The sequence below is a fragment of the Bradyrhizobium nanningense genome (assembly GCF_004114535.1).
GTDB lineage: Bacteria > Pseudomonadota > Alphaproteobacteria > Rhizobiales > Xanthobacteraceae > Bradyrhizobium > Bradyrhizobium nanningense.
Genome location: NZ_LBJC01000019.1, coordinates 219,319 through 264,425, shown reverse-complemented (window position 1 = coordinate 264,425; position 45,107 = coordinate 219,319). Strand labels below are relative to the sequence as shown.

General features: G+C 63.6%; 46 protein-coding genes and 1 pseudogene (1 of these 47 running past the window's edge). 23 read left to right on the top strand and 24 right to left on the bottom strand.

Features of this window, described 5'->3' with window-relative positions; all coding sequences use genetic code 11:
• Positions 1-801: 801 nt before the first annotated feature.
• The gene (locus tag XH84_RS12900) at positions 802-1,662 is read right to left on the bottom strand and encodes a LysR family transcriptional regulator (RefSeq protein ID WP_128920967.1); all 861 of its coding nucleotides are present in this window, start codon (positions 1,660-1,662) and stop codon (positions 802-804) included.
• 103 nt (positions 1,663-1,765) lie between these two features.
• Between XH84_RS12900 and XH84_RS12895 the strand changes: the two genes are divergently transcribed.
• Positions 1,766-2,758, top strand: a complete 993-nt coding sequence (locus XH84_RS12895) for a zinc-dependent alcohol dehydrogenase family protein (protein WP_164936454.1) — start codon at positions 1,766-1,768, stop codon at positions 2,756-2,758.
• A 95-nt stretch (positions 2,759-2,853) separates the two neighbouring features.
• On the opposite strand, the gene XH84_RS39710 is transcribed toward XH84_RS12895, so the two are convergent.
• Positions 2,854-3,096 carry a hypothetical protein gene (locus XH84_RS39710; RefSeq protein WP_245471709.1) on the bottom strand — a complete coding sequence of 81 codons (243 nt, stop codon included), beginning with the start codon at positions 3,094-3,096 and terminating at the stop codon, positions 2,854-2,856.
• Positions 3,097-3,442: 346 nt separating this feature from the next.
• Positions 3,443-4,516: a hypothetical protein gene (locus tag XH84_RS12885; RefSeq protein WP_128920966.1), complete on the bottom strand. Its 1,074-nt coding sequence runs from the start codon at positions 4,514-4,516 to the stop codon at positions 3,443-3,445.
• 250 nt (positions 4,517-4,766) lie between these two features.
• Between XH84_RS12885 and XH84_RS12880 the strand changes: the two genes are divergently transcribed.
• Positions 4,767-5,801, top strand: a complete 1,035-nt coding sequence (locus XH84_RS12880; protein WP_128920965.1) for a patatin-like phospholipase family protein — start codon at positions 4,767-4,769, stop codon at positions 5,799-5,801.
• Here the strand turns inward: XH84_RS12880 and XH84_RS12875 are convergent, their stop codons facing one another.
• Together XH84_RS12875 and XH84_RS12870 are read right to left on the bottom strand one after the other, a co-directional pair.
• Positions 5,802-6,230 carry a CBS domain-containing protein gene (locus XH84_RS12875; protein WP_128920964.1) on the bottom strand — a complete coding sequence of 143 codons (429 nt, stop codon included), beginning with the start codon at positions 6,228-6,230 and terminating at the stop codon, positions 5,802-5,804. It lies immediately after the preceding gene.
• 190 nt (positions 6,231-6,420) lie between these two features.
• On the bottom strand, positions 6,421-7,242 hold the full coding sequence (locus XH84_RS12870; RefSeq protein WP_128920963.1) for a rhomboid family intramembrane serine protease: 822 nt from the start codon (positions 7,240-7,242) through the stop codon (positions 6,421-6,423).
• Between the two features lie 455 nt (positions 7,243-7,697).
• Here XH84_RS12870 and XH84_RS12865 point away from each other — a divergent pair, with 455 nt between their 5' ends.
• Positions 7,698-8,252 carry a PAS domain-containing protein gene (locus XH84_RS12865; protein ID WP_128920962.1) on the top strand — a complete coding sequence of 185 codons (555 nt, stop codon included), beginning with the start codon at positions 7,698-7,700 and terminating at the stop codon, positions 8,250-8,252.
• A gap of 160 nt (positions 8,253-8,412) precedes the next feature.
• Here XH84_RS12865 and XH84_RS12860 read toward each other — a convergent pair whose 3' ends face one another.
• Positions 8,413-8,799 carry a COG4315 family predicted lipoprotein gene (locus XH84_RS12860; protein ID WP_181769364.1) on the bottom strand — a complete coding sequence of 129 codons (387 nt, stop codon included), beginning with the start codon at positions 8,797-8,799 and terminating at the stop codon, positions 8,413-8,415.
• A gap of 145 nt (positions 8,800-8,944) precedes the next feature.
• Here XH84_RS12860 and XH84_RS12855 point away from each other — a divergent pair, with 145 nt between their 5' ends.
• Both XH84_RS12855 and XH84_RS39705 read left to right on the top strand, forming a co-directional pair.
• Positions 8,945-9,451, top strand: coding sequence for a GNAT family N-acetyltransferase (locus XH84_RS12855; RefSeq protein ID WP_128920960.1), 507 nt, complete (start codon positions 8,945-8,947; stop codon positions 9,449-9,451).
• Positions 9,452-9,578: 127 nt separating this feature from the next.
• A complete protein-coding gene (locus XH84_RS39705; protein WP_164936453.1) occupies positions 9,579-9,893 on the top strand; it encodes a hypothetical protein in 315 nt (104 codons plus the stop codon).
• 78 nt (positions 9,894-9,971) lie between these two features.
• Here XH84_RS39705 and XH84_RS12850 read toward each other — a convergent pair whose 3' ends face one another.
• Positions 9,972-11,918 (bottom strand): DEAD/DEAH box helicase, encoded by a 1,947-nt coding sequence (locus XH84_RS12850; RefSeq protein WP_128920959.1) that lies wholly within the window; start codon positions 11,916-11,918, stop codon positions 9,972-9,974.
• 238 nt (positions 11,919-12,156) lie between these two features.
• Here XH84_RS12850 and XH84_RS12845 point away from each other — a divergent pair, with 238 nt between their 5' ends.
• Both XH84_RS12845 and XH84_RS12840 read left to right on the top strand, forming a co-directional pair.
• Positions 12,157-12,663 carry a hypothetical protein gene (locus XH84_RS12845; RefSeq protein WP_164936452.1) on the top strand — a complete coding sequence of 169 codons (507 nt, stop codon included), beginning with the start codon at positions 12,157-12,159 and terminating at the stop codon, positions 12,661-12,663.
• A 55-nt stretch (positions 12,664-12,718) separates the two neighbouring features.
• Positions 12,719-13,072, top strand: a complete 354-nt coding sequence (locus tag XH84_RS12840) for a cupin domain-containing protein (RefSeq protein ID WP_128920958.1) — start codon at positions 12,719-12,721, stop codon at positions 13,070-13,072.
• Positions 13,073-13,093: 21 nt separating this feature from the next.
• On the opposite strand, the gene XH84_RS12835 is transcribed toward XH84_RS12840, so the two are convergent.
• The 5 genes from XH84_RS12835 to XH84_RS12815 form a co-directional block, all read right to left on the bottom strand.
• Positions 13,094-13,606, bottom strand: a complete 513-nt coding sequence (locus XH84_RS12835) for a hypothetical protein (protein WP_128920957.1) — start codon at positions 13,604-13,606, stop codon at positions 13,094-13,096.
• A gap of 103 nt (positions 13,607-13,709) precedes the next feature.
• Positions 13,710-14,123, bottom strand: a complete 414-nt coding sequence (locus tag XH84_RS12830; protein ID WP_128920990.1) for a VOC family protein — start codon at positions 14,121-14,123, stop codon at positions 13,710-13,712.
• Between the two features lie 8 nt (positions 14,124-14,131).
• Positions 14,132-15,877 carry a serine hydrolase gene (locus XH84_RS12825; RefSeq protein ID WP_128920956.1) on the bottom strand — a complete coding sequence of 582 codons (1,746 nt, stop codon included), beginning with the start codon at positions 15,875-15,877 and terminating at the stop codon, positions 14,132-14,134.
• Between the two features lie 197 nt (positions 15,878-16,074).
• Positions 16,075-16,557, bottom strand: a complete 483-nt coding sequence (locus tag XH84_RS12820) for a DUF5680 domain-containing protein (protein WP_128920955.1) — start codon at positions 16,555-16,557, stop codon at positions 16,075-16,077.
• A 3-nt stretch (positions 16,558-16,560) separates the two neighbouring features.
• Positions 16,561-17,712 carry a zinc-binding dehydrogenase gene (locus tag XH84_RS12815; RefSeq protein WP_128920954.1) on the bottom strand — a complete coding sequence of 384 codons (1,152 nt, stop codon included), beginning with the start codon at positions 17,710-17,712 and terminating at the stop codon, positions 16,561-16,563.
• A 298-nt stretch (positions 17,713-18,010) separates the two neighbouring features.
• Between XH84_RS12815 and XH84_RS12810 the strand changes: the two genes are divergently transcribed.
• From XH84_RS12810 to XH84_RS12800, 3 genes are all read left to right on the top strand, one after another.
• Positions 18,011-19,252 carry an MFS transporter gene (locus XH84_RS12810; protein ID WP_283811945.1) on the top strand — a complete coding sequence of 414 codons (1,242 nt, stop codon included), beginning with the start codon at positions 18,011-18,013 and terminating at the stop codon, positions 19,250-19,252.
• Positions 19,253-19,390: 138 nt separating this feature from the next.
• Entirely contained in the window at positions 19,391-20,002 is a 612-nt protein-coding gene (locus tag XH84_RS12805) for a PilZ domain-containing protein (protein WP_128920953.1), read from the top strand.
• Positions 20,003-20,333: 331 nt separating this feature from the next.
• Positions 20,334-20,957, top strand: coding sequence for a transglutaminase-like cysteine peptidase (locus tag XH84_RS12800; protein WP_164936451.1), 624 nt, complete (start codon positions 20,334-20,336; stop codon positions 20,955-20,957).
• 153 nt (positions 20,958-21,110) lie between these two features.
• Here XH84_RS12800 and XH84_RS12795 read toward each other — a convergent pair whose 3' ends face one another.
• The gene (locus tag XH84_RS12795) at positions 21,111-21,965 is read right to left on the bottom strand and encodes an AraC family transcriptional regulator (protein WP_128920951.1); all 855 of its coding nucleotides are present in this window, start codon (positions 21,963-21,965) and stop codon (positions 21,111-21,113) included.
• Between the two features lie 94 nt (positions 21,966-22,059).
• On the opposite strand from XH84_RS12795, the gene XH84_RS12790 reads away from it, so the two are divergent.
• On the top strand, positions 22,060-22,596 hold the full coding sequence (locus tag XH84_RS12790; RefSeq protein ID WP_128920950.1) for a peroxiredoxin-like family protein: 537 nt from the start codon (positions 22,060-22,062) through the stop codon (positions 22,594-22,596).
• Between the two features lie 43 nt (positions 22,597-22,639).
• Here the strand turns inward: XH84_RS12790 and XH84_RS12785 are convergent, their stop codons facing one another.
• On the bottom strand, positions 22,640-24,187 hold the full coding sequence (locus XH84_RS12785) for an FAD-dependent oxidoreductase (protein ID WP_164936450.1): 1,548 nt from the start codon (positions 24,185-24,187) through the stop codon (positions 22,640-22,642).
• A 365-nt stretch (positions 24,188-24,552) separates the two neighbouring features.
• Entirely contained in the window at positions 24,553-25,260 is a 708-nt protein-coding gene (locus XH84_RS12775) for a GntR family transcriptional regulator (protein ID WP_128920948.1), read from the bottom strand.
• A 268-nt stretch (positions 25,261-25,528) separates the two neighbouring features.
• Between XH84_RS12775 and XH84_RS12770 the strand changes: the two genes are divergently transcribed.
• The 6 genes from XH84_RS12770 to XH84_RS12745 all read left to right on the top strand — a co-directional run bounded on the left by XH84_RS12770 (position 25,529) and on the right by XH84_RS12745 (position 31,131).
• Positions 25,529-26,515 carry an ABC transporter ATP-binding protein gene (locus XH84_RS12770; RefSeq protein ID WP_128920947.1) on the top strand — a complete coding sequence of 329 codons (987 nt, stop codon included), beginning with the start codon at positions 25,529-25,531 and terminating at the stop codon, positions 26,513-26,515.
• Between the two features lie 45 nt (positions 26,516-26,560).
• Positions 26,561-27,850 carry an ABC transporter substrate-binding protein gene (locus tag XH84_RS12765; protein WP_164936449.1) on the top strand — a complete coding sequence of 430 codons (1,290 nt, stop codon included), beginning with the start codon at positions 26,561-26,563 and terminating at the stop codon, positions 27,848-27,850.
• Between the two features lie 5 nt (positions 27,851-27,855).
• Positions 27,856-28,809: an ABC transporter permease gene (locus XH84_RS12760; RefSeq protein WP_128920945.1), complete on the top strand. Its 954-nt coding sequence runs from the start codon at positions 27,856-27,858 to the stop codon at positions 28,807-28,809.
• A 3-nt stretch (positions 28,810-28,812) separates the two neighbouring features.
• Positions 28,813-29,691 carry an ABC transporter permease gene (locus XH84_RS12755; protein ID WP_128920944.1) on the top strand — a complete coding sequence of 293 codons (879 nt, stop codon included), beginning with the start codon at positions 28,813-28,815 and terminating at the stop codon, positions 29,689-29,691.
• A 36-nt stretch (positions 29,692-29,727) separates the two neighbouring features.
• On the top strand, positions 29,728-30,459 hold the full coding sequence (locus XH84_RS12750) for an aspartate/glutamate racemase family protein (protein ID WP_128920987.1): 732 nt from the start codon (positions 29,728-29,730) through the stop codon (positions 30,457-30,459).
• 177 nt (positions 30,460-30,636) lie between these two features.
• Entirely contained in the window at positions 30,637-31,131 is a 495-nt protein-coding gene (locus XH84_RS12745) for a hypothetical protein (RefSeq protein ID WP_128920943.1), read from the top strand.
• Positions 31,132-31,321: 190 nt separating this feature from the next.
• On the opposite strand, the gene XH84_RS12740 is transcribed toward XH84_RS12745, so the two are convergent.
• Positions 31,322-31,681 (bottom strand): hypothetical protein, encoded by a 360-nt coding sequence (locus XH84_RS12740; RefSeq protein WP_128920942.1) that lies wholly within the window; start codon positions 31,679-31,681, stop codon positions 31,322-31,324.
• Between the two features lie 103 nt (positions 31,682-31,784).
• A complete protein-coding gene (locus tag XH84_RS12735; RefSeq protein ID WP_128920941.1) occupies positions 31,785-32,135 on the bottom strand; it encodes a hypothetical protein in 351 nt (116 codons plus the stop codon).
• A gap of 93 nt (positions 32,136-32,228) precedes the next feature.
• On the opposite strand from XH84_RS12735, the gene XH84_RS39700 reads away from it, so the two are divergent.
• Positions 32,229-32,393 carry a hypothetical protein gene (locus XH84_RS39700; RefSeq protein WP_164936448.1) on the top strand — a complete coding sequence of 55 codons (165 nt, stop codon included), beginning with the start codon at positions 32,229-32,231 and terminating at the stop codon, positions 32,391-32,393.
• Positions 32,394-32,395: 2 nt separating this feature from the next.
• Here XH84_RS39700 and XH84_RS12730 read toward each other — a convergent pair whose 3' ends face one another.
• Together XH84_RS12730 and XH84_RS12725 are read right to left on the bottom strand one after the other, a co-directional pair.
• Positions 32,396-32,926 (bottom strand): gamma carbonic anhydrase family protein, encoded by a 531-nt coding sequence (locus XH84_RS12730; RefSeq protein ID WP_128920940.1) that lies wholly within the window; start codon positions 32,924-32,926, stop codon positions 32,396-32,398.
• 88 nt (positions 32,927-33,014) lie between these two features.
• Positions 33,015-33,344, bottom strand: coding sequence for a DUF6949 family protein (locus XH84_RS12725; protein WP_128920939.1), 330 nt, complete (start codon positions 33,342-33,344; stop codon positions 33,015-33,017).
• Between the two features lie 219 nt (positions 33,345-33,563).
• Here XH84_RS12725 and XH84_RS12720 point away from each other — a divergent pair, with 219 nt between their 5' ends.
• On the top strand, positions 33,564-34,271 hold the full coding sequence (locus XH84_RS12720; protein WP_128920938.1) for a hypothetical protein: 708 nt from the start codon (positions 33,564-33,566) through the stop codon (positions 34,269-34,271).
• A gap of 417 nt (positions 34,272-34,688) precedes the next feature.
• On the opposite strand, the gene XH84_RS12715 is transcribed toward XH84_RS12720, so the two are convergent.
• Positions 34,689-34,907, bottom strand: coding sequence for a DUF3126 family protein (locus XH84_RS12715; RefSeq protein WP_007602550.1), 219 nt, complete (start codon positions 34,905-34,907; stop codon positions 34,689-34,691).
• A 131-nt stretch (positions 34,908-35,038) separates the two neighbouring features.
• A complete protein-coding gene (gene cysE / locus XH84_RS12710) occupies positions 35,039-35,863 on the bottom strand; it encodes a serine O-acetyltransferase (protein ID WP_128920937.1) in 825 nt (274 codons plus the stop codon).
• A gap of 276 nt (positions 35,864-36,139) precedes the next feature.
• Between cysE and XH84_RS12705 the strand changes: the two genes are divergently transcribed.
• The gene (locus XH84_RS12705) at positions 36,140-37,498 is read left to right on the top strand and encodes a hypothetical protein (RefSeq protein WP_164936447.1); all 1,359 of its coding nucleotides are present in this window, start codon (positions 36,140-36,142) and stop codon (positions 37,496-37,498) included.
• Positions 37,499-37,724: 226 nt separating this feature from the next.
• Here the strand turns inward: XH84_RS12705 and XH84_RS12700 are convergent, their stop codons facing one another.
• On the bottom strand, positions 37,725-41,102 hold the full coding sequence (locus tag XH84_RS12700) for an adenylate/guanylate cyclase domain-containing protein (RefSeq protein WP_245471708.1): 3,378 nt from the start codon (positions 41,100-41,102) through the stop codon (positions 37,725-37,727).
• Between the two features lie 565 nt (positions 41,103-41,667).
• Here XH84_RS12700 and XH84_RS41860 point away from each other — a divergent pair.
• The 3 genes and pseudogenes from XH84_RS41860 to XH84_RS12685 form a co-directional block, all read left to right on the top strand.
• Positions 41,668-41,778: pseudogene (locus XH84_RS41860) on the top strand (DUF1330 domain-containing protein); the annotation flags it as partial.
• A 405-nt stretch (positions 41,779-42,183) separates the two neighbouring features.
• Complete coding sequence (locus XH84_RS12690) at positions 42,184-42,453, top strand: DUF1330 domain-containing protein (protein ID WP_128920983.1); 270 nt, start codon at positions 42,184-42,186, stop codon at positions 42,451-42,453.
• Between the two features lie 313 nt (positions 42,454-42,766).
• Positions 42,767-43,741, top strand: a complete 975-nt coding sequence (locus XH84_RS12685) for an ABC transporter substrate-binding protein (RefSeq protein WP_128920936.1) — start codon at positions 42,767-42,769, stop codon at positions 43,739-43,741.
• A gap of 209 nt (positions 43,742-43,950) precedes the next feature.
• Here the strand turns inward: XH84_RS12685 and XH84_RS12680 are convergent, their stop codons facing one another.
• Both XH84_RS12680 and XH84_RS12675 read right to left on the bottom strand, forming a co-directional pair.
• Entirely contained in the window at positions 43,951-44,706 is a 756-nt protein-coding gene (locus XH84_RS12680; RefSeq protein ID WP_128920935.1) for an alpha/beta fold hydrolase, read from the bottom strand.
• 37 nt (positions 44,707-44,743) lie between these two features.
• Positions 44,744-45,107, bottom strand: the 3' end of a protein-coding gene (locus XH84_RS12675; protein ID WP_128920934.1) for a hypothetical protein. Its footprint extends 773 nt past the window's final position; 364 of the gene's 1,137 nt are visible here — the last part of the coding sequence; the start codon falls outside the window, past its right edge; the stop codon is at positions 44,744-44,746.

Here is a 45,107-nt window from a genome sequence, read left to right as displayed (position 1 = left end):
TACTCGTCCGAATAGGACCGACGTTGCCGTTTTGCCATCTGACACCTCTCGCTGCCTAAGCTATAGGTGTCCACCGATTTAGGGGAGGTCCACCTTCGCAACCTCGCGGCGCATTTCGCCCGAGCTTTGCCTCGATGCTTCACCCTCTGAAAATGAAGAGAGCGCGGGGAAGGCCGGGAGCCGGTTGGCTCCCATCGAACCGCCATGCCAAGAGCAGACTGCGTGTGCTTCATGCATAGCGGAAAAGCAGGGCAACCGGAGACATCCCGGCCTTCCCCGCGCAGTGGTTTTACGGCTTATGTCGTGCTCTCCCCGGGGAGCGATGCACTATTGCCCCCGTCGCCTTGCGGATGATCGATGCGCCTGCCCGGTTGGGCCGCCACATCTCCGCAACACTTGGCGCGCAGACCCCGGGCGCCAGGACCACACGATTTTGCCGTACGCTCAAATCACACCGGTCGTGTGCGCGACGGCTTTGCTCACGGTTGCCCGCCCTGCAAAACCTCTTCGCGCCGATGCAATCGGCGTCCACCGCCGCCCGGCCCGCGTTCGTGACGATCGCGATACGCCCCTCTCCTTGGGCCGGGTTGCGGCGACACATACGAGACTTCCGAATTTCGGTAAAGCGTAATATTTTCGATAGCGCGGATTGACCTAGGGCTCGCGTGTTTTGCCCGTCGGCAACGCAAGGTCTCGTAGCCCGGGTGAGCGCAGCGACATCCGGGATTCTCATCGAGAGCGGCCCCGGCTATCGCTGCGCTCACCGGGCTACACGCTCACCGGGAATTCCGACATCGCCGGCTACGGAGCTGGGCCCGCGAGCCGTTCGATCACCAGATCGAGCAGCGCACGCAGACGAGCGAGCCGCTTCAGATCGCGATGATAGCCGACATAGGTGTCGCGGCCGGGCGGCGTCGCGCCGATGTCGAGCGCGACCAGACGGCGGTCGCTGTCGCCGAGCGGCCGCGGCAGCACGGCAAAGCCGCCGCCGCTCGCGCAAAGCTCCGCCTGCACCTGCCTGTTGTTGCTGCGCGAAGCAACGCCCGCATTCGGCAGCACGCGCTTCAGCCAGACCGCGTCCGGCATGTCGGCGAACTCCGCATTCATGGTCACGACGCGAACGCTGCTGCCGTCGCCGGCGCGCGGCGGTTTGCTGCCCTTCTTGCCGTAGAGCGCGTAGGGAATGTGCAGCAGCTTTCTGGAGATCACCTCGGGCTCGCTGAACGGCTTGATGCGAAAGACCAGATCGGCCTCGCGCCGCGGCAGACTGTAGAGCCGCGCATCGGTCAGTAGCTCCACCGTCACGGCGGGATGACGCTTGCCGAACGCGGCGATCACCGGCGACAGCATCACTGTCCCGAACCAGTCCGACGAGGACAGGCGCAACAGTCCATCGAGCTGCGTCGTCGCTCCGGACACGTGGCGCTCCAGCGCGAGCGCCTCGTCCTCGATCCGCTCGGCGTGACGCAGCACGGCGTTGCCCTCGTCGGTCAGCACGAAGCCATCCGCCGTGCGCTGGAACAGGGTCTGCCCCAACGCACCTTCGAGCGCGCGAAGCCGCCGCCCCATGGTCGGTTGGGTCTGGCCGATTTTCCGCGCGGCGGCGCCGAGCGTGCCTTCGCGGGCAATCGCCAGGAAGATGCGCAGATCGCTCCAGTCCATCAGAACTCCTGTCGTACAAAAATGTATGGATACCGTACAGCCTTGTTCCTTCTCATGCAAAATTTCATGAGCATATTGGGGCCGACAACGGAGCAAGACGGTCATGACGACACAATTGACGATGCGCGCCGGCGTGCTGGAGGCTCACAACGGCCCCTTACGCCTCTCGACGATTTCCAGACCCGAGATCGGCCCGCGCGAGGTGCTGGTGCGGATGCGGGCGAGCGGGGTCAATCCGCTCGATACCAAGATTCATGCCGGTACGGCCGCGCATGCGCGCCATCCGCTGCCGGCGATTCCGGGGATTGATTTGGCCGGCATCGTCGAACGCAGCGGGAGCGAGGTGACGCGGTTCAAGAGAGGCGACGAGGTCTACGGCATGACCGGAGGGGTCGGCGGCGTACAGGGATCGCTGGCCGAATTCGCCGCGGTCGATGCCGATCTTCTCGCATTGAAGCCCGCCAATCTCAGCATGCGGGAAGCTGCCGCCCTACCCCTGATCGTCATCACGGCCTGGGAGGGCCTGATCGACCGCGCGGGCCTGAACGCGGGCCAGAAAGTGTTGATCCACGGCGGCGCGGGCGGCGTTGGTCATGTCGCGGTTCAGATCGCGCGCGCCTTCGGGGCGGACGTGTTCGCCACGGGCTCGGCGTCGCAGCGCGTCACCATCGAAGCCTTTGGCGCGATATTCATCGACCGCGACAGCCCGGTCGAAGCCTACGTTGCGCAGCATACCGGCGGCCGCGGCTTCGACATCGTCTACGACACCGTCGGCGGCAAGGTGCTCGACGCCTCCTTTGAGGCGGTGCGTCGCTTCGGTCATGTGGTGAGCGCATTGGGCTGGGGGACACACGCGCTTGCCCCGCTGTCGTTCCGCGCCGCCACCTATTCCGGCGTGTTCACGCTGCTGCCGCTGCTGTCGGGCGAAGGCCGCGCGCACCATGGGGAGATCCTGATGGAGGCCACACGCCTCGTCGAAGCCGGCAAGCTCGTGCCGCTGCTCGACCCCAGGCGCTTTACGATGGAGAGCGTCGGCGATGCCTATGCGCTGATCCGCGATCGCGCGACGAACGGCAAGCTGGTCGTCGATGTCTGAGGTTGTAGCTCATAGCCCGGATGGGCGCAGCGACATCCGGGATTCCGTCGACGGGTATCGCTGCGCTCACCCGGGCTCCGAAGGCTCGTCCGCTGCTAATCCTCGCTGGACGCCGCCGAGCGGTTGCGCAAATAGGCCTGCGACAACAGGAAGAACAACGCGCGCTCGCCGTGATATTTGGCGGACGGCCGGGTGCGCTCGAAGCCGTCGGCAAAGATCTTGCCGGACTGGTCGCACACCTGCCATCGCCAGCCGAACCGCTTGCGCCTGGTGAGGATCACTTCGAACATGCCGACGAGCTTGGTCCCCTGCTCCCTGCCGGTCTCGCAGACACACAAGTCTGCTCCGGCCTCCTCCGTCAGACGGAGGCCCCGACATATATCGCAGCAGGACGGAAAGAGAATAAAATTGATTGTCGGAAATAGGTATCTTCCACCGGCTGTGATGAACGCGCGAAGCATCAGGAATAAGCCAATGGTGCCGGTGTTGATGCACTCCCGCCGCAGCCTGGAGCGCTGACGGGTATTCAAAACAGAAGACTGGATTTGCTGCCGAAGAGCCTCCGTGCACCAGCACGTTGGGCGACGGTGGTAATGGGAGATGGGTCAATTGTGCGCGGAATGAGAAGAGTCGTGCGAGGGGCATCGGTCTAGCGTCTCGCCGGGCGGCATCGCCGCCCAAGCCCTATCGCGCCACGACCTCGACCTCGCCGTCGACGCCGTTCACGACATTGAAGCCGCGCTCGTAGACCTTGCCCTCGTTCTTGGCGATGGCGCGGTATTCGCCTTCGGAGAGCACCACGCGCGGAAAGGCACCGATCGATTCCTTGATGACGTCGCCGCCCGGGGTCAGCACCGACCAAGCGGTGTTGGCCAGCGCCTCGCCACCCTTGTCGCTGACCAGCTTGAGCGTGATCACGGCGGCGCGGTGGGTGATGGTGACGTCGGTGAGCTTGCCGGCCTGGACGCGAATGTCCGAGCGCACCACCGAATTGGCGTCACCATAATTGGAGATGATGTAGTAGGTGCCTTCCGGGATCAGCACGACGTCGCCGGCGGCGACATTCGGCACCAGCGAGGCCCGCTCGCCGGATTCGAACTGGCTGCCCTTGTAGATCGCGAACGAAATCTGGTTCTGCGGAATGCGGCTGGTGCCGACCCGGCCCTCGATGCGCAGGCCCCCGGCCGGCAGCACGAAGGATTCGCGATCGGTCTCGGCCTTCAGGCTGACGGTGCGCACCGCGCTGACCAGGCCGAAGGCGACGTGCACGACGTAGTTGCCCGGCGGCAGCACGATGTTGGGCGTGGCGTTGCGGTCCTCGCGGATCAGCTTGAAGGTGCCGTTCTCGTCGGGACGGTCGGCAAACACGCGCCAGACCAGGCCGCTCGTGATCGCCGGTGTGTCCTTGCCGTATTTCGCAGTCAGCGACAGCACGCCCTGTCCGGGCACGGCCGCATTGAGCGGCGCGGCCGGCGGCACGGTGGTGACCGCGGGCGGCGGCATGCTGGGCGTGGCCGGCTGCATCAGGGTCGGCGGCAGGCTTGGAGGGCCGGCGCCAGGCCCGGAGGGCGGCGCCAGGCTGACGGCGCCGCCGGGGTCAGGCACCGAAGCCGGCGGCACCGGCGGCGGGCGATCGGAGAAAAGCTGCGCCTGCGCAGCGTTTTGGCCCGAGGTAACGAGGCACGCGGCGAAGATCAGCGCCGGCAGCAGCCTGCCGCTGCGCCGCCATCCGATGATGCCGTCACCCCCGCGTGTCATACCTCCTGCTTTTCACCGAAAACGCGGCAAATTCAAGCCTCTAAAGCCCCGCGAAATACGGTCCCGGACGGTTCTTTGGAACCCGGTTGAGGCCTGCGTGATTATCGCGGAGGCAACGCCCCTCGCCATACTCCTGCCCCGTGCCCTCTCCAAAGCGGCATAAACCATGCTTCGCCCTGGTTCTGGCGGAGCGCGAGTGCGATGCCTAGTCTGAGCTTACGGGCTGGCCCCGGCGTAGGAGAGAGTTTCGGTGCTGGACAGATTGAAAGGTCGGGGCGCGAACGGCTCGAATGGCGAGAAGGTGGGTCTCGGCAGCATCCGTCGACCGATCATTGGCCTTGCCTTGGGCGGCGGCGCGGCGCGCGGCTTTGCCCATATCGGAATTCTCAGGACACTGCTTGCCAACGGGATCGTGCCCGACGTCGTGGTCGGCACCTCCATTGGCGCCGTGGTCGGGGGCCTCCATGCGGCCGGCCGGCTCGATACGTTCGAAGAGTGGGGGCGCAGCCTGCAAGGCATGCGCAACATCCTCGGCTATCTCGACATCCGCCTCAACGGCTCCGGCCTGCTCGGCGGCGAGAAGCTGGCGACCCGGCTCGAGGCGGCGATCGGGCAAGTCCTGATCGAGGATCTGCCCATCAAGTTTGCGAGCGTCGCGACCGAGGTTCGCACCGGTCACGAGATCTGGCTGACGCGCGGCCGTGTGGTCGATGCGATGCGTGCGTCCTACGCCCTGCCCGGCATCTTCGCGCCCGTCCTGATCGGGGACCGCTGGCTGGTCGATGGCGCGCTGGTCAACCCGGTGCCGGTCTCCGCCGCCCGCGCGCTCGGCGCCGAAATCGTCATCGCGGCAAATCTTTCCAGCGACATCTTCACCCATTCCACGACGATCTATTCACACGGCGCAGTGCCCACCCCAGTCGCGCCGGAGGCGGAGGAACCGACGGCCAAGCGGCGCTTCCCGCGGCTGTTCTCGCCCGAGAAGACTGTGAAGCGTGAGTTTTTCGGCGGCAACGGCCGGCCCGGCATCTCCTCGGTGATGGTCGATGCCTTCAACATCATGCAGGACCGCATCACCCGCGCCCGCCTCGCCGGCGATCCGCCGGATCTGTTGATCACGCCGCGGGTCGGCCAGTTCGGCTGGTTCGACTTCCACCGCTCCGAAGACTTGATCGCTCATGGCACGCGCGCCACCGAGCGCGCGCTCGCCTCGATCCAGGAGGCGATCCATGTGCTGGCGCCGGCGCCCGCGGGCACCGCGCCAAAAGCGGACGAGCAGACCTGATCAGGCGGTCTTGATGTAGTCGCGCAGGGCTTCCTGCTCGGACTCGTATTCCTGGACCCGACGTTTGACGATGTCGCCGATCGAGATCAGGCCGACCACCTTGCCGTTGTCGATGACGGGCAGATGGCGGAACTTGCCTGTCGTCATGGTCTCCATGAGCTCGGCGACCGTGTCGGTCTCCTTGCAGGTGACGACCTTGCGGGTCATGACCTGAGCCACCGGCTCTTCCAGCACGCCGGCGCCGCGCTCGCCGAGCACGCGGACGATGTCGCGCTCCGACAGGATGCCTTCGAGACGGCTCTGGTTCATCACCAGCACCGCACCGATCTTCTTCTCGCCGAGCAGTTTGATCGCGGCAGCCAGCTTGGCGTCGGGCTCGACGCTCACGATCTGGTGCCCCTTCGTGTTGAGAATGGAACGTACCGTCATTGTCGCCTCCCTGAATCCGAGCCCTCCGCCTCTTGGCGGTCAGGACTTGTTCTTCGAGTCTTCAACTAACAGTTTCGGCGCGGGTTTCGCGCTCGCGCGCTTGTCGAAGCGTTGCCGCTATGGGTTTGTCGCTTCGGAACATTCTTCCCGCAAATGATGGATGAATTCGGGCTGCGCCGCAAGCGCCGCTTCAAATACGGTCTGAAACGTCCTGTGATGACGCATCCGCAGCATCGTTTCGCACGCGCGGCACGGGATCGAACAGGGTGAATAGCAACAGGCCGGCGAAGAAGCCGCCGATATGCGCCTGCCAGGCGACGCTCGTGGTTTCGGCATCGATGCCGATCGCGCCGACGCCGAAGATGATGTTGACGCCGAACCAAACGCTGAGGAAGCCGACCACCCGTCCGTCGCGCAGCGCGCGCGACAGCGGCAGCGCCGGAACCTTTGCCGCGGTATCGGCATCCGTTCGGTTGAACGACAGGAAGCTGCCGCGGACGAAGGCGAAGCGGATTGCGGCTGCCATCGCGCCCGACACCGAGGCCGAGGCGCCGATCATCGGCGCCACCGCATGCTCATGGGTGAGGAGATGGGCGAGCGCGCCGGCCGCTGCCGTCACCTCCAGAAACAGGAAGAACCTGACGGCGCCAAAGCGCCGCGCCAGCGCGCTGCCGAACGGCAGCAGCCACAGCACGTTGAAGCCGAGATGGGTCAGATTGGCGTGCAGCAGCGAATAGGTGACGAAGGTCCAGACCTTGGCCCCGGTGCCACCGGGGATCTGCAAATTGAGCAGGGAGGAATCGTAGCGCTTCGGGATGAAGCCGAAGACGTCGATGGTCCAGTTCTCGAGGTCCGGCGGCAGCAGCACCCGCAGATGGATCCCCGCCAGGAGGACGATATAGGCGGTCAGCGCCCCGGGCAGCGTCAGGACCGGCTCGCGCGGAGCCTCCTCATGGGCGGCAGGCAGGTCGAGCTGAGGATCTTGCGACGAATCTTGCGGCGGGGAATCCAAGGCAGCTTCGCTTTCAGGCGCGATCGGAGCGATCCACTTGCAGATAGTCGCCTTTGCCGCCCTTGCGCAAGTGCACAAAAGGAAAAGGCAGGGCCCTGGGAAAGCCCTGCCTGTCCGTGTCGGCCTTTTCCGCGCCCGAGGAATGAAGGTGTATCCCCACCCCTCCCCGGCCCGTGGCCAAACTGTTTGACGCCCTGTGTACCGACCCCGCCGAGAACCTGGAGAAAAGCGGCGGGGCTTGCGACTGCGATCACCTTAACAGGGCCGCTGCCGACGCAAAGTCCATAGTTAATTTAACGTTAACGACGCAAAGGCGGCCTCAAGGCAGGCGAAAACGCCTCCTCGGCATGGACGCTGCAAATCCCCTCCTGCACAACAACACAAGGGATCGCGGCTGCACTGAAGCGGGACAGGTTTGTCCCTTCGGGGTTGCGCTCCGGGGTAAGCGTTCAGACATGAAACATCCGTCAAGCCGCGCGTTCTTCGCGTATTGGGACAAGAAGCGTGGCGCCGCACGGGCCCCTGATCGGGCCGACATCGATCCGGCCGCGGTCCGCGGCCTGCTCGGCGACATCTTCGTGCTCTCCTGCGAGCCGAATCTCGGCTTCCCGTTCCGCGTCGCCGGCACGCGCGTCTGCGCGCTGGCAGGGTGTGACCTCAAGGACCAGAGCTTTGCGGCGCTGTTCGCTGATGCGAGCCGCAGCGAGATCGAGGAGATCACGACCATCGTCGCCGACGAGGCGTTAGGTGCGATCGCCGGTGTCACGGCCGCGCGCGAGGACGGCAGCAAGGCCTATCTCGAGCTGTTGCTGCTGCCCTTCAACGCCCGCCCGCATACGCCGGTGAGTGTGACCGGCGTGCTCGCGCCGTTCGACGACGAGTGCGGCGCGCTTTCAGCCTTCACCCTCACCTCCTGGCGCTATCTGCACCAGCCGGAGAAATTGCTGCCGCGCGCGATCCGGAAGTTGCAGGTCGCACGCGGGCTGATGGTGTATGAGGGGCTGAGATAGTCTCGTATCCCGGACAGACGGCAACGAGCTAACGCTGCTGCGCAGAGTCGGGGCCTAACCTCTCAAAAACAATCGCGGTTAGACGGCCCCGGCCCTGCAGCTCATCACCTCGCGGTACTGAGCTGCGCTTGGGGCAGCAGACATTCTCAGACGCCTGCTCTCACGGCATCGCCAGGTGCCAGGCGCCGTTCAAGAAACCGTCGCCGGTGACATCGCCGGGCTTCTGGTCTTTGGCGAAAGTGTAGAGCGGCTTGCCCTTGTAGGCCCACTGCTTCGAGCCGTCGTCGCGGGTGATGATGGTGTAGCCGTCGCCGGCGGCGTCGCTCGCCTCGGCCTTCAGCACCGGCCAGTTCGTCGCACATGGACCGTTGCAGGCCGACTTGCCGTTCGCATCCTTGTCGAAGGTGTAGAGCGTCATGCCCTTGGCATCGGTGAGCACGTTGCCCTTGTCGGTCTTGCCGGTCTTGGTCGGCGGTGCGGCGAAGGCTGCGGGAACGATTGCGAGCGACATTGCCAGCGCGAGCGCGAGGCGGATCGAGGACGTCATGATATCTCCTGTCATGCAATTGGCTTGCATGGGTAGGACGCCGGGCGCGGCCTGGTATTCCTGAGACGTCGGCAAAGATATTTTTCGCTGCGCGCCTCGAGGCAGCGGAATAAACTGGACCGACCGAACCGAACGACGGAAAGACATGAGCAAGCCGCATTGGCGTCCCGCGCACGCATCCGACCTACCCGCGATCAGCGCGATCGCGGCGCGGCTACATCCTGATCTTCCCGAGAGGCCCGAGGTGTTCATGGAAAAGATGCAGCTCTATCCTCCGGGCTGCCGCGTGCTCGTCGCGGAGGATGCGATCGCCGGCTACGGCCTCGCGCATCCCTGGAAGCTGCATCGGATCCCGCCGCTCGACGGTTTCCTTGAACGCCTGCCCGAGAACGCAGAATGCCTCTACGTGCACGATGTCGCCGTGCTGCCAGACCGGCGCGGCGGCGTTGCGCGCGACTATGTTGCCGGGATCGCGGAGCTGGCGCCCGCATCCGGCATCGCGACGCTCGCGCTGGTCTCGGTCTACGCCACGCGGCCGCTGTGGGAACATCTCGGCTTTCGTGCCGTCACCGCCGATGGGGACCTGCGCGCCAAGCTCGCCTGCTACGGGGAAGGCGCGACCTATATGCTCCACGACCTCGCTGCGACGTAACGTCCCTGCCCGACCGCCCCCGGCTCACGCGCGCGTGAACCGCCGCCTCGAACCGGGTTGGACCAGCCTCCGTCGAAGGGATGTGCGAGCCGTTCCGGTCTCGCCGAACCGAGGCTGGAGAAAATTCATGAAGCTTACTTTGTCGAAAGTTGCTTTGATTGCATGCGTTGCGACGAGCGCGTTCGCAACGACCAGCGCCAACGCGGCACAACACCGAACCGACGGCTGCCAGTTCGCCTTTTTCGAAAGCTGTGGCATCGTCGCCGACACGTCGACCCCCGGCCGCGCACGCCGTACCGTCGTTCGCCTCAACGATACCTCGCCGACCTACATGAAGCAGTCTGACCCGCGCTACAGCTCGGCCATGCGCGATGCCGGTGGTGGCGGAGGTGGCGGCGGCGGCGGTGGCGGTGGTGGTGGCGGCGGCGGTGGCGGCCGCTGAACTCCCACCTGACCTTTCGGATGATGTCGCCGGTGCAATCCGGCGGCATCATTGCCGTCCGTGCTGAACGACGGCGGTTCAGCCGCGATGCTTTTTCTTCTTCTTCGTCTTCTTTCCCGGTGCGCCCTTCACCGGCCACGGCGTGACCGACGGCTCCGCGCGGGCCTGCTTGTCGCGATGCTTCTTCTTTCCAAAAGGCGGCGCATCGTCGAATCTCGGTCCGCGCTCGCCGGACGGTTTGCCGCGTGGTTTGAATTCACGCGCCTCGCGCGGTCGCTCGTCGCGACGTTCGCGATGATCGCCATTGTCGCTCTCGCGCCGCGGCGCACGTGACCGCTCTTCCGACGGCACCGATCGCTGCGGCGCCTCGCCCAGCGGCTCGATCCGGATGCTGTCTTCCTTGTCCGGACGCTTGATCTTTGCGGCGAAAGATTCTGCGGCCTGCGCTGAGATCTCGAACTCGGTTGTGGTGTCCATGATCTTGATGGCGCCGATGTCGCGTTTGTCGATGCCGCCGCGGCGACAGATCATCGGCAGCAGCCAGCGCGCTTCCGCATTTTTGCGCCGTCCGATCGCCGCGCGGAACCAGACGCTGCCCTCCGCCATGACGTGTTTCGACGACGCCTTTCCGGACTTCGATCGCGGCTTGGCGGCGCGATCGTCGCCGCCTTCAAACCTGTCGCGCCCGCGCTCGTCTCGCGGCCGGCCGCTCCGCTCGCCCGGATCGATGATGTCCTCGGGTGACGGCAGGCGCGCCCGATAAAGCCGCGCCAATGCGGCCGCGATGTCCTCGGCCGACCGCTCGGCGAGCAAAGCCTGCGCCAGAGCCTGATCGTCGGGGGTCGTCTCCTCCGTGAACAGCACGTCCTTCATGCGCGCATGATCAAGCTTGCGGATCTCGTCCGCCTGCGGCGCCGTGCCCCAGGCCGCGTCGACCCCCGCGAGATTGAGCAGCAGCTCCGCGCGCCGCCGCCGAGCCGGCGGCACCAAGAGGACGCTCGTCCCCTTGCGGCCCGCCCGCCCCGTGCGGCCCGAGCGATGCTGCATCACCTCGGCGTCGTTGGGCAAGTCCGCATGAATGACGAGGTCGAGGCTCGGCAGATCGATGCCGCGGGCGGCGACGTCGGTCGCGACGCAGACGCGGGCGCGTCCGTCGCGCAGCGACTGCAGCGCCAGGGTGCGCTCGTTCTGCGTCAATTCGCCCGAGAGAGCGACGACGGAAAAGCCGCGCTCCAAGAGCGCGGCCTGCAAATGCCTGACGTGATCGCGCGTGCTGCAGAACACCAGCGCACTCGGCGCCTCGTAGAAGCGCAGCACGTTGACGACGGCGTGCTCGGCATCGGCGGGCGCGATCCGGATCGCGCGGTATTCGATATCGGCGTGACCGCCTTCGTCGCCGGCGACCTCGATCCGGAATGCTTGCTGCTGATATTGCTTGGCCAGCGCGACGATGCCGCGCGGGAACGTCGCCGAGAACAGCAGCGTGCGGCGCGTCTCCGGCGTGGTCTCGAGGATGAATTCCATGTCCTCGCGAAAGCCGAGATTGAGCATCTCGTCGGCCTCGTCGAGCACGACCGCCTTCAATTCGGAGATGTCGAGACGGCCGCGGCGCAAATGGTCGCAGAGCCGTCCGGGCGTGCCGACGACGATATGGGCGCCGGCTGCGAGCTCGCGCTGCTCGCGGCGCGGATCCATGCCGCCGACGCAGGAGACCACGCGCCCACCCGCATGCCCATAGAGCCAGGCGAGCTCGCGCTGAACCTGCATCGCGAGCTCGCGGGTCGGCGCCACGATCAGGGCGAGCGGTGCGGCGGCGGGCGCAAACTGCTCGGCATCGCCGAGCAGATCCCTGGCCATGGCTAGGCCATAAGCGAGGGTCTTGCCGGAGCCGGTCTGCGCCGAAACCAGGAGGTCGCGATCGGCGGCGTCCTCCGCGAGCACGGCAAGCTGAACGGGGGTCGGAGAATCATAGTTCCGCTCGGCCAAAGCGCGGGCGAGCGGCGGGGTCAGGGCCGGAAAAGACACGGGATGGAGAACCTTGGTTAATTCAGGCGCGCAAACGGTGAACCGGCGGGCCCGAGCTCGCGTGCGCGGCAAACGGCCCGGCCACACGCTGGATTTGATCTGGCCGCTCTTTACGCCAAGAGTTCGGAAATCACCATGCCTATGATGCATGGCTTGGCCAGGAGAGCCGCGCCCGAAGGTTGCAGCGGATTTTTGCGGCCACTTCCACTAACCTGAGACCAACCGGATCTTATGGAAAATGAACGTGACGGCCTCCACCAAACGCCGCTGCGGCGACTGCACTCTCTGCTGCAAGATCATGGCCATCGAGGCGCTGGCCAAGCCGGCGAGCGCCTGGTGCGGGCATTGCAGGCCCGGCCGCGGATGCGCGATCTACGCAGGACGACCGGCGGAATGTGAAGACTTCGCCTGCCTGTGGCTCGTCAACGATCTCCTCGACGAGCGATGGAAGCCAAGCCGGTCGAAACTCGTCCTGACCACGTCCGAGGACGGTATCGAAGTCCGATGCGACCCGGGCTTTCCCGACGCTTGGCGCAAGCAGCCCTACGCCGGCGACATCCGTGCATGGGCTGTCGAAGGTGAACGCAACGACATGACGGTGGTCGTGATCATTGGCCTACGCATGTTCCTCATCACATCGGATCACGAGTTCGATCTTGGCGTCGTCGGGCCGGACGAACGGATCGTGCGGGAGCTGGAGGGCACGAAGGTCGTGGGCGCGACAATCGTGAAAGCGAACGATTGACTGGCCGGACATTCGATCCCAAATCGTGCCTCAGGAAAAGAAGACTGGAGGACCCATGGCCGACAGCATCTCGCTTGCCGACAAGCTCGCGACCTTCGAGGATTATTGGTCCCCGCGCACGGTCACGACCTTCAACGATTGCGACGTGATGGTGGTGAAGGTGAAGGGCGAGTTCACCTGGCACAAGCACGACGACACCGACGATTTCTTTCTCGTTCTGAAAGGCCGTCTGGACATCGAGTTGCGGGACCGCACGGTGACGCTTGGTCCGGGCGAGCTCTATGTCGTGCCCAAAGGTGTCGAGCATCGCCCGGTGGCGCGCGAGGAGGCTCACCTGATGCTGATCGAGCCGACGGGGACGCCGAATACGGGCGACAAGGCAACTGCGGCAGCGCGCAAGTTCGCATAGTGGGCAGCACGCCTGCGCGGCCTAATCCCTCGAGGTCGCCAGTCCGCTGAGGCTGCCGGCCAGCCAGGCTCTCGCGCGCGCAACACTGTCCTTGACCGCGCGGGCCAGGGCTCGGACGGCGCGCCAGGCTTCCGTCTCCTGCAGCCACGCCTTCGCCGCCGCATATTTTCCGTAAGCCCAGGCAAAGGCGGGAATTCGCATCAGCTTGTCCCGCGTCAGATGGAACAGGCGCTCGACCAGCACGAGCTTGAGCAATTCGCCGATGATGAACATCACCGCGCCGCCCAGGATCTGACCGGTTGCGGCGAGGTACGCAGCAATCGGCTTGACCGGCTCGAGAATAATGACCGGAACAGAGAATAACGCCAGCGACGGATATGGCGGCAGCGACCTGATCCAGCCGCGCAAACGCCTGAATTCGAAATGCCGCCCGATCCAGCGGGCGATCGGCCTGGCCACGGCCATGAAGACCGCATCCACCAGGAAGTAGATCGCGGCCAGGATGTAAGTGACGGGTTTCAGGATTCGCTTCACGGCACCTCTCCCGCAAAGTGAAAGCCGGAACTTGGGCCTAAGTTTCACCTCGGCGTGAATAGTTCGGGGACATCAGATGGAACTTTTGCGGCATCGGTCCCGCTCAGATTTCCGCGTAGATCTCCAGCAAATTGCCGTCGGGATCGCGGAAGAACAGCGTGCGATGGCCGAACGACTGGTTCGTCGGCGGCGAGACCAGCGCCACGCCCTGCCGAACGAGCTCATCCGCGCAGGCGTCGACCTCGGCGGCGGAGACCTTGAAGGCCAATTGCAATGCGGCGCTGCCTGGAGGGATTGGCGCATCCGCCGCGGTTCGACTGGGTCTCGCCAGCGCCAGCGTGTTGCTGCCGATGCCGTACTCGATCCAGTTGGGCGAGAGCTCGCGCAGCACGGACAAGGCGAGCACGTCCTCATAGAACCGGCGCATCGCCGCCATGTCGCGCACGAAGACGACGGTGTAGTCGATCGCGCGAATGGCGTCGAAGGGGGAGCGCGGCCGGCTCGACTGCGGCGCCATCGGCGGCGTCACTCCTGGTCCACCACACGGTCGGCGACGAAGACGCCGTTCGGCTGGTGAAAGACGATCTGATCAATTTTGCCGTCTTCCCCACGAAACTCGACGGCAAAACCGTCCAGCTCGACGATACGAAACCTGCGTCCCTGCTGCGGCTCCAGACGATAGGCCGGCTGAAAGTCGGGCTTCAGAATCAGCCGGCCATCGGCGTCGAGGGTCACGTGGTGGTTCACGCCACCGCTGTTGAAATGCCCGGCGCAGCGCCGACGAAACGCAGCATCTATACAATCGCCGGCGGCGCGCCGCTCGAACACGATGTCCTTGGCCGTCGGCTCCAGGGGCGCCGAGAGATGCACGATATTGCCGTCGCGATCGGTGTGGAACGTGATCGGAAGATTGTCAGGCAGAAGCCGATCGACGACCTCGGGCGTCACGAACGTCTCGAAATGCCGATGTGCAAGCGGCGCGCTCATGCCGCGCCACGACCAATGCAGCGCACCATCGTTCACGCGGACGGACATCACGCCATAGGCTGGATGCGCATAATCGGCGGCATAGGCGGACAGCACATGTGCGGGCTGCGTGTCCTTGTGGCGTGCTCTCTCCCGCGCCTCCTTGTCGGCCGGAATATGTGCGATGAAGTCATTGCGAACCTTGTGGAAGCGCGTGAACCAGTCTACCGGCTCGCGTCCGCGCAACCGGTCGACAATGTACCACGCCAGGATCTGCGGCACTGCGCTCGGACTGCGATTGGTCAGCACGGCAACCCCGATGCCGGCATCCGGCACCAGCGTCATCAGCGAGCCCCAACCATTCCAGCCGCCGCCGTGCCACATCAGGCGATCGCCATGATAGGTGTTGGACTGAAACCCCAATGCATAATGACCGTGGCCGAACTCGGAGAATTCCGACTTCCCGACGTGCGCCAAAGGCGTATGCAGCTGCTCCACCAGCGCAGCCGGCAGCAAGCGCTCACCATCAAACTCGCCCCTGCCGAGATGCAGGCGCATCCAGTTCGCAAGATCGGTCACCGACGTATTGATAGCGCCTGCGGCCGTGACCCGGATCGGCAGACGTAGTCCCGGCAGCCGCGTGTCGACATGTATCATATACGGCCGCGCCGCATCGGCCACAGCTTCGAGCTCGTCGAGCGAGAAGCCAACCGTCATGCCGAGCCGATCCGTCAGCCGCTCCCGCACAAAGTCTTCAAAGCTCTTCCCGCTCAGCCGCTCGATCAAGAGACCAGCAGCATTGTAGCAGAGGTTGCTGTATTGCCAGCCGGTGCGAATGTCGCGGCTCAATTCAAGGTGCCGCATGAGCGGCAGCATTTCGGCGGGCGCAAGGTCGCTGGGCAAATGAACCCAATCGTGCCGCGGCAGCCCCGATTGATGGCTGAGCAGGTCGCGAATGGTGACGCGCTCGGTGGCGACCGCATCTGAGAGGCGAAACTCCGGCAGATAGTCGCGGACCGGCTTGCTCCAGTCGAGCACGCCGTCATTGTGCAGCAACGCGACGGCGGTGGCGGTAAACGACTTGGTGATGGAGCAGATCACAAACTGAGTGTGCGGCGTCACCGGCAGATCGGCCTCGACGTTGCGCTGGCCATAGGCGCGCGCGAGCGCGACCTCGCCGTCCCGGACGATGGCGAGCGCAACGCCCGGCACCTTCCAGACGGCCATCGCTTCCGCGGCGAGCCGATCGATGTCGGGAATGAGAGAGGCAAGAGCGGAATGCGGGATGTCGGCAGGTCTATTCATGACACACCGGATGCTTTCGAGGTGCGCAGCATAACTTCCTCAACGTCAAATAGAAACACGTGACAAACGTTCTCGCAGAGAATTGAAGCGCAGGCCGCGAGAACCGCAAGCACGTAGCCCGCATGAGCAAAGCGATATGCGGGACCGCTGCAACAAAAGCCCCGGATGTCGCTTCGCCCATCCGGGCTACGAGTTATCTATCGCAACAAACCGCCACTATAGCGCAGCTCGTAGAGCTTGGTGCCGTCCTGCCACGCAATCGTCTCGACGCCGTGAAAGCGACCAAGCGCGCCCTCAACCTCGCTGCGGTAGACCATGCCGGCCTGCTCGAACAAAGGCGGTCCCCGGTAGGGCTGCTCGGCGCGCACACCCAGCAGCGCCTGGCGCAGGACTTTGTAGATCGCGAGGAAGCTCTCCCGGTCCCTGATCTCGGCGCGGACGCCGCCGCTATAGCTCATCGACCAGATGACGCGGTCGTCCCGCGACACGGTCTCCTGGCCGACGAAAAAACCCATCCCGAAATAGATATCGCGATAGGCATAAGGTGGAGCGCGGTGCTCGAGCTGCTTGGAGCCGGCGAGCAGCGGCGTCGCCATTGTCGCGTCGTCGTCGAGGCCGGCATAGGTGCGCCGCTTGGCCTCGACCAGGAAGGCTGCGAGATCGTGCGGGATGGACGACATTTTCTAGTCCACCAGCTCCGGCCACGGCACGATGGTCGACTTCACCGTCTTCATCGCCATCGCGTCCTTCACCGCCTGCGCGACGCCTTCTTCCGTGAACGGATAGATCGTCTGCATCTTCGCCCAAGGATATTTGTTCGCCGTGCGATAAAGCATGTCGACGCCGAGCGGCAGGTCGTTGCCGGTAAAGCCCCAGGACCCGAGCACGTTGAGATCCTTGGTGCAGATGCGGTGCCAGGACGTGTCGATGGAGCCGGCATCGGTGAACTGGCCCATCTCGACGTAAGTGCCGCCGTCGCGCAGCATCTCGATGCCCTCGGGACCCGCGGTCGGATGGCCCGAGCAGTCCATCACGAGGTCAGCGCCGAAGCCGCCAACGATCTCGCGGACGCGCGCGATGCGCTCCTGCGGTGACTTCAGCTCCTCGATGTTCACGGTCGCCTCCGCGCCGAACTCGCGCGCCAGCTTCAGCCGCGGCTGCTCCGGCGCACCGACAGAGATCACGCGCCCCGCCCCCATCTCCTTGGCGGCTGCGACCGCCAGAATGCCGATCGGACCCGAGCCCTGGATCACCACCGTATCGCCCCAGGAAAAACCGCCCGCGCGGCTGGCACGGTTGAAGGCGCGGATGCAGGAGGTCAGGGGCTCGGACAGCGCGCCCAGGCGCAGCGACATGTCGTCGGGCAGCTTGTAGATCTTGGTGCCCGGCAGCATGTCGAGATCGACATAGACATATTCGGCCCAGCCGCCCCACATGTGCGGCGCCTTGTCGAAGCCGAGATAGCGGCCGTAATAGACCGGCGTCAGGCATTTGTTGGCCGTTTGCGGATAATGGATGCAGTAATAGCAATGGCCGCAGGGCATCAGCGGCGGGATCATCACTTTCGAGCCGACGGTCAGCGGCTTGCTCATGAAGTCCTCGGTGAACTCCGCGCCGCATTCGACGATGATTCCGCCGAGTTCGTGGCCCAGCGTGAACGGCCAGGGCAGCGGCTTCGGCCAATGTCCTTTGAGGATATGCAGATCGGTGCCGCAGACGCCGCAGGCGCCGACCTTGATCAGCGCGGCTTTCTTGCCGACCTTCGGCCACGGCACGGTGCGGATGACGGGCTCCGAGCCGGGACCGGCGTGGGTGCAGACGCGGATCTGTTGCATGGCTGTTTCCTCATTGCCCGTCTGTTATGATTGCTTGGCGCGGGCGTAGGGCGAAGCGTATGTGAGATGCGCGATCGTGCCAAGCGCAAGTCTCGTAGCATAAGTCTCGTAGCCCGCATGAGCGTCAGCGACATGCGGGAGCAGCGGCCCCGGATATCGCTTCGCTCATCCGGGCTACGGAGCCTGCCACAACCGCCACCTACAGCGCAGCGCATGGCAGATGTCCACGCACATCCAATTGTCTTGAGCGCCGACCGGCGACCGTGTACGGACGGCGAAGTCCCACCCAGGTCATCCCTTGAATCCCCTTCCCCAAAATCCCGTCGTTGCGTCCGGCTCGTTCGCGGCGATGAAATCGGTGCCGTACCGGCTTCAGTTCATGGCCTATGTGCTGGCGATGATGGCCGACAATATCGAGCACGTGATCAGCTATTGGGTGGTGTTCCAGGAATTCCATTCGCCGGCGCTGGCGGGCTTTGCGGTGCTGTCGCACTGGCTGCCGTTCCTGCTGTTCTCGGTCGCGGTCGGCGGGCTCGCCGACCGGTTCGATCCGCGCCGCATCATCCAGTGCGGCATGCTGCTGTTCATCGTGGCATCGAGCGGATGGGGCTTCTTCTTCCTCACCGATACGATCCAGATGTGGCACGCGATGCTGCTGCTGGTGATTCACGGCTGCGCCGGCGTGTTGTGGCAGACGCCGAACCAGCTCTTGCTCTACGACCTCGTCGGGCCGGCGGACCTTCCGAGCGCGGTGCGGCTGAACGCGATGGCGCGCTATCTCGGCATCCTGGTCGGGCCCGCGGTCGGCGGCGTGATCATGCTGACGCTCGGCACCTCGCACGGCATCATCTTCAACACGCTGTTCTACCTGCCGATGCTGCTCTGGCTGTTCTGGGCGCCGGTGCGCGACAGAAGCGTGGCGATGCGGCGCTTTGCCGTGCGCGGCCTTGCCGACATCATGCTGACCATCCGCGCCATCGGCACCCAGCCGGTGCTGACGGCGATGACCTGGCTTGCCGGCCTCACCTCCTTCATGATCGGCAATGCCTATCACGCCCAGATGCCGGGCTTTGCCGGCGATCTCGGCCACGGCGATCCCGGCGCCTCCTACAGCGTGCTGCTGGCGGCGGATGCGGCCGGCGCAGTGCTCGCCGCCATCGCGCTGGAATCCTGGGGACGCCTGAAGGGCACGCCGCGCACCGCGATCATGCTCGCAATGCTCTGGAGCGTGGCGCTGCTGGGCTTTGCCGTGGTGCGGATCTATCCGGTCGCGATCGTGCTGTTGTTCTGCGCCGGCTTCTTCGAGCTGTCGTTCAACACCATGGCACAGGCGCTGGTGCAGCTGAACGCGCCGTCCGACATCCGCGGCCGCGTCGTCGGTCTTTATAATATGGCGGGGCTCGGGATGCGGGCCTTCAGCGGCATCACGGTCGGACTGTTTGGCGCGGCGATCGGCATTCACTGGTCGCTCGGCCTGTCGGCCGCGCTGCTGCTGGCGCTGCTGATCCTGCTGCAGCGACGGGCGACGAAGCCGGCTTGAGCGCCGAGCCTTTGAGTGTGGCTTTTCGAGCGCATTGTGTCTGTCCATTGCCGCCGTGGCCGATCCTAACGCGGCATTAACCCTATGCACCTTAGGGTCGTCCCGGACTCCGCCCGGGCGGGGGGTCGGGTGTTGAAAATGGCGTTGGCGAACAGAAAATTTCTTCCGGCCACCGAGGAGCGACGGCGCTTCCAGCGGGTGAAAGTGCACCTGCTCGGCCGCTACATGCTGCCGGACCGCCGTGAATTCCCCTGCCAGGTGATCAACATGTCACCGGGCGGTCTCGCGCTGCTCGCCCCCGGCATCGGCAATGTCGGCGACCGCGTGGTCGCCTATCTCGACCATATCGGCCGCGTCGAGGGCAAGATCACCCGCATCATCGACAACGGCTTCGCCATGACGATCGGTGCCACGCCCCGCAAGCGCGACAAGCTCGCGGCCCAGCTGACCTGGCTCGCCAACCGCGACATCCTCAACCTGCCGGAGGACCGCCGTCACGACCGTATCGTGCCGCGCAACCCGATCGCGGTGCTGACGCTCGAGGACGGCACCAAGATGACCTGCCGCATCATCGACCTTTCGCTGTCGGGTGCGGCCATCGCGGCGGAGAACCGGCCGCCGCTGAAATCGACGGTCCTGCTCGGCCGGGTCCAGGGCCGCGTGGTCCGAAACCTCGAAGACGGCTTCGCGCTGGAGTTCTTGCACGCGCAGCCGATCGAGACACTCGAAGAGAGCGTTACCGCGCGGTAAAGCGCACGAACGCCAAAACCCCCTGTATTCCAGCCCCGAAGGCGGCCTCCGCAATGCGGACGCCGCCTTTTTCATGCGCCGTGACAGCGCCAGCGCGGGTTAACGCGCGGCTGGTTTGCACATGGAAATAGCGGCTCCGCCAGCGTTTCCGCGTTAATCGATAAAATTTGAATCAATTGCAGTTGTTTCAAATTTTATGAGAATTCGATTCAAGTATAGATCGAATTCGCCGCAGGTTTTACTTGTATTCGTCTCGACTTGACTTGGTCGACTTAGCGGCAACTCAAAAGCTCCGTGCGAAATGTGGTCCCAACAAGAAACGGGGGCCGCAATGTTTGACTTCAAGGGACAGGGGAAAGGGCTGGTGCTGGCTGCCATGCTCTTCGGGATCAGCGCGGCAGCGCAGGCCGGCGAGAGCCGCCTGCTCTACGCGAGCCTCGGTGACACCACGCGTGCACCGATCGGCTGGGTCGAATTCTGTGCGGACAACGCCGCCCAGTGCCAGGGCGCACCGACGCAGCCGCGCGACATCGTGATGTCGCAGGGAGCATGGCGCGACCTCGTCAAGGTCAATCGCTGGGTCAACGAGACCGTCAAGCCTTTGACCGACCAGGAGCACTGGGGCGTGATCGAGAAATGGTCGCTGCCGACCGACGGTTACGGCGATTGTGAAGACTACGTGCTGTTGAAGCGCAAGATGCTGATCGATGCCGGATGGCCGCGCGAGGCCCTGCTCATCACCGTCGTGCGCGACAAGAAGGGCGAAGGACACGCGGTGCTGACGGTGAAGACCGACAAGGGCGAGTTCGTTCTCGACAATCAGAACGAGAACGTCGTGGCCTGGACGGAGACCGGCTACCGCTTCGTCAAGCGCCAGTCGCAGAGCGATCCCAACGTCTGGGTCTCGCTCGGCGATACCAAGCCGGCGGTCTCCACCGCCAGCGCCAGAGACTAGGCAAGAGATTAGGAACGAGACGACAAGTTACGCGATCCGGTCACATCCCCACCCCTCCCCGTCCCAGACCGGTTCGCGCGCGCCCAGCCATCCCCCAATGGCTGGGCGCAACTTCTTTGAGGGGTCGTATCCCGGAACGCGGTGCGGCGCGCTTTAATCTGCAAGGCTTGCAGGCAAGATCGACGCTGGCTCGCTGCCCTTGCCCCGATCGACCATCTTTGTGAGATCCGATACGCCGCCGCCGACCGCCAGCCGCGTAGCTCGCGCAGATATCGGAGGCGAGCCGAACAGCCTCGAATAGGACCGCGCGAATGCGGCAGCGCTGCCAAAACCCACATGACGAGCCACCGCCTTCACCTGCTCGCCGCGCATCAGCTCCCGTTGCCCTAGCATCAGGCGCCAAGCGTTGAGATAGGCAGCGGGCGTCGTGCCGAGGATCCTGGGAAAGACGTCCATGAATCGGCTGCGCGACATGCCGCTGATCTCGGCGAGTTGCTCGACGGTCCAGGATCTTGCCGGCTCATCATGCATCGCCACGATCGCCCGGTGCAGAGCGGGATGCGACAGGCCGGCAAGAAGACCCGGCTTCGTCGTACCCGCATCGATCGCCTCCCGCAGCACCAGCAGCACGATCAACTCGCAGAGCCGGTTCAGCGCGACGCGCTGGCCGCAGCGATTGCCGTACCCCTCGGTCACGAAGGTGCTGACCAAGGCCTGCAAGGTCGGGCGGCCGTCGAGATCGATGTCCACCGTTTCAGGCAGAGCATTCATCAACGGGTTCGCCGGGCCGCCGAAATCGACTATTGCGGCGACGAGCAAGTTGGGCTCCGACCGGCTGTCGGCTCTGGCGTAAAGGACCACCCGCTCGGCCACGCCGGCCTGGCCGGTCACGACGAGATTAGCCGCCGCACCCACGGCGTCCGGCGAGAGCATTGCGACTGACAGGTCAAAAGCTTCGAAGAAGGCAGCCAGGCGATCGCGCTTGGGCCTTTCAGGACTTTCGATCATGTAACTTGGATGTTTCATATCCTGGAGTGTGACAGAGAGGGCTGGTTCTCGCAACCGGCCGGAGAGCTGGCCAATCTGCCCAACAGGAGTTCCCATGCTTACGCCCCGACAAAAGGCGCCGGATCTGTCGGTCGAAACGCTCGGCCTCGGCCGCTTCGATCTTGCCGATGAAGCGCCACAGCGTTTCACGCTGATCTGCTTCTACCGCGGCCTGCATTGCCCGATCTGCGCCAACTACCTCAAGGAGCTGGAGCGCCATACGCCGGCCTTCGCCGAGCGCGGGGTAACGACGATCGCGATCAGCTCCGACAACGCGGAGCGCGCGCGGTCGATGGCCGAGAAGGTCGGCGCTTCAGAGCTGCGCTTCGGCTATGGACTGAGCCTTGCCACAGCGCGCGAATGGGGCCTCTACATTTCTGCCTCGCGCGGCAAGACGTCGATTGGCATTGAGGAGCCTGCGCTGTTCTCCGAGCCGGGCGTCTTCCTGATCCGTCCCGACAAGACCATCTATTATCTCTCGGTACAGTCGATGCCCTTCGTGCGGCCGAACTTCGGTGAGATGGTTCAGGCGCTCAACTTCGTCATCAAGAACGACTACCCGGCGCGGGGTGAATTCACCGGCGCGGTTTGAGAATGAGAGCCGAATCTCGCGGAGTGCGGCCTCCAGCCTCACCTCACTCCGCGGCTTCGAGATTGGCGGGCTTCTCGATCTCGCCCAGCGGCGACACCGCGGGGCCATTGAGCGCGGTGCCGTCGGGCGCGAACTGCGACCCGTGACACGGGCAGTCCCAGCACTGCTCCAGTGCATTCCAGTGCACGACGCAGCCGAGATGGGTGCAGCTTGCCGAATGCAGATGCAAATGTCCGTTGCGATCCCGGCACGCCGCGATCTTCTTCAGACCGCTGCGGACGAGGCGCCCCTCGCCGGGGCGCAGCCGTTCGACGCTCGTAATCTCGCTCGCGGTCAGATATTCCGCAAAATTCTTCAGCGGCGTGATGTTCTCGCTGATGAACTCACTGATGTTTCTCTGAATTTTGCGGGACGGGGCGTAGAGATCCTCCCAGGGGCCTGCGCCCGCCGTGATCAGATCCGTCAGCAATAGACCGGCGACGAGCCCGTTGGTGATCCCCTGCCCGGAATCGCCGCTGACGATGAAGACATGCTCCTCGTCGGGGCTGCGGCCGATGAAGCCGGCGAAATCGACCGGCTCCAGCACCTGGCCGGACCACCGATGGGTAACCTCGCGCAAATCCGGCAGGCGCTCGCGCGCCCAGCGCTCGAGCGCATCGAGGCGCTGCGCGCCGTCGTTCGCTTCACCCGATTTATGATCTTCTCCGCCGACGATCACGATGTCCTCATCATCGGAGAACGGCTGGAGCCGGACATAGTGATAAGGATCGAGCGTATCCCAATAGAGCGCATCCTGCAGCGCGCCGGCCGCTATCTTCGCGGCGAGCGCATAGGTGCGGTAAGGCGCCTGCTTGGTGTGGATCGCCACCTCGACGTTGACGGGCGAGTTGGTCGCAACCACCACATCAGTGGCGTGGACCTCGTGGCCTGAGGCGGTCGTCACGACCATGTCGCCATGCTGCTCGCGGATACTCTCGACACAGGTGTCGGCGTAGAGCTGCGCCCCGCGGCGCTTCAGCGCGCCCGCCAGACCCGCGAGGTATTTGGTCGGGTGCAGACGTGCCTGGCCGGCAAAGCGCAGCGAACGCACCTGCCCCCTGGCATGGAACGGGGTTGGATCGACGCAATTTTCGACGGGAATCCCGAGCTTGCGGCAGCAATCCAATTCGTCGTCCAGCTCGGATGCTGACGTTTCGGGTGCCAGCACCCAGTAACCATCGAGGCGCCTGAAATCGCAATCGATGTGCTCGGCTTGCTGGATGGCCTCGGCGCGATCGATCGCGGCGGCGACGCTCTGATAGCAGCGCCGCGCACAGTCGAGGCCACGTACCTTCACCAAGGCATCGTAACCATCGTCGAGTGCGGTGGCCAAATGCGCGGTGGTGCGCGCCGTCATCCCGCTGCCGATGCTGCCGCGGTCCAGCACCACGACCGAGCGTCCATGGCAGGCCAGCTCATAGGCGACCGATAGCCCGGCAATTCCGGCGCCGATAACGACGACATCCGTGCCTATCGTCCCGGATAGTGCCGGCGCCTCCGCGACCGAAACATCCATCCAGAGCGATCGGGTGTGCTCATCCCGTACGTTCATGACAACGCCTCCTCACGCACGAACAAACGACGCGACAAGATCAGGGTTCCTCGCGGGCGGTCGGCGAGCGGAAATGCCGTTGGGACTCGGCATTGAATTAGGAACCTTCGTCGCGCTCGCGGTTGAACCGGCATGACAAATCCATCACCCGGGATGCGCAGGGCATTACGTCACGCCCAATTGTACGGCCACTTGCTGGTGCGAAATGACAGGCTGTATTACCCAGGAGGCAATCATCCGATCTGCTCGGTGCAGCTCGCACGGGAGATGGTCAGGTCAGGATGGATGACGAAGCGAGACGGCGACTACGAGATCACCCCGGACGGGCAGCTCGCCGCAGAACGCGAGCTCAGTCACTGACCGGATCAGGCGCCCAGCACATCCGCGAGCCGCAGCTCGTCGGCGGCGGGCTCCTTCAAGAACAGCTCGTCCTCGATATCGGTCAAGTGTGACAGCATCTGCGCGCGGGCAGCTTGCTTGTCGCGCTTGCGGATCGCCTCGACGATGCCGGAATGGTGCTCCGTGCCGCAGGCCGGCGTGTCGTGGCGGCGATAGAGCAGGATGATGAGCGAGGAGCGCGCGATCAGCTCCTTCAGGAAGCCGAGATAGATGCTGTGGCCGCTCATCTCGGCGACGAGACGGTGAAACTCTCCGGAGAGCCGCACCGAGGCGCGGGCATCGCCGCGCAGCTCGGCTTGGCGTTCCTCGGCAAGATGGTGCTGGAGGCGATCGATCCAGTCCGGCGACACCGCATCGATGGCATGATCGACGATGGTGGGCTCGATCAGACGGCGCGCCTCGAACACTTCGCGGGCATCGGCCGGCGTCGGCCGCGCGACGAAGGCGCCACGGTTCTTCTCGATGTTGACGATGCCCTCATGCGCGAGCTGCTGCAGCGCAGTGCGGACCAGCGTGCGGCTCGCGCCGTAGATCTCGCCGATCTCGTCCTCGCCGAGCTTGGTGCCCGGCAGCAGGCGATGCTCGAGGATCGCGGCGGTCACACCCTCCCGGATGCGGCTGACGCGATCGCTCGCATCGGGCGCGTCGGATTTCGGGCGGGGCTTGGCGGCCATTGGTTCGAGGGTTGGGCTTGAGGGCTCGATCGACGACATTCGCTTTCGAATGTTAGTCGACCAGCTGTATCCAATCACAGGCGAAAGTTTATACAATCTTCGCCCGTTTTGTGTGCAGACGGCTCCGCACAGGGCGGGCAGGACAGAGCCGCCGGATTCGATCTAACGATCTGACTCCGCTGCACAGTTTCGAAATTCAGCTGGCAAAGCGGCGATTGGCACGGACCTTGCGGAGAGAGCGGCTGCACCGCCCCTCCTTGGACACGCCATGGCCACTCCCGCCGCCCTCGAACTGGTCGCCGTCACCAAGCGCTATGACACGACGCTGGCGGTCGATACCGTCAATCTGAAGATCCCGGCCGGCACCTATTGCTGCCTGCTCGGCCCGTCCGGCTGCGGCAAGACCTCGACCCTGCGTATGATCGCTGGCCACGAGGCGGTCAGCGAGGGCGACATCATCCTGGGCAGCCAGAATGTCACCGACCTGCCGCCGGCCGAGCGCGGCACCGCGATGATGTTCCAGTCCTACGCGCTGTTTCCGCATCTCTCCGTGCTCGACAATGTCGCTTTCGCCCTGAAGATGCGCGGCATCGACAAGCCGACGCGCCACAGGCGCGCCGGCGAGCTGCTGGAGCTGGTAGCGATGAGCCAATATGCGGGCCGCCTCCCCGCGCAGCTCTCCGGCGGCCAGCAGCAACGCGTCGCGCTCGCCCGCGCGCTGATCACCGAGCCGCAGATCCTGCTGCTTGACGAGCCGCTCTCTGCCCTCGATCCGTTCCTGCGAGTAAGGATGCGCGGCGAGCTGAAGCGATTGCAGCGCGAGCTCGGCATCAGCTTCATCCAGGTCACCCACGGCCAGGAAGAGGCGATGGCGCTCGCCGACCACATCGTGGTGATGAACCACGGCAAGATCGAGCAGCAGGGAACGGCCCGCGACATTTTCCACCATCCCCGCACCGAATTCGTGGCGCGCTTCATCGGCGGCCACAACGTGCTCAGCGACGCCGGCAAGCTCATCGCCGTGCGCGCCGATCAGCTCGGCATCGCGCCGTTTGCTGACGGCGCGTTCGGCGCGCCGGCGCTGCTGACCCAGACCGAGTACCAGGGCTCCTACATCGCCGTCTCGCTCACGCTCGACAACGGCACCGCCCTGTTCTCCCACGTTCCCGAAGCCACTTTCGACGTCCACCCGTTCCGTCCGGGCGATCGCGTGCTGGCCACCTGGGATCCCGCCAAGGCGCAACGCCTGCAATAGCGCCCTTCATCTTGGAAAATGCGCAACACTAGAGGAGTGAGGGAAATGACCGAGACGACCAGGAAGACCGGCCTCAGCCGCCGTACGCTGCTCAAGGGCACCGCAAGTCTTGCCGGCCTTGCCGCCGGCTCCGGCGCCATTACCGGCTTTCCCTATGTGAAGTCGGCCGAGACCAAGGTGCTGCGCTATCTCGGCACCGCCGTGAACGAGGGCGACGATATCTCCAAGCAGTGCCTGAAGGACACCGGCATCAAGATCGAATACATCACGGCGACCACGGACGACGTCACCAAGCGCGTGATGACCCAGCCGAACTCCTTCGACGTGCTGGACACCGAATATTTCTCGCTGAAGAAGATCGTGCCGTCGGGCAACATCCTCGCGCTCGACGCCAGGAAGATCAAGGAGTTCGACAACATCACGCCTGTTTTCACCAAGGGCGAGACGCCCGGCGGCAAGAAGATCGGCGGCCAGGGCACCGCGCCGTGGAAGGTGCTTTACCTCGAGGGCAAGGATTCCAAGAAGTTCGCGACGTCGGCCACCGAATTCGTCACGCTGATTCCGACCGTCTACAACGCCGACACGCTCGGCATCCGCCCCGACCTAATCAAGCGGCCGATCAACTCCTGGTCCGAGCTGCTCAATCCCGAGTTCAAGGGCAAGGCCTCGATCCTCAACATCCCCTCAATCGGCATCATGGACGCCGCGATGGTCGTGGAAGCCACCGGCAAGTACAAATATGCCGACAAGGGCAACATGACCAAGGACGAGATCGATCTCACCATGAAGGTGATGACCGAGGCCAAGAAGGCCGGCCAGTTCCGCGCCTTCTGGAAAGACTTCAACGAAAGCGTCAACCTGATGGCTTCGGGCGAGACCGTGATCCAGTCGATGTGGTCGCCGGCGGTGACCAAGGTGCGCTCGATGGGAATTGCCTGCACCTTCCAGCCGCTGAAGGAAGGCTACCGTTCCTGGGCCTCCGGTTTCTGCGTCTCCAAGGGCGTGTCGGGTGCGAAGCTCGACTGGGCCTATGAGTTCGTCAACTGGTTCCTGTCAGGCTATGCCGGTGCCTATCTGAATCGCCAGGGCTACTATTCCGCCGTGCTCTCCACCGCGAAGGCGCATATGGAGCCCTACGAATGGGCCTATTGGATGGAAGGCAAGCCGGCCGAGAAGGACATCAAGGCGCCCGACGGCTCGCTGCTGGAGAAGGCAGGCTCCGTGCGCGACGGCGGCTCCTATGAGGACCGCATGGGCGGCGTCGCCTGCTGGAACGCCGTGATGGACGAGAACGACTACATGGTCCGCAAGTGGAACGAGTTCATCGCGGCGTAGCTGAGATGTCCGAAGAAGTCCTGCAACAGGCATCCCCGGGCCTGATCCCGGGGTCAGGCACAGCGCGCGCCGCGAAACCGACGCGCCTGTCGCCGTCCTTCATCTCCTGGCTTCAGGCCGGGCCGATGATGCTGGTGTTTCTCGCCTTCTTCCTCATTCCGCTCGTCTTCGTCGTCATCGTCTCGTTCTGGGACTACAACGAATACCAGTTGCTGCCGGCCCTTTCGGGCCGTGGCTACACCGACACGTTTGAAGGCTGCATCGCGCAGCTCCCCGATCTCTGCACGATCGGCAAGACCTATCTGAAGACGCTGAAGCTGTGCTTCATGGTCTGGACGATCACGCTGTTCATCGGCTTCTGGGTTGCCTATTTCCTCGCCTTCCACGTCAAGTCCAAGACCTGGCAGATGGGATTGTCGCTGCTCTGCACGATCCCGTTCTGGACCTCCAACGTGATCCGCATGATCGCCTGGATTCCGCTGCTCGGGCGCAACGGCCTCGTCAATTCCGGCCTGGTCAAGACGGGCCTGATCAACCATCCGCTGGAATGGCTGCTGTTCTCCGAATTCTCCGTGGTGCTGGCGCTGGTCCACCTCTTCACCTTCTTCATGGTGGTGCCGATCTTCAATTCGATGGTGCGCATCGACAAGTCGCTGATCGAGGCCGCCTATGACGCCGGCGCCACCGGCTTCCAGACGCTGGTCAACGTCATCATACCGCTCGCCAAGCCGGGCATCGTGATCGGCTCGATCTTCGTCATCACCATCGTGATGGGCGATTTCATCACTATCGGCGTGATGGGCGGCCAGCAGATCGCGGCGGCCGGCAAGATCATCGAAACGCGGGTCAACGCGCTGCAGTTCCCGGCGGCGGCAGCCAACGCCGTGATCCTGCTCGCCATCACCTTCCTGATCATCACCATGATGTCGCGCATCGTCGACATCAAGAAGGAGCTCTAGAGCATGAAGGAAGGACGCTCACGCTCTTTCTACGTGCTCGCGACCTTCTTCGCGGCCTATGTGCTGTTCCTCTATGGCCCGATGATCGCGATCTACGTGCTGTCGTTCCAGGGACCACAGGGCGGCCTCACCTTCCCGATGAACGGCGTGTCGACCTTCTGGATCGCAAAACTGTTCCAGGGCACCGGCATCGTCGATCTCGGCGCGGCCTTCCGCCGCTCGCTGCTGCTCGGCATCATCGTGATGATCGTCACCGTCGTGCTGTCGGTCGCCGCCGGCATGGCCTTCCGCAGGAAGTTCAGCGCGCAAAGCATCCTGTTCTACTCGGCGATCGCGAGCCTGATCGTTCCTTCGATCATCACTTCGCTCGGCATCTCGCTTGAATTCCGCATCATCGACGATCTGATCAAGAGCTACTTCAACGAGAATTTCGAGACCTCGATGGGCCTGCTCACCTCAGGTCTCGGTGCGCATCTGACCTGGACGCTGCCGTTCGGTCTGCTCATCATGTTCGCGATCTTCAATCGCTTCGACCCGCGCCTCGAGGAAGCCGCGCGCGATCTCGGCGCCACACCATGGCAGACGTTCCGCCATGTCGTGCTGCCGATCATCCTGCCGTCGGTGATCGGCATCGGTCTGTTCGGCTTCACGCTATCCTGGGACGAGCTCGCCCGTTCCAGCCAGGCGATCGGGGCGGTGAATACATTGCCGCTGGATCTGCAGGGCCTCACCACCACGGTGACGAACCCCGACATCTATGCGCTCGGGACCGTGATCTCGGCCGTCTCGTTCACGGTGATCACCCTTGCGCTTGGCACCATCCACATGCTCAACAAACGGCAGGCGGCCAAGGGTTCGGACGCCGGCCAAGGACTCGTCTAAGAACCGGCTTGTCTGACGAGGGACTTGTCTGATCCGATGCGGCTGCACGTCGTCAATCCCAACACCACCGCGTCGATGACGGCGAAGATCGCCGCTGCCGTGCGCGCGGTCGCCCTGCCCGGCACGGTGATCGACGCGCGGCAGCCGACGATGGGTCCAGTCTCGATCGAGGGATTTTACGACGAAGCCTTCGCCGTGCCCGGCATGCTCGGCTGCATCCGCGAGGCCGACCGCGATGGCGCGGAGGCGCACATCATCGCCTGCTTCGACGACACCGGCCTAGATGCCGCCCGCGCCGTCGCCAAAGCGCCGGTGATCGGCATCGGCGAGGCCGGCTTCCACATGGCGAGCCTGATCGCGGCGCGCTTTGCCGTGGTGACGACGCTCGGTGTCTCGATCGTGCCGATCGAGCACAATTTGCGGAAATACGGCCTCGCCGATCGCTGCGCCCGCGTCCGCGCCGCCGAGGTGCCGGTGCTGGCGCTGGAAGAGCGCAACAGCGATGCGCTCGGCAAGATCTCCGCGGAGATCACGGCTGCGGTCCGTGACGACCGCGCCGAAGCCATCGTGCTCGGCTGCGCCGGCATGGCCGATCTCGCCGCCGAGCTCGCCGCCACGCACGGCCTGCCCGTGATCGATGGCGTCGCGGCGGCGGTGACGCTGGCGGAATCGCTGGTGCGGCTGGGGCTGAAGACCTCCCGGCTCGGCCCCTATGCGGCGCCGCGTGCGAAGACCTATTCCGGGCCATTTTCGCCGTTTCAGCCCTAATTCCCGAGCCGGCGCGGAGCCTCGGAGGCCCCAAGGCCCGCTGATTGCTGGTTTTTTGGCCTTTAGCCTCTTTTTGGTCCCATTCGTTGCCGACACGTAACGTTTTCGGGACGCCCCGGCGGCCTCAGGCTGCCGGTCTTCGCCACTCACCAAGTTTCAATTTGGGTTTTGTCAGCGATGATCGATCTCGCCCAGGACACACCGTCCAACCCCCTTCTTCGTCTCGGCGCCCAGCCCATCGCGCTGACCGCCGCAGCGCTCCTGCTCCTGATCGCTGGCGTCACCTCGATCGCGATCTGGCGTGCCTATACCGGCGCCGCACCCGAGACCGACCGGGTGGTGGCATCGCGGCAGCTCCAGGCGCGGACCGCCCAGGCCTCCGAGCAGCTCGTCGAGAAGACCAAGGGGCTGGAGGCGACCCAGCAGGAATCGATCGACCAGCTCCAGGTGGTGCAGGATCAGCTGCAGACGATGAAGCGGCTGATGGCGGCGCAGCAGGCCGACGCCAAGCGTCTGTCCGAGCAGGTGGCATCGCTGAACGAGTCCATCGACGGCCTGCGGCAGTCGTTCGCCAGCGCGCGAGCAACCGACGTCGAAGCGCCCACGGTTACCCGCAGGAAACCAGAGCGGCACCGCGTCCACGCCAGCGCGCGCAAGCGCTCGCGCGGCTGAGCAACTCACGCTACCGCGACTAATTTTTTCGACTTGTGAACTGGATCACATTCGCCCGTGTGATTCCGCGCGATGCTCGCGGTCACCGGATGGCGTGAGCCGATTTCAATGTCCGGGGCTGGCAAGGTCGTTGACGGTATACTGCGTCAACGGCCTTGTTTTTTGGTCGGTCAGCCTCTCGTCGAGGACGCTATTCGCAGACATCCACGCGACGGTATCGCCAGCCGGCTGACGTCATGACGCGCTTCCGCACGACGTAGCAGCCGCCATAACCATCATTGTAGCCGTAGCCGGTACCATAATAGTAGGGATCGCCGTAATAGGGATAGCCGTAGCCGTAATAGCCGCCGTAGAGGCCGGCGCCGGCGATGCCGGCCCCGATCGCGACTCCGGGCCAGAAGCCGCCGCCATGCCAATGGCCGCGATGGCCCCAGCCACCACCGCCATGACCCCAGCCGCCATGTCCGAACCCCCGCGCCTCGGCCGCCTGCGGCACTGACAACCCGACCACTGCTACGGTCAGCGCCGCCATCATCATCCTGCGTAACATCACTCGATCCTCCGCAGGGACACACTCCACGCTTCACAGCAGGACCAAGCTAACGTCACCCGGGCATTCCGGACAGCCACACTGCCTCACTTCCACGCGAGCATCAGCAGCCGCGGCAAATGCTCTTCAGCTTCTTGTCGAGCATGCGATTCTCGGCGTTGACAGTGGCGTCAGCCGCGCCCCCGGTGCCGCTGCCGGTGGTGACTCCGGAGCCCGGGCCGGACGATTGAGCCGTGCCCAGGCTGTTGGTGCCGGGCGGCGGAGCCGGCGCGTTGGCGACGCCTCCGCTCGCCCCCACGGAGCCTCCGGTCGATGCCGCAGAGCTTCCGGTCGATCCGGCAGACCCGCCAGTCGCTTGCGCGAACGATACCGCCGGCATCGCCGCGAGGGCCAAGTTCAGCGTCAAGATCAGGGTCAGCGTCTTGATTGAAGCGGTTGCAGGCGATGCAGCCATTGGAAATTCTCCTTCTCCGGTCAACCGCCGCGGCGAAGGCCGGTTCCGGAACAAATGCCGTCACATCAGCTTGAAAGCGAGGAGGCCATCACGATGACCGATCGCGATCCCTTTGCAGAGGGCGAACGCGCCGCGCGCGAGAACATTCCGACTGAGGCCAATCCTTACCTCGACGGCAGCGACGAGCATGCGCTGTGGGCCGCCGGCCACGAGAAGGTGGCAGGCGCGATCGAAGCGCGCGAATCCGAGAGCAGCTGAACTCAATCGATCCGCTTCAGGCCCTTCTTGAAGCGCGGACCGTTGGCGACATAGAACTTGGCCGCGCTTCCCATTCGCTGCACCTGGGCGTCGTCGAGCGTGCGGATTGCGCGCGCCGGCGAGCCGATGATCAGGGACCGTTCGGGAAATTCCTTGCCCTCGGTGATGACGGACCCGGCACCGACGATGCTGTTGCGGCCGATCCTGGCGCCGTTCATCACGATCGAGCCCATGCCGATCAGCGCGCCCTCCTCGATGGTGCAGCCATGCAGGATGACGTTGTGGCCGACCGTGCAGTTTCGGCCGATGACGAGCGGAAAGCCGAGATCGGTGTGGCAGGTCGAGCCGTCCTGCACATTGGCGCCCTCGCCGATCTCGATCCACTCGTTGTCACCGCGCAGCACGGCGCCGAACCAGACGCTCGCGCCCGGTTTCAGGCGCACCCGGCCGATCACGGTCGCGGTCTCCGCGATGAAATAATTGCCGTCGGCGGGAAGGTCGGGCGCCTGCCCGTCGAGTTCGTAGATCGCCATGGAGGTCTCCTGTCGCGTCGACCCCAGCCATAGCGAAACGGCGGCGAAGAGGCAAAGGAACCGGTGCGCCGGGCGATCCGGCCAGGCCTCAGCCGAGAACGCCGGCCGCGCGCAGCGTCATCAGGAAGAAGGTGCCGCTCATCATGCTCCAGAAGCCGGCGATGAGGGTTGCCATCATCACGAACTCGGCGCGGCGGCTTTCCACCCGCATGCCGCGCAGCGTGTTGCGCATGATGATGAAGGGCGCGGCGAACACCAGGAACGGCACCGCCGCGAAGGTTTTCGGCGCCACGCCGTCCTGCAACAGGCCGAAGCCTGCGGGGCGCTGCGCCAGCGCCTGGTATCCGTTCACGAGCGCGCCCGCGAGCGCGAAACCGATGCAGATCGAGAAGAAGGTATTGAGAGCTTCAGGTGTCATCGGAACGGTCCGCCCTTACGCAACGCCACCGCCTTCCTGTGACAAATAGCGCTGGTTAACGCTACATTATCCTTAAGGGAAGGTTAACGCCGGCGCTCCTTGCGCGCAGGGCGGTCCCCGCCCGCCGCAGCCGGGAACGCTGCGCGAAATCGCCGCCGCATGGCATATTCGCCGCTGATTCGTCGGCCCGGCCGACGTCCGGCTCTCTTGCGCTAGCTCATGACGGTGTTCTCGGAAGCTCCCCTCAGGTCCCCCCGCACGCACGCCCGGGCGCACGTCGTCCCGATCGTGCTCGGCGGCATTGCCGCGGCCTGCGCGATTGCGCTCGTCGCCTATTTGCTGTGGCCGACCTGGGGCACCAGCGGCGCGAACGCCCCGGACAAGCTGCCGGTGAGCGTCGGCGGCACCCTGTTCAACCTGCCGACGACAGCGATCCGCATGAAGATCCAGCGGCACTCGGGACCGCAGGAGCGCATCGATCTCGACTTCCTCTATCCGTCGCTGGAGCCGCCCGGCGCGCCGAAGCACGTCACCGCCGACACGGTGGAAGCGGCGGTGCAATCGATCGACCGCATCTTCCTGTCGATCGCAGCCCATCACGATGCGCTCTCGCCCGAGCAGCGGACCGCCACGATCTATCCGCGTTATCTCGACCAGGCCGCAGCCCAGCCCGTGGACGGCCTGACGATGCGAATGTTCCGCAGCGACACGTCTTACGGCAGCGAGGACTTCTATTCCTCTGCAAGCCCCGCCCTGACCGCGCGTTGCACGCGTGATGCGGCGACGCCAGGCATGTGCCTCTCGGAGCGCCGCGTCGGCGGCGCCGACCTCACCTTCCGATTTCCGCGAAGCTGGCTGTCGCAGTGGCGCGATGCGGCGGAAGCGATGGACAGGTTGACCGCACAGCTGCGCGGGCCGAAGGGCTGAGCGCGGTCCTTTCGGCCTAGGTCAAAAGCAAAAACTGCAAAAACAACCCCATGCACAGCAGCCAAGCGCCTGGAATTATTCGTATTTTTCGAAGTCGATTTGAGATGTCATCATTGGCGGGCATGAAGCTGGTGTTCGTCATTGCGAGCACAGCGAAGCAATCCAGAATCCCTCCGCGGAAAGATTCCTGGATTGCTTCGCTGCGCTCGCAATGACGGTGTGGAGAAAATGCCCTCGATCTCGGTGCGGTGGGACGCGGCATTCGCAGTTCGCGTATCCCGGACGCGCTGCAGCGTGCCTACGCTGCTGCGCAGAGCCGGGACCCAGAAGGCCCCGCGCTCCGCCGATGCATGGGCCCCAGCTCTGCAGCGCATCGCCGACGAGGCGCTGCGCTGCGTCCGGGGCACCAAAGCGAAACTACTCCTGATCGACGAGATCGTCCTCGAGGATCGCCATCTGGAACTGGAACGAGCGATCGTCGTCCTCGTCGTCGACGAACAGGACACCGATGAATTCCTCGCCGATATAGACTTCGGCGGAATCGTCCTTCTTCGGCCGCGGAACGACGCGGATCTTGGGATTGCCGAATACGCGCTTCAGATATGCGTCGAGCTTTCTGACTTCTTTGACGTCCACGGCAAGTCTCCGATCGAAAATGGTCGGCGGGTTTTAGGACGAGACGCGACGAACCGCCAGCATGAATTGCCAAAGAATTTGGGGACGGAAAGGGCCGGAAAATCCGGCCCTTCACAACGTCAAAGGCCCCCTCAGAGCCCCATGGCGTTGATCATCTGATCCATGGTGCGCGACGGCTCGGCGCAGCCGGCCTCGCCGACGATCTTGGCCGGCACGCCCGCGACCGTGACGTTGTGCGGCACCGGCTTGACCACGACCGAACCGGCGGCGATGCGCGCGCAATGGCCGATCTCGATGTTGCCGAGGATTTTTGCGCCGGCGCCGATCAGGACGCCATGGCGGATCTTGGGATGACGATCCTCGTTCTCCTTGCCGGTGCCGCCGAGCGTGACGCCGTGCAGGATCGAGACGTCGTCCTCGATCACCGCCGTCTCGCCGCAGACGAAGCCGGTGGCGTGGTCGAGGAAGATGCCGCGGCCGATGCGCGCGGCCGGATTGATGTCGGTCTGGAATACCGCGGAGGCGCGGCTCTGGAGATAATACGCGAAATCCTTGCGGCCCTTCAGATAGAGCCAGTGCGCCAGGCGATGGGTCTGGATCGCGTGAAAGCCCTTGAAGTAGAGCAAGGGATCGATGAAGCGCGAGGTCGCGGGATCGCGGTCATAGACGGCAACGAGATCGGCGCGGAAGGCGTTGCCAAGATCGGGTTCGTCACGCAGCGCCTCGCCATAGGCCTGGCGCACGAGCTCGCCCGACAATGCGGAGTGATCGAGCCGTTCGGCGACGCGGTGAACCACCGAATCCTCCAGGCGGCTGTGATGCAGCACCGACGAATAGATGAAGGTCGCAAGCTCCGGCTCGCGACGGACGATGTCCTCCGCTTCGCCCCGGATCCGTTCCCAGATCGGATCGAGCGATGCGAGCTTTCCTCCCGGATTGACCTGATGCACTGCCATGGGGCGCTCTTTCGAATGGGCTCGTTTGACCGGTTCTATAGCATAGTCTAGGCGACAAAGTCCTGACCGGCTTGCCTGAGAGTGAACTTTGGCTTGCCCCGCGAAAGCATACCAAGACGTTGAAACACAACAGTTTCTTCCGACGCCCCCAAGCGGCAAGGTCGGCTCAAGGTGGTCAGAGTTTTGCCAAATTCAAGCCAGGCGGCGTCAAACTATTGGTGAATTCTCTTTGAGCCGCTATTGCGAGCATGGTCCGAAGCGAGGACGGGAGCGGATTTGAGCATCACCACCGATCAATTGCGCGCGCGCGCCGCGGGCTCGCTTTGGCTGCGTCTGGCGGCGGTGGCCCTGCCCCTCCTGATGATCGCGCCGGCGTTCTGGAATGGCTATCCGCTGTTGCAATGGGATACCGGCGGCTATCTCGCGCGCTGGTACGAGGGCTATCTCGTCCCCAGCCGCTCCACAATGTTCGGGCTCTATCTGCATTATGGCGAGAGTTTCGGTTTCTGGATCAACCTCGCGGTCCAGTCGCTGGCGACGTTGTGGCTGTTGCAGCTCACCCTTCGCGTGCTCTCGATGATGCAGACCTTCCGCTTCGTTGCGATCAGCCTCGGCCTGATCGTGTCGACCGCGCTGCCCTGGCTTGCGAGCATGCTGCTCACCGACATCTTCGCCGGCCTCTCGGTGCTGTCGCTGTTCCTGCTGGCCGTCGGCGCAAGCCGCACTTCGGTGCTGGAAAAGATCTCGCTCTTCGTCTTCACCGCCTTTGCCGCGGCGACCCACAGCGCCACGCTCGGCGTGCTGCTCGGCCTTTGCGCCGTGGGCTGGATGGCGCGGCCGTTTCTTAAAGAGCGCCTTGCGCTGGCCGGATTGGCACAGGCGAGCCTCACCATCGTTGCGGGCGGCCTGATGCTGGTCTCGGCAAATTATGCGCTGTCCGGCAAGCTCGCCTGGACGCCCGGCGGTTACGGCGTCGCCTTCGGCCGCATGATGCAGGACGGCATCGTCGCGCGCTATCTCAACGACCATTGCCCGCGCGAGCGCTACAAGCTCTGTCCGTATCGCAATGAACTGCCGGCGACCGCAGACGAGTTCCTGTGGGGCAAGAGCATGTTCAACACGCTCGGCCGCTTTGAAGGCATGAACGACGAGATGGGTTACATCGTCGTGCAGTCGCTCAAAGACTATCCGGCCTGGCAGGCCGGCGCGGCGCTGCGGGCGATGGGCCAGCAATTGCTGCATGTCGCGACCGGCGAAGGCACCAATGGCTGGATCCCGCACACCTACGGCATCATCGAGCGCTACGTCCCCGCGCAGGTCGCGCCGATGCGCGCGGCACGGCAGCAGCACTGGGCGATCAATTTCGACGACGTCAACTGGCTGCATGTCCCCGTCGCGCTGGCCTCGATGCTGGCGCTGGTCGCGCTGCTGGCGCATGCGCTCGCCAGCCGCCGGCTCGACGATCTGACGCTGCTGGCGGCGACCGTAACGCTGGCCTTGCTCGGCAACGCCTTCATCTGCGGCGTGATCTCGGGCCCCCACGACCGCTACGGCGCGCGGATGGTGTGGGTCGCCACCTTCGTGGTGCTGACGGCGCTGACGCGCCGTTTTGGGGATGACATCAAAGCGGGATGAGATTGGGGTGAAGCGTCGTCGCGCCTGGTTTCGTCCGAGCAGCGATCGCTTCGTCGAAAATGAACACCCGGAACTGACTTGGCGTTCAACAGCCTATCCGCGTCGGCAAAGAACTAGAGTCCGATAACAGCGCCCACAGCAGAAGTGGCGTGTCTGCAGGATGTCCGCTTTGGGACCACAAGCGGCCCTCCCTGGTCGCATTTCGACCCAAGAAATCCAAAGCTGATCAGCACCCAGCGCTTTCTAATCTTGCCTTGGCTCTGACAAGGTCCGGAGTTTCAAACCCTTCGCTAAACGATCCGTAAATCGCGCCGAGTTGTAAGCGATACCTGTCTGCGTTGTGTCTCAGTTCGCTCAGGTCACACATGCTCAAACAAAGTCTAAGTTCCAGCGACTTCGCTTCTTGTTCGCGCGCAACATCAAGGCCTTTAGAAAAGTAGAACTCCGCCTGATCCAAGTCATGATTCGATCGGAGGTAGGCTTCGGCGAACAAACGATATATCTCAGCCTCGTAAAAGCGTTCGGAATTCTCCTCATTGAGCCTTAATTGCGCCTGCTTCAGAAAGTCGAGCGCCTTCCCGTAGTGTTCGTGCTCTATGCATGCGTCCGCTAATAGCCCTAAAGCGTAAGTCTCAAACAATAGCGCGCCAGTGGCGCGTTCTTGTTCCAAGCCCTCCTGAATTTCGGCGAGACCTCTCTCAAAGTTGCCTTGGTAAGCGCTCGCCCATCCCCGCAAAATCAGGGCCATGGCCAGATAGTGCGCAAACTGATGTTCTTCGCAGAACGCAACTGCGACGTTCGCCTCCGCAGCGACAGCGGTGGCATCGCCCCGAAGCTGATGCACGCGAAGGCTTATCGTTCGTGCGATTGCCTCACTGAAGGGATGTTGAGATGCATCTGCGTATCGGCGTGCCTCCGTGCACATTCGCAAAGCTCGATCTGGATGACCGAGTAAGCAGAGGGTCATGCCGTCGTATACCCGGACATGAATTCGGGGGTCTTGTGCCGACAGGTCAAGGTATTCTGCAGCCTTACTGTCCTCACAGAGGCCAAGACTACGTTCCAGCTCCGCGTGAGCATCGGCAAATTTCCCCTGGGCGAACAATGTAAACCCTACAGCCTCGTGGGCAAGAACCCTGAAAACCGAGTTATCCGCCCTCTCGGCACTATCCAGCAAATGTTGTGCAAGAGCTTGAGCTTCACCAAGCGATGCGTGAACGAAGTTCCACGTCCATAAACCAAAGATCGCAGGCAAGACATGTTCGTCAAGCCCACTCTCTTTGCAGAGTTGAAGCGCTCGCGTGTACGCATGCTTGACGCTGTCAGTGCTCCACCCCTTAGTTGCCCGGAGAGCGTTGCCGAGTGCTATCTGTAGCAGCAACTCCGACTTGTTGCGGAGTATCGGGTCGTCGATCTGCGGAATCTGATCCAACCCTTGCTTCAGGTGACGGACCGCTTCATTGTGCGCCGAGCGAGCCGCTGACTGTCTGCCTGCTTCGTACCAGTAGTGTAAGGCCCGTTTGTGATTCTTGGCCTGTGTATAGTGGTATGCGATAATCTCGGGCTGCGTCCGCACAGCTTCGGGGAATTTCTGCTCGAGCGCCTTCGCGATAGCGGCGTGCAGTTGCACGCGGCGGCTCTTCAGGAGCCCAGCATATGCGGCGTCTCGCACCAAAGCGTGCTTGAACGTGTATACCGCGTGTGGATTTTCCCCCCTGCAGAACATCAGTTCCGAACGGACCAACTGATCAAGAGCTTCGTCCAACCTCTGCTTCGGCAGCCCGGCGACGGCGCTCAGAAGCTCGTAGTGAAAATCTCGCCCTGCGACAGCACCGATTTGAGCCACATCCCGCACCGGTGACAACCGATCAAGGCGGGCCATCAGCGAAGCCTGCAAAGTGGTTGGGATTGCGAATGACGGCAGAGGCCCCTCAAGAACATATTCACCGTCACGCTCTCGCAAAAGCCCGCCTTCCAAAACCATCTTTGTTAACTCCTCGACAAATAGGGGCACGCCATCCGTGTGTGCGAGAATACGCTCCATTACCTCCTTGGGGAGGGTTTTGCCTCCGGTCACCCGCAGGACCAACGCTGTGCCGTTACGTCGGCTAAGTCGGGTAAGCGGGATGATGGTGGTGTGAGGATAACTCGGCCAGGGGGGAGTGAATTCGGCTCTCGCCGTGATCAGCACCAGTGCCCTAAGCTGAGGCACATGCTCCACCGCAACTCCGAGCAGCTCAAGTGAGGTTGGATCAATCCAATGTACATCTTCGAAAATGAGTAAGACCGGCTGCCTCGCCGCTAATCCATCAAGCTGGGCCAATAGTGCTGCGAAGGTCTTCTCTTTACGTTTTTGTGGAGTGAGGTCCTGCAGCCGGTGGTGATCATCCGCCGGCAGCACCAATAAGTTTGCCAAGACTGCCAAGTGTTCGGGATTTCGTGTGGATTGCGCTAACAGAGCGTCCAGTTTGGATAGCTTCTCCCGAGGCGAGTCCCTGTGCTTAAATCCGGCAGCACGTTCGAGTTGGTTGATGAAGGGGAACAATGCACTGTGGGTATGATGCTCGGAGCAGAAATAGCGGAGAGTGGCGTGGGATTCAGCCTGAAGCCGCTCGTTGAGCGCCGACGCAATGTGGGACTTGCCGATACCTGGCTCGCCGGTAAGTGTCACCACCCGACCTTCTTCCTGTACGGCTTGTCGCCAGCGGCGTAACAACAGCTCCATCTCCTCGTCACGCCCGAACAACGGTGGCAGCTTGGTGGTGTGCATCGCCTCGAATCGGCTCTCGACACCGCTGGTCCGCAGAACCTGACAGGCCCGGACCGGCTCCGCCCAGCCTTTCAGCGCGACGGGATCCAGCTCGCAGTACTCGAACTCCCCCCCGGCGAGCCGGCGCGTCCTCGCGCAGATCAACACAGATCCCGGCTCCGCCATCGCTTGTAGCCGCGCGGCGAGGTTCGGCGTCTCACCAACAACGGCTTGCTCCGCCGGAACACTCCCAATCAGAAGCTCGGTGACCACTACAGTGCCTGTCGCAATGCCGACGCGAACCTCCAGGGCAGCAGCGACATTCCGGATGCTCGCTACGGCATCAATGATTGCAAGGGCGGCGCGCACAGCCTGTTCGGCATCATCCTCGTGCGCTTTCGGATAGCCGAAATAGATCAGCACCCCGTCGCCCATGTAACGGGCAATCTTTCCCTGATAGCGGCTTATGACTTCGGTGATGCAACTGTGATACGCGCCAATCAGCGTTCGCATATCCTCCGGGTCCAGTCGCGCCGCAAGGGCTGTGGAGCCAACCAAGTCACAAAACATCACTGTAAGATGACGCCGCTCGCCCTCATCCGGTCGGTTCAGGTAAAGCTCTGTTTTAGCCAAAGGCCTAGCTTCGTCATCAAGCTCTGCGATGGCGCGCATCAGCTTGCGCCGATGACCTAGCAAGACGCCCAGCTCCTTTAGATCCTGTTCTGTCAGGTCGTGGACGACCGAGAGGTCGATGCCGTTTTCGGCGAAGCGCCGGGCGTATTCCGATAAGCCAATTGACTCCAGCCACTCCGTGACGCCTCTCATGGCCTGGCGCTCGCTCTCGATGTCGAACAATCGTACACTACGCAAAGGTATCACACACGAAGAAAGAGCGAACGCGGAGCGGCGGGCGGACCGCGGCTACTGAAACTCGCTGCCTGCGCGCGGAGATCCCCGATGGAATGAAATCATTTGGGAGCTTGGCCAATTACGGCCGAAACATTGAGAATTGCGCAAGCCGCTCACTCCGGATTAGGCCCATGTCCAGCGAGCTCGCCGGCGGTCGCTTGCGCGAGGCAAAATTGGGAAACAAGATCGTAAGATATTGTCAGGCGGGCAGTCGCGCGTCCCCGCACCGACACTTTGAACCGCGCAATACCGGCCGCTGACCCTGCCGCTGGTGGGCTGGTGCGCTGGTGGGTGTGATAATCTTCCGGCATGAAAATCAAAGCGGAGACTGGCCTCTGCCAAAAGGCTTACCTGTCGCTGAATACATCACACATCATCACGGAGCCCGCGATATTTTAAGATATCGAATCAAGCTTGCACCTATGATCGACAAATTCGGTGGGCGCTATCTGACAAAGGATATAACGCGCATCAGTTCCCGAAAGGCGGCCATTGAAAGCCGCAGCATGTCGTCATTACCGAATTTCCTGACAAGCACTCGCTGGCCGCTTGGTACAACTCACCTGAATACCAGCCACTGACTAAGCTGCGCAAACAAAGTCATGCTTGGGGGCCTTCCTAGGCGGCTCGGGAACCATTTCTGGGGTTGTCTGGTTAGTTTTGAGGTGATGACAGGACAGGACCATCGCCATGAGGACTCAATATCTCGCTGCGATCGCAATAGCTGTTCTTGCCGCTGGCACTGGGCTGGCAGTCCATTCTAAAGGTTCGCTGCCTCCTCAACCGCAGGTCATGCAAGTGGCGGACCGATTAGCTGCGTCGGTCGATGCGTTTTTGCTCGGGTCTGGCGGCTGACAGCCGGCGTTGCGGCATGGCGCCACTGACATGCAGCGGCAAACGTCGCAGCAATAGATCAGCCTAACTGCCCCTCGGACATCGCCGTCGCGGCGACGTCCGATCTCGTCTGCAAATTATCGGTGCCTCGGGGCACACTCATGGTTGTGGAATTCTCTCGATTTGAGCCTGCATATCACTGCCGTTTCCGCGCGAGCGGAAAGCCAGGGAGATCATTAAGGCACATGGCGGACGGCTGATCGCAGCTGCAGGTGTGGCGGCTAGCGGCTCTCAGGTCGTAGCTGTGGACGGAGAGGCGCCCAAGCGAGTCGTTATTGACATGTATCCGAGCATGGAAGCGCTTCAAGCCTGGCGGAACGATCCGGAACACGTGCAAGTACGACGCATCGGTGAGAAATATGCCAAGTATCACACCCATGCGGTCGAGGGCGCTTCGCCTTAATCCCTGTCCGGCTCGGGGAGTGGGCTACAGACATCTGGTCGTCCCAGTTGCTGTATTTGATCCTAGAGGCAGCCGCTGCAGGCCGCGCGATTGATTGATGGGGTCAACTTCTGCTGTTGGCTCATCAGCGAAGCGCGGCGCATCTCGTTGAGGTCCGCTTAGCGAGGCATGGCGCGCCAGATTTGCTCAGGTTGAGTCATTCGCATTGTGACCCATCTGCGACATGAGTTAGATCGAAATCCCGCAGCGCGGCAGTCTCCTGCCGCAATAAGGTGTGTTATCCTTTCGGCCGCAAGAACGGAGGGACCGGGCAATGAACCGGCGCTCATTCATCACGCTGCTCGGCGGCGCGGCGGCCGGGCCGCTCGTAGCGCGCGCGCAGCGAGGCGGGAAAGTCTATCGTATCGGGATTCTGGAGCCAATACCGGCGGCACGGAACGCCGCCAATCTTGAGGCCCTGCGCAAAGGTCTGCGCGATTTCGGTTTCTTCGAAGGACGAAATTTGATCATCGAGTATCGGTCGGCCGACGGTCGGGCCGAGCGGTTTCCAGATCTCGCATCCGAATTAGTTGGCCTCAACGTCGACCTGATCCTGACGAGAGGCACCCCTGCCACCACGGCGGTCCAAAAAGCGACCGGAACGATTCCAGTGGTCATGATGACAATGGGCGGTCCCGGTGCGATCGTAGCGAGCTTCGCGCGGCCGGCAGGCAACATGACGGGGGTGATTACCTTCAGCACCGAGCTGACAGCGAAACGGGTTGAGGTCCTCAAAGAGCTGGTTCCGAGTCTCACACGAGTTGCGTTGCTTCACAACATGGGCAATCTAGCTGTCCCAGCCGAATGGGAAGAGACAAAGGCAGCGGCGCGCTCGCTGGGTCTCGAGGCTGAGCTTCTTGACGTGCGGAGCGAGAGTGACCTGAGCCGCGCATTCGAACTGGTGGTCCGACAGCGCATTGACGGCCTCGTCGTTGGGGCAGACGGTCTCACCCAAATGTATCAACAAAAGATCGTTGAATGGGTGGCCCGCAATCGTGTGCCCGCCGTCTTCCCAGCCCGCGAGTTCGTCGAAGCCGGGGGACTGATCGCCTATGCGGTAAATTATTCTGACCTCTATTTTCAGCTCGCAGCCTTTGTCGAGAAGATCTTCAATGGCGCAAAGCCAGGTGATTTGCCGGTGCAACAGCCTACCAAGTTCGAGTTGGTGATCAATCTTAGGACCGCGAACGTGCTCGGCCTCGAGGTCCCGCCGACGCTACTCGCCCGAGCCGACAAGGTGATCGAATAGAGAGCCTGTTTGCTGCGGTGCATGAGTCGGGAATTGGCCCCTTGCCGACGTACGTACCCGCTGCGATCTGACGTCTCATCAGCGCCCTTAGCGGACTCCAGAACGCTGTGCATGAAGGAGTGGACGGTTATCGCGAAGGGGGTGGATGTCCCTCGTGATGGGACATTTCAGGATAATCAGGCACCCCCCTCGCCTCAAACAACGCTGCCTCAGCCGCGGCGCGACAGGAAATCCAGCACGCCGGTCTTGTAGACCTTGTCGCCGACTGCGCGCATGTGGTCGCGGTTCGGAATGTCGAGCACTTCCGAGCCGGGGATGATCGCGCCGAGCGCGCTGGCGGAGCCGGCGACGTCGTCGGTGGAGCCGACCGCGATCAGCACCGGCACGTCGATGCGCGCGGCTTCGTCCCTGGTCATGAGATCGCGCGTGCCGCGCAGGCAGGCGGCGAGCGCACGATGATCGGAGCGGGTCTGGTCGGCGAACGCACGGAAGGTGCGCCCCACGGGATCGCTGACGTCATCCAGCGAGGGCGCCTCCAGCGCTTTCGCCACGTTCTCGCCGGGACCGGTGCCCTCGATCAGGCCGCCGATGCCGATGCCGCCGAGGATCGCCGAGCGCAAGCGCTGCGGCTCGTTGAGGGAGAGCCACGCCGCCATCCGCCCGCCCATCGAATAGCCCATGATGTCGGCCTGGGGGATGGCGAGGTGATCCATCAGCGCGAGCACGTCGCCGGCCATCACGGGTATAGAATATTGCGCGGGCTCGTAGAGCTTCGCGCTGTCGCCATGGCCGCGATTGTCGAGCGCAATCACGCGGCGGCCGTTCTTGCGCAGCTCCGAAACCCAAGTCGGATAGACCCAGTTCACGTTCTTGCTCGAGGCAAAGCCGTGCACCAGGATGATCGGATCGCCCTCGCCTTCGTCGAGATAGGCAATTTCAACGGCGCCGTTGTGAAAGCTCGGCATCATCAGTTCCGTGAGGTCTTGAGGGGAATGGTTGATCTTAGGCCGTGACGGCGGAGTTCGCCAGCGCAGCTTCAGCTGCGATCTGCGCCCGGCGAAGCCGCCGCGCCCTCTTGCGATCGCACCAGGCCTGGGTCAGGCGCTCGGTGGTCGCCTTGATGGACGAAAGAAGACCAAACAGCGTCAGCATCGCGCCGAACAGCCACATCGCCAGATCGAACGCACCGCCGATCAGCAGCAGCGCGCCCCGGCCCAAGAGCTTCATGATCGCGCGCGTCTTGCCGCCTTGCGCTTCCGCAAGCCGCGCCGCGCGCGCGACGTCCTTCGGACCTTCGGCGATGCGCAACGTATCCATCGCCCCGCGCGTGCCGGTCTTCTCGGCGACGCGTGTGACGTCCTTGCCG

What these genes read in the sequence shown, in the direction of transcription:
- XH84_RS12815 (WP_128920954.1), bottom strand. Translation starts at nt 17,712, where the DNA reads ATGCAACAGATCCGCGTCTGCACCCACGCCGGTCCCGGCTCGGAGCCC.
- XH84_RS12775 (WP_128920948.1), bottom strand. Translation starts at nt 25,260, where the DNA reads ATGGCCGCCAAGCCCCGCCCGAAATCCGACGCGCCCGATGCGAGCGAT.
- XH84_RS12720 (WP_128920938.1), top strand. Translation starts at nt 33,564, where the DNA reads ATGACGGTGTTCTCGGAAGCTCCCCTCAGGTCCCCCCGCACGCACGCC.
- XH84_RS12685 (WP_128920936.1), top strand. Translation starts at nt 42,767, where the DNA reads ATGAACCGGCGCTCATTCATCACGCTGCTCGGCGGCGCGGCGGCCGGG.
- XH84_RS12740 (WP_128920942.1), bottom strand. Translation starts at nt 31,681, where the DNA reads ATGTTACGCAGGATGATGATGGCGGCGCTGACCGTAGCAGTGGTCGGG.
- XH84_RS12900 (WP_128920967.1), bottom strand. Translation starts at nt 1,662, where the DNA reads ATGGACTGGAGCGATCTGCGCATCTTCCTGGCGATTGCCCGCGAAGGC.
- XH84_RS39700 (WP_164936448.1), top strand. Translation starts at nt 32,229, where the DNA reads ATGACCGATCGCGATCCCTTTGCAGAGGGCGAACGCGCCGCGCGCGAG.
- XH84_RS12830 (WP_128920990.1), bottom strand. Translation starts at nt 14,123, where the DNA reads ATGGCGCCGCAGTCGAGCCGGCCGCGCTCCCCCTTCGACGCCATTCGC.
- XH84_RS12865 (WP_128920962.1), top strand. Translation starts at nt 7,698, where the DNA reads ATGAAACATCCGTCAAGCCGCGCGTTCTTCGCGTATTGGGACAAGAAG.
- XH84_RS12840 (WP_128920958.1), top strand. Translation starts at nt 12,719, where the DNA reads ATGGCCGACAGCATCTCGCTTGCCGACAAGCTCGCGACCTTCGAGGAT.
- XH84_RS12805 (WP_128920953.1), top strand. Translation starts at nt 19,391, where the DNA reads ATGGCGTTGGCGAACAGAAAATTTCTTCCGGCCACCGAGGAGCGACGG.
- XH84_RS12750 (WP_128920987.1), top strand. Translation starts at nt 29,728, where the DNA reads ATGCGGCTGCACGTCGTCAATCCCAACACCACCGCGTCGATGACGGCG.
- XH84_RS12785 (WP_164936450.1), bottom strand. Translation starts at nt 24,187, where the DNA reads ATGAACGTACGGGATGAGCACACCCGATCGCTCTGGATGGATGTTTCG.
- XH84_RS12790 (WP_128920950.1), top strand. Translation starts at nt 22,060, where the DNA reads ATGCTTACGCCCCGACAAAAGGCGCCGGATCTGTCGGTCGAAACGCTC.
- XH84_RS12760 (WP_128920945.1), top strand. Translation starts at nt 27,856, where the DNA reads ATGTCCGAAGAAGTCCTGCAACAGGCATCCCCGGGCCTGATCCCGGGG.
- XH84_RS12860 (WP_181769364.1), bottom strand. Translation starts at nt 8,799, where the DNA reads ATGACGTCCTCGATCCGCCTCGCGCTCGCGCTGGCAATGTCGCTCGCA.
- XH84_RS39705 (WP_164936453.1), top strand. Translation starts at nt 9,579, where the DNA reads ATGAAGCTTACTTTGTCGAAAGTTGCTTTGATTGCATGCGTTGCGACG.
- XH84_RS12765 (WP_164936449.1), top strand. Translation starts at nt 26,561, where the DNA reads ATGACCGAGACGACCAGGAAGACCGGCCTCAGCCGCCGTACGCTGCTC.
- XH84_RS12885 (WP_128920966.1), bottom strand. Translation starts at nt 4,516, where the DNA reads ATGACACGCGGGGGTGACGGCATCATCGGATGGCGGCGCAGCGGCAGG.
- XH84_RS12745 (WP_128920943.1), top strand. Translation starts at nt 30,637, where the DNA reads ATGATCGATCTCGCCCAGGACACACCGTCCAACCCCCTTCTTCGTCTC.
- XH84_RS12755 (WP_128920944.1), top strand. Translation starts at nt 28,813, where the DNA reads ATGAAGGAAGGACGCTCACGCTCTTTCTACGTGCTCGCGACCTTCTTC.
- cysE (WP_128920937.1), bottom strand. Translation starts at nt 35,863, where the DNA reads ATGGCAGTGCATCAGGTCAATCCGGGAGGAAAGCTCGCATCGCTCGAT.
- XH84_RS12800 (WP_164936451.1), top strand. Translation starts at nt 20,334, where the DNA reads ATGTTTGACTTCAAGGGACAGGGGAAAGGGCTGGTGCTGGCTGCCATG.
- XH84_RS12725 (WP_128920939.1), bottom strand. Translation starts at nt 33,344, where the DNA reads ATGACACCTGAAGCTCTCAATACCTTCTTCTCGATCTGCATCGGTTTC.
- XH84_RS12875 (WP_128920964.1), bottom strand. Translation starts at nt 6,230, where the DNA reads ATGACGGTACGTTCCATTCTCAACACGAAGGGGCACCAGATCGTGAGC.
- XH84_RS12820 (WP_128920955.1), bottom strand. Translation starts at nt 16,557, where the DNA reads ATGTCGTCCATCCCGCACGATCTCGCAGCCTTCCTGGTCGAGGCCAAG.
- XH84_RS12795 (WP_128920951.1), bottom strand. Translation starts at nt 21,965, where the DNA reads ATGATCGAAAGTCCTGAAAGGCCCAAGCGCGATCGCCTGGCTGCCTTC.
- XH84_RS12735 (WP_128920941.1), bottom strand. Translation starts at nt 32,135, where the DNA reads ATGGCTGCATCGCCTGCAACCGCTTCAATCAAGACGCTGACCCTGATC.
- XH84_RS12680 (WP_128920935.1), bottom strand. Translation starts at nt 44,706, where the DNA reads ATGCCGAGCTTTCACAACGGCGCCGTTGAAATTGCCTATCTCGACGAA.
- XH84_RS12895 (WP_164936454.1), top strand. Translation starts at nt 1,766, where the DNA reads ATGACGACACAATTGACGATGCGCGCCGGCGTGCTGGAGGCTCACAAC.
- XH84_RS12825 (WP_128920956.1), bottom strand. Translation starts at nt 15,877, where the DNA reads ATGAATAGACCTGCCGACATCCCGCATTCCGCTCTTGCCTCTCTCATT.
- XH84_RS12730 (WP_128920940.1), bottom strand. Translation starts at nt 32,926, where the DNA reads ATGGCGATCTACGAACTCGACGGGCAGGCGCCCGACCTTCCCGCCGAC.
- XH84_RS12770 (WP_128920947.1), top strand. Translation starts at nt 25,529, where the DNA reads ATGGCCACTCCCGCCGCCCTCGAACTGGTCGCCGTCACCAAGCGCTAT.
- XH84_RS12845 (WP_164936452.1), top strand. Translation starts at nt 12,157, where the DNA reads ATGAACGTGACGGCCTCCACCAAACGCCGCTGCGGCGACTGCACTCTC.
- XH84_RS12855 (WP_128920960.1), top strand. Translation starts at nt 8,945, where the DNA reads ATGAGCAAGCCGCATTGGCGTCCCGCGCACGCATCCGACCTACCCGCG.